This window comes from Amycolatopsis iheyensis, assembly GCF_024703995.1.
Classification (GTDB): domain Bacteria; phylum Actinomycetota; class Actinomycetes; order Mycobacteriales; family Pseudonocardiaceae; genus Amycolatopsis; species Amycolatopsis iheyensis.
In genome coordinates this window covers 334445-390215 of sequence record NZ_JAMXQV010000008.1, presented here as the reverse complement: position 1 = coordinate 390215, position 55771 = coordinate 334445, and the positions used below count along the sequence as shown (strand labels likewise).

The following is a 55771-nucleotide window of genomic DNA, read 5'->3' as shown; positions in this document are numbered from 1 at the left end:
GTCGGTGGAGCGCGGATTCGATCACCCTGCGCCCCCTTCGGCCCTGCCCCGCAAGCTCGCGGACATCCTGCGCCCCGAACTGGCCAGTCTCGCCGCCGAGATCGTCGACGAGATCCGGGCGACCATCCCGGCCTACGCCCGCCCGCTCGACGGGCCGTACGGGAAGTCGATCCGGGCCGGCGTCGAGTACGCGATCACGTTGTTCGTCGCGCAGATCGCCGACCCGTCGGTGTCCAAAGAGCAGTCCCACGAGGTCCACCACCGCCTGGGGCAGAACGAAATGCGCGAGGGCCGCAGCCTCGACACGCTGCAGTCGGCCTACCGCGTCGGCGCGCGGGTGTCGTGGCGGCGGATCATGCGCGTGGGGCGGAGAAGCGGTCTCTCTTCGGCGGTGATGTCCCAGCTGGCCGACGCGATGCTGGCGTTCATGGACGAACTCGCGTCCGTCGCGCTCGACGGCTACCTGGAGGCGAAGGCACGCACGGCGGGAGCGCTCGACACCTGGCGCCGCAAGCTGCTCCACCTGCTCCTCGAAACGCCGCCGGCCTCGCCCAAGGCGATCGCCGAGCTGGCCCAGCTGATCGGCTGGCCGGTGCCGGTCGACGCGACGCCGGTGGCGGTCTGCCCGAGCGACGGCGTCGCCCCCGCCCGCCGCCACGCGGGCCTGGACTCCGACATCCTCGCCGAGCTCGACACCGCGGACCCGAAGCTGGTGGTGCCGGGCGAGCTCAGCGGCGCCCGGCTCGCGACGCTGCAGGTCGCCCTGCCGGACTGCCGCCTGTCGATCGGCCCGTGCGTTCCGCTCGCGTCGGTCGCGGATTCCCTGCGCTGGGCCCGGAACGCGCTGCAGCTGGCGGAACGCGGGGTGCTGACGCCGCGGCCGGTGCTGCGCGCGGAGGAGCACCTGGCGACGCTGCTGGTCAACTCCGACACCGGCCTGGTCGGGACGTTGCGCCACCGGCTGTTCGCGCCGCTGGCGGACATGACGGGCAAGCAGCAGGAACGGCTGCTGGAGACGCTGCGGGCGTGGCTGGACAGCCAGGGCAACGTGGTGGAGATCGCCGAGCGCCTCGGCGTGCACCCCCAGACGGTCCGCTACCGCATGCGCCAGCTGCAGGCGACGTTCGGCGAAAGCCTGCGCGACCCGGGGGCCCGCTTCGAGATGGAGCTGGCGCTGCGCGCGGGTGCGGCGCCGTTGCCGCTGCGGTACCCGGTGAGCGAGCTGCTGCCGGCCCCGCGCGCCGGCGCGGCACGTCCACAGTGGACGTCCAGCTAGGGGTCAGCCGATCGGCAGCGCCGGGGTGAAGGGAGTGACCTGACCTTCGGGCTGGGTGCAGGCCAGGTCGACGCTGGTCCGGGCCGTGCTGCCCGGCGAACGGTGCAGCGACAGCAGCAGGGACAGCACTTTGCTGCGGCGGAACGTGATCTCCCCGGACGTGCCGGCCGTGAACGGCAGGCGCCCGCCGCGGAAGGTGATCGTCGCCGGGCCGGTGCCCCAGGTCGCCGCCTGCACCAGGCCGGCCGTTCCGGTTCCGGTGCCGGTCGCGTTCGTCGGCGTGACGATCATCGCGCTCGCGCCGGCGGAGGTGCCGTCGTACCCGGCCGCGGTCAGGGCCGCGAGCGCGCCGGCGGACAGCGTGATGCTCCCCGAGAGGTTCGTGAGGGTGAACACCGCGCCGGGCGCGGCCGTGTCCGGGCCGGTGAACTCCTCGGTGATGGTGACCGGCTGCACGGACGAGCCCGGGAAGACGCAGGTGTAGCCGGCCGTCCCGGACTGGAACAACGTGCTCGCGCCGGCGGGTCCGGCCACGTCGGTGGTGGCGGCGATCGCGACGACGAGCGCCGCGGTCAGGCGGGTGCGCATGAATCCTCCACAATGGACGCCTCAGGTCACCGTGAGGCTCGGCGAGAACGTCCGGTTCTGTGCGGGGCTGGTCACCTTGACCGCGCAGTTCAACGTCCACGGCAGCCAGGTGTTGTTCTGCTTCCGGTGCAGCTCGATCGCCAGCGAGAACGGCGTGGCCAGGCTGAAGGTGGCCGCGCCGGGGTAGCCCGCGGTGACCGTCGCCGGGCCGGTTCCGTAGAAGTCGAACGTCCGGTGGACCGGGCCCCAGAACTGCTCCGGGACCGTGACGCCGACGGTCGTGCCCGTGGTCGCGTTCGTGGCCGTGACCGGCACGGTCCCGGAGCCCCGGACGCCGTCGTAGCCGAGGTAGACGGTGAGCAAGGTGTACAGCTGCTGCGAAACCCCGAAGCCGCCCCAGAAGTCCGAGAGCGACGCGCTGCCGCCGGACGCGACCGCGTCCGGGCCGGTGAACCGGGCCGCCGTGTCCATCGGTTGCGCGCCGGTGGCGGGGAACGTGCAGGTGTAGGTCAGCACGTTGGTGGCGTAGAGCGTGTCGGCCGAAGCCGGCCCGGCGAGCGCGGTGAGCGCGGCCGCCGTCACGACGGCCACGGAAAGAGTGCGGCGCATCTGTTCGCCTCCGCCTCAGGTGATCGGGACGTCCGGCTGGAACGCTCGGTTCTGCGCCGGGCTGGTGGCCTTGATCGTGCAGGTCGACGCAAACGCGGTCCACGTGCCGGTGGCCTTCTTGTGGAACTCCAGGGATTCGCTGATCCCCGTGCCCATCGCGAAGCTGACCGACCCCGCCACCGCGTCGGCGGTGAAGACCTGGGGCGTGCCGGTGACCGAGCCGCTGGTGAAGGGGTTGGCCGGGAGCGCCCCCGCGAGAACCCCGGTCGGCGGGGTCGCGTTGACCACGCTGAAGGTCGTGCTGATCGAGCCGCGCACCTGGTCGTAGCCGAGCGCGCCCAGCAACGCCTTCACAGCGGCCGAGTACGTCACCGTGGCGTAGGGCGTGACGGTGAACGGCTGGCCCGGGTGGGGATCGGTGACGTCCAGGTGCGCCACCAGCGTCGTCGGCTGCGGCGTGACCCCGGGGAACGTGCAGTTGTAGGTCAGCATCCCCGTGTTCGTCACAATCGTCGCGTTCGCGGTGCCCGCGGTCAGGCCGGTGACGAGCAGCGCCGCCGCGACGGCCGGTGCGATCCTCATGGTTCCCCCTCAGTTCGGGTGCTTGGCCGCCGCCTTCTTCGCCGCCGCTTGCTCCGGGGGCGGGCCGTCGGATCCCGGCGGGCACTGGGTGTGGTCCGGTTCGGTGCAGACGATCAGGTTGTAGGTGTCGACGAACGCCTGGTTGCCCGGGCCGGAGCTCATCCCGGTCAGCAGTGGGTTCAGGTCCTGGCCGCCGGCGCCGCAGCCGGTGAACGCGGGCAGCGCGAAGCCCGTCTTCTCGTCGGTCCGGAGGTGGCCGATGCCGAACGGGTCGTACGGCCCGGTCAGCGTCAGCTTCACCGGTTCCTTCGTCACGCACCCGGACCCGAGGTCGAGCGGGACGCCGTTGACCTTCGCGCCGCTCAAGCGGGCCATCACCTGCAGCGTCGTGTCGAGGGAGGTGGCCCCGGTGTCCGGATCGGTGGTGATCTTGCCGGCGATCTCGATGACCTTGCTGTCGCGCCAGTCGACCGGCAGGAACTCGACGGTCGCGGTCACCGGCACGAACCCGAAGCCGAGGAACGCCGAGGTCGCCGGGGCGAAGGTGGTCGACCCCGTCACCCGGGAGCTGCCGTCGACCAGGTTGAGGATGAACAGGCCGTTGAACAGGAACGCCGGCTCGCCGACGATCGTCGCGCCGAGCTTCTTGACCGTCGACTTCGTCAGGACCGTGACCAGGCTCAGCGGTACCGGGTACTCCTCGTCGGTCGGCGGGTCACCCGGACCGGGCGCGTCGGCGGCCGCGGCCTGCTGCTGCTTCTGCTTGGTGCCCGGCGTCGTCTTCGGGAGGACGAGCACCTTGCCCAGCGTCGTCGCCTGGTCGGCGTCGAGGGTGCACGCGACCCGCGGGGCCGGCTGCGTGGCCGCGGTGTCCGGCGGCGGGACGGGTTCGAGCGACAGCGCCGGCGCGGTCACGTCGAAGGTGACGGGGCCGACGGTGTTCAGGGCGATCGCGGGCACGGTGCCGGTGGCCGTCAGGGCGAGGTCACCGGTCTCCGGCAGCGGGGTGGCCGCGACGGTGAGGTCGACCGGCACCTGGTCCGCCTTGTCGCCCTGGTGCACAGCCAGGTCGACGTGCACGGCGCCGCGCAGCGAGCCGGTGGTCGCCCCTTCGGGCAGGTACGAGAGCGCGACGTCGTGGGGGAGCGTGAGCTTCGCCGAAAACGCGCCGAGCTCGGCCGAAGTCCCGGTCTTCGCCTGCGCGGGCAAGGTCACCGCCGACTCGGTGGTGAGCTTCCGCGCGCCGAGCGGGTCGGCGAACGGGCACGTCACCGAAACCGACGCCGTGGCCTTCGTGTCCGGCGGGACCGCCGGCGCGGGGGCGGCCGAACCGACCCCGGTCAGCGCGCCGTTCACCGCGGAGAGCAGGCCGACGGCGGCCAGCGCGGAAACGGTGAGGGTGCGGGGCCGGGCTCGACGTGGCATCAGGTTCCCTGGGTGCGTGGGGAAGGGACGGGACGTCCCGGTGCGGGCCAGGGGAGGACCCGCACCGGGAACCCGGTCAGGAGACGGTGATGCTCGGGCTGAACGCGGTGTTCTGCGCCGGGCTGGTCACCTTGAGGGTGCAGTTCATCGTCCACGGCGACCAGGCGCCGGTGGACTTCTTGTGGAACTCCAGGTTCGCCGACAGACCGCTCGTCAGCGACAGGGTGGCGGAGCCCGCGCTGGAGGGCGCGGTCCAGTTCGGGATGCTGGAGCCCGAGTCCTGGGAGATGACCACCGTGATCGGCCCGCCGGTCGGGTAGATCACCTGAGGGATGTCCAGCCCGCTGGCCGACGGCTGCGACAGCGTGCCCGCCGACGCCGTCACCGGCACGGTCGCCTTGCCCCGGATGCCGTCGTAGCCGACCGCGGTCAGCAACGAGTGGACGGTCGCGCTGATCGTCGCGGTCCCGCCGACGTTGGCGGGCGTGACGGTGGTGCTGTGCACGACGGTGTCCGGCGCGTCGAGGTGCGCGGTGATCGCGACCGGCTGCGGCGAGATGCCGGGGAAGGTGCAGTTGTAGGTGAGGCCCGCCGAACCGCCGGCGGCGTAGGTGACGGTGGCGGCGGCCGCGGTGCCCGCGGTCAGCACCGCGATGGCGCCGATGGCGGTCGCGGTGGTGGCGAAGCCGGCGGACAGCCTGCTGAGTCGGGACATGGCTTCATCTCCTTTGATTCAGTTCAGTCTCGGCTTTGGCTGATCGATTGCTCGCCGCCGTGTGCCCCCATCGCGTTCACCGTCCCCATTGCCCCGGGTGGTGGTCGCGATTCATCGGCAAGCGAGGTGGAGGTCCATCTGCCGGAATCGAGGCTACTCGTCAGTTCAGTAAGGAACAAGACTTCGCGACTGCGCGGGTGAGGCCCCGGCGAGCGGCACCGATTTCTTGTGCCGGGCCGAGCAGGCTGTGTCGCGGATTTGGCGGATTTTGACAAAGAACGGCCGCCACGGCGATCTGCCGTTCGGCACGGTCTACCATTCATGATCTTGCCGACGCAATCCCGGATAACGAAACCGGAGAAATGAGGCTACCGTGCCGGGTACTTCCCGTTGTGGACGGGTATCAGTGAAGGGCGCCGCATTCGCGGTGACGGCGGCGGTGGCCGTCTCGGTGCTCGCGCAGCCGGCGTCCGCGGCGACCGTCGGCGGCGTGATCGCCTGGGGCAAGCCGGACTACGACGTGACGATCCCGCCGGCGAGCGCGCTGGCCGGCGTCACCGCCGTGTCGGCGGGCAGCACGACCGCGCTGGCGCTGAAGGGCGGCGCGGTCCTCGCGTGGGGCGCGAACAACTGGGGCGCCAACGAAATCCCGGCGGCGGCGACGTCCGGGGTCAGCCAGATCGCGTCGGGCTGGGGGCACGAACTGGCCCTCAAGAACGGCAAAGTCCTGGCCTGGGGCAACAACTGGTACGGCCAGACGACCCTGCCCGCCTCGGTGTCGAGCGGGGTGATCGCGATCTCGACGTCCAACATGCACAGCCTGGCCCTCAAGCAGGGCGGGCTGGTGGTGAGCTGGGGGACGCGGACCGACGTGCCGGCGAGCGCCCAGTCGGGTGTGACGGCGATTTCCGCGGGTGGCGACCACAACCTGGCGCTCAAGAACGGCGGCGTGCTGGCCTGGGGGAGCAACACCTACGGGCAGGCGACGGTGCCGGCCGGGCTTTCTTCGGGTGTCACGGCGGTTTCCGCCGGGTTCAGCCACAGCCTCGCGCTGAAGAACGGGCAGGTCTACGCCTGGGGCCGCGACAACTTCCACCAGGCCGAGGTGCCGCCGGAGGCGCTGTCGGGTGTCGTGGGCATCGACGCCGGGTTCAACCACAACGTGGCGTACAAGACCGACGGCTCGGTGGTGGTCTGGGGCTCGAACTTCGTCGGCGAGTCGACTTTCCCCTGGTGCGGGCCGGTGTTCGCCGTCTCGGCCGGGGACAACGACAGCTTCGCGCTGAAGGAAGACCCGGCCGCGCCCTGCTGACCCGGGCGGGTGGCGGGCACCGGCCCGCCACCCGCGTGCGTCACTTCAAGGCGGCGTCGCTGGCCAGGTCGAGCGAAATCGTGTTGCCCGGCCCCGAAACCAGGGCGCCGAGGGCAATGTCGGCGATGAAGCAGTTGCTGAACTCGGGGATGGTGTAGGTGCCGGTCACGGTGATGGCCGGCGCGGTGATGTCGATGTCGTGCGCGGACAGCGTCAGGTCGAGCGGGGTCTTCGTCTTGCAGCTGCCCGGCACGGTCGGCAGCGGGATCACCGGGATGATCGGGCCGGCCCAGATGTCGTAGATCTCCATGTTGGCCTTGGCGTGCGTGACCAGGTCGCCGTCGGCGATGGTGCCGGTGGCCGGCCCGAGCGGGGTCACCTTGACCTTCGCCTTGATCCGGAAGATGCCCGACAGCAGGGAAATGTCGGCCTGCGACGGCGGCAGCGCCAGGTCCGCGCTCAGGCCGACCGAGCCGGTCTGGTCGTCGATCAGCAGGTTGCCCTTGAGCGAGCCGGGGCCGAGCTTCATGGCGCTGCCGGTCTTCTTCACCGTGGTGCTGCCGGTGACCTTGTAGGACACGGGGATCGGGATGACGTCGGCCGACGCCGGTGTCACCGCGACCCCGGTGAGGGTGAGTGCCGCCGCCGATGTGAGCACGGCCAGTCTCCTCAGCTGCGTTGCCACGGACATGGTTGTCCTCCTTGTGCGTTTCCCATCCGTTCCCGGGTGCTCCCGGAAACGGTTCAGCGCGGTTCGAGTTCGGTGACGACCCAGCCGTCACCCGTGTGTTCCGCGGTCACGGAAAGCTGTGCCGCGGCACTGTCGGTCGCATTGTTGTCGGCCCGTACGGCTGATTGATCGAGAAAGACGAGTAACCGCGCGTGACCATTCCGGAGTTCCTGCACGGCGATCGCCGAAACGCGCGAAGTGAGCACGAGTTTCTGTTCGGGTGCTTTCTGCCGGACTTCGGCGAAGAGCTTGTCGTAGGAATCCTTCGCGGATCCGCGCAGCACCCCGGCGGCGGCCTTTTCGGTGACGTCGGTCTTGTCGTAGGAATAGGAGAAGATCCGGTTCATCGCGAGGGTGATCGCGGAGGTGACGTCGGCGGTGGCGCCGACATCGGTGAGCGCGACGTTGCCGGCGGCGGGGTTGCCCGAGGTGGCGCGGGCTTCGAGGGTGAACCAGACACCGGCGCCGGTCAGGACCAGGGCGGCGGCCAGGAGCAGGGCAGGCAGGCGGAGCCAGGCAGGACGCTGCACCTTCACGTGAAAGTGCAGCTCTGGCTCTTCCGAGGCGGCACTTTCACGTGAAAGTGCCGCCTCGGGAGCCTCGGGAGCCTCGGGAGCCTCGGGGGTGCGGGCGGCGTCGCGCTCGGTCGAGCTGGTCGAACCCGCGGCAGCCTGCTCGGTCTCATCGGCGGCGACCTCGGCCGGGGCCGGGTGGCTGCCGGTTTCGGGCCGGGCCGAGCCGTCGGCCGTCTCGACCTCGGCCACCGTCTCCTGGTCCTCCGACACCGCGCGGCTCATCGGGCACCCACCGGCAGCTGGTCCAGCGCGCTGAGCTTCCACCCGTCGGGCGTCCGCGAGAGGGCCGCCGCGAAGCGGTTGCGCTTCACCGCCGGGGACGTGCCCTGCTTGGCCATCGTGATCTCCACCGACGCGAGCATCTTCGCGGTCCCGGCGTGCTCGTCCAGCTCGCTCAGCGCCGCGTCGAGGACGCGGCCCGTCGCCACCGTCGCGTTCGACGTCAGGGTCTTCTTCGTCGTGTCGTCCGTGCGGGCCAGCTGGTCGTGCAGCGGACCCGTCGAGGCCGACAGCCAGCGCCCCAAGCCGCCGTTCACGTCGTGGTAGTCCAGGCTGGTCAGCTCCGCCACCAGCGTCCGGCCGCTCGTCAGGGCTTCGTCGCGCGCGACGCCGTACGTGAGCGCCGAGTCGTGCGACGCCGCGTACCACGAGTAGCCCGACCAGCCCGCGAACACCGCGGCGGCCACCGCGACCGCCATCGCGCCGTACTTCACCGCAGCCACAGCATCTCCTCGAGACTCGTCGACGTCGCCTGCCCGTCGAGTCCGGTCAGGCCGGGCGGCAGTGCCGGGGCCGGGACCGGGGGGTGCGGCGCGTTCTGCGAGCCGCGCACCGAACTCTCGCTGCCGTACGGCAGCGTGCAGGCCGCGCCGGTGTTGAGCGGCAACGGCGAAACGTCATCGGTCGGCCGGTGCGGCGTGCTCCCGTAGCCCTGCACGCACGGCGGCGGGTTGTCGAAGTTCAGCACCAGCTCCATCCGCAGGGCGTCGCCCTTCGTGGTCAGCGCCGACCCGACGCCCCCGACCGCGCGCGGCACGTTCGCCAGCAGCGTCTCCTCCGCCGCCGTGCGGGTGCCGAACACCCGCGCCGTCGTGAGCAGGTTGGCCAGCAGGATCGGCAGGCCGGGGTCGTTCTCCTTCAGCAGCGACGAAAGCTCGGTCGCCGCCGGCGGAGCGGTCGCGATGAGCCGCCGCAGGTCGCCGTCGGAGCTGGCCAGCTGCTGCGCGAAGATCCGGGCGTTGCCGCTGAACGAGCGCCACTCCGACGACGAGTCGACCTGGGTCCGCAGCACCGTCGCGCCGTCGCCGATCAGCTTCGACGTCTGCGGCAGGTTCGCGCTCGCCTCGTGGGTGAACGTCGTCGCCGAGTCCATCAGCGTCTGCAGGTCCGGGCCCGCGCCCCGCAGCGCGTCGTCGAGCTCGTCGACCACCGTGCGCAGGTCCTGCGTCGGCACCGACGCGGTGAACGAGTCCAGGTCGGTCAGCAGGTTGTTCACCGGCAACGGCAACGTCGTCGACTCGCGCTGGATGACCGAGCCCGCTTCGAGGTACGGCGCGTCGGCCGTGCGTGGCTGCAGGTCGACGTACTGCTCGCCGACCGCCGACCGGTTCGCCACCACCGCCGCGGAGTTCGCCGGGATGGGCGGGGCGCCGTCGTCGATCAGCAGGTCGGCCTCGGTGCCGGTGGTGGTGAGCCGCAGCTCGCCGACCCGGCCGACGGCGACGCCGCGGTAGGTCACCTCGCCGTTGGTGAACAACCCGCCGCCTTCGGCGAGTTCGAGCTTCACCGTGTAGCTGCCCGAGCCGAACAACCGGCCGAGCCCGGCGTAGTTCGCCCCGACGAACGCCGTCGTGGCCAGGGCGATCACGACGAACGCGACCACCTGGATCCGCACCCTCCGGGTCAGCATCACTGGCCTCCCGAACCGAGCGGGAGCGTCGGCAGCCCGGGCGGGACGCCTTCGCCGGGCGGCGGCAACGGCACTCCGGCCGCCGGGATCATCGACGTGTACACGTTGACGTAGTCGCCCTTGATCGCCGGCAGCACCGAGTCGGGGAACGGGAACGTCGGCAGCATCTGCAGCGACTTCGGCAGCGAGTCCTCCGCGTCGGCCAGGCTGCCCAGGATGGGGGCGAGCGCGCGCAGGTCCGCGACCATGTCGTCGCGGCTGCGGTTCACGACGTCGGTGGCCACGGTCGAAAGCCGGTCGAGCGACTGCAGCATCGAGACGAGCTGGGTGCGCTGCTCGCTCAGGCTCTGCAACCCCGGCGTGAGGTCGGTCAGCGCGCCGGCCACCTGTTCGTGCCGGTTCGCGAGCGTCGCGGACAGCCGGTTGAGCCCGTCGAGCGCCTCGGTGATGTCCGAGCGGTGGCTGTCCAGGTCGGTCATCAGCGTGTTGACCCCGGACAGGAACGAGCGGATCTGCTCCTCGTTGCCGTCCATCACCTTCGACAGCTCTTGGTTGATCGTCTGCAGCTGGCCGATCCCGCCGCCGTTGAGCAGCAGCGAAAGGGCGCCGAAGATCTCCTCGAACTCGGGGTTGCGGTTGGTGCGCGACACCGGGATCGTCGCGTCGTTGGCGAGCCGGGGGCCGGCGCTCGCCGCTTCGCCGTCCGGCGGGGCCAGCTCGACGAACTTCTCGCCGAGGAGGCTGGACTGACGCAGCCGCGCGATGGCGTCGGCGGGCAGCACGACGTCGCCGTTGACGTCCAGCACGGCTTCGGCCGTCCACCCGTCGGCGCCGAGCCGGATCTCCCGCACCCGCCCGACCGGGACGTCGCCGACCTTCACCGCGGCCTGCGGCACCAGGTCGAGGACGTCGGCGAACTGCGCGGTCACCGCGTACGGGTGGTCGCCGAGGTCGGCGCCGCCGGGCAGCGGCAGGTCGTAGACGCCCTTGAACTCACCCGAAGAGCAGCCCGCGAGCAGCAGGCAGCCGACGCTCACGGCGGCGAGGACCCGCTTCATCGCCCACCCCCGTTGGTGTAGACGTCACCGGTCATCGGCAGCGGCGTCGGCGGGTAGTACTCGAGGACGTTGTCGCGGCCGCGCAGGGCGCCGGTGTCCGGGTCGATCGCGTTGAGCACGTTCGTGACGGCCAGCGGCACCCCGTCGAGCGTCTCGGCCAGCGACTGGCGCTGCTCGACGAGCGTCCGGGTCGTCACGACCAGGTTGTCCACATTGGACTTCAGTGCGGTGCGGTTGTCGCGGATGAACGCCTGGACGTCGCCGAGCGCCTGGCCGAGGCTGTTCAGCGCGTGCTTCAGCTCGCCGCTGTTGGCGGCCAGCGTGCCCGAGATCTGCGACAGCTGCTGGTTGACCCCGCTGACCTGCTGGTCGTTGGTGGCCAGCATGGTCGTGAACCGCTGCAGCTCGTCGACGGTGCCGAACAGGTCGCTCGAGTTGCCCGCCAGGGTCCGGGCCAGCTGCGCGAAGTTGCGGACGCTGTCGTTGAACGCCTGCCCGTTGCCCTGCAGGTTCTGCGCGCCGGTCTTGAGCAGGTCCGACAGCGCGCCCTGGGAGTTCGCCCCGTTCGGGCCGAGTGCCTTCGACAGCGTGTCGAGGCTGGCGTAGAGCTGGTCGAGCTCGACCGGGGTCGCGGTGCGGGCGACCGGGATCGACGCGCCGTCCGGCAGCCGGGGCCCGCCGCGGGCCGGCTTGGCGAACTGGACGTAGCGGTCGGCGACGACGCTGGGCGCGATCACCAGCACGGTGGTGTCCTCGGCGATGCCGACCGAGCCGTCGATCGTCATGTCGACCTGGACCTGCTCGCCGCGCGGGGTGACGGTGTCGACCTGGCCGATCCGGACGCCGAGCACCCGGACGTCGGAGCCGGAGTAGACGCCGACCGCGCGGGAGAAGAACGCCGTGACGTGGTGCTGCCCGCTGCCGGCGAACACCCACCACAGCGCGGCGGTCACGACGAGCGCGAGCAGCAGCGCGGCGGCGATGAACCGGCTGGTCAGGACCCCGGCGCGGGTGGTGGTCAGCGCGCTCATCTGGCACCTCCGGGCGCGGTGCACGGGTCGTGGTTTTCGGGCAGCAGCCCGCAGAGGTAGGCGTCGATCCACCGGCCGTTGCCGGTCGTGTTGGTGACGACGCGGAAGTACGGCCCGGCCAGCTGCAAGCCCTTGGTGAGGTTGTCGTTCTGCCGCCGCAGCAGGTCGGTGACCTGGTCCAGGGCGGTCAGCGCCTTCTTGAGCTGGTCGTTGTTGTCGGCGACGAGCCCGCGCAGCTGGTCGGCCAGCCGCGCCGAGCCGGTCAGCAGGTTGTGGATCGCGTCGCGGCGGTTGTTCAGCTCGGTGAGCAGCAGGTTGCCGTCGTCGATGAGCTTCTCGAAGTCGTCGTTCGAGTTCGCCAGCGTCGTGGTCAGCTTGCGCGCGTTGGCCAGCAGTTCGGCGATCTCGCCGTCCCGGCTGGACACCGTCTTGGACAGCTGGGACAGGCCGTCGAGCGCGCTGCGGACGTGCTCGGGGGAGTTGCGGAAGGTGTCCGACAGCGTGGTGAAGCTGTCCGCGAGCTGCTTGGTGTCGATCGCGCCGACCGTGTCGGCCAGTCCGTTGAAGGCGTCGGTGACGTCGTAGGGCGTGACGGTCCGGGTGCGCGGGATCGGCCGGTCCGGGTCCTGCACGTCGTCGCCGGTGGGGTTCAGCGCGAGGAATTTGCGGCCCAGCAACGTCTTGATCTTGATGTCGGCCGTCGTCCGGTCGCCGATCCAGGCGTTCTTGACCCGGAATGACACCAGGACGTGGTCGTCGTCCAGGGTGACGTCGCGGACCTCGCCGACCTTGATGCCGGCGATCCGCACCTCGTCGTCCGCCTGCAGGCCGGCGGCCTCGGAGAACTCCGCCCGGTACAGGGTGCCGCCGCCGACGATCGGCAGGTTGTCGTAGTTGAAGGTGACGGTGAGCAGCGCGGCCAGCGCGACGCTGCCGACCACGCCGAGGGTGATCGGGTTGCGCTCCTTGAAGGACTTCACGAGTCGCACCTCGCCGTCGGGACGAACACCCCGCGCTGGGGCTTGGTTTCGAGCGTGGCGCGGCAGAGGAAGAAGTTCATCCACGTCCCGTAGGAAGCGACCCGGCCGATCTCGGTGAACTTCACCGGCAGGTTGGTCAGGAAGCTGTCCACTTCGGACTGGTTCTGGCCCAGCGTGCTCGCCACCTCCTGCAGCCCGGCGATGCTCTCCTTGAGCGGCGGGCGCGCCTGCTCGAACAGGCCGGCCGTGGACTGCGTCAGGTCGCCGATCCCGCTGATGGCGTCGCCGATCGCGGTGCGGTCGCCGGCCAGGCCGGACACCAGCTGCCGCAGCGTGGACACCAGGTTCGCCAGCGCGTCGCCCTTGCCGTTGACGGTCTTGAGCACCGAGTTGAGGTTCCCGATCACCTCGCCGATCACCTTGTCGCGCGAGGCGAGGGTGGTGGTCAGCGAGCCGGTGTGGGCCAGCAGGCTCTCGACGGTGCCGCCTTCGCCCTGCAGCACCTGGACGATCTCGCCGGAGAGCTCGTTGACGTCGTTCGGCGACAGCGCCTGGAACAGCGGTTTGAAGCCGTTGAACAGGTCGGTCAGGTCGAGCGCGGGCGTCGTGCGGTCGAGGGGGATCTCGCCGCCCTCGGGCAGCAGGTCCCGGGTGCCGGTCGTCCCGCGTTCGAGGGCGATGTAGCGCTGGCCGACCATGTTGCGGTACTTGATGACCGCCTTCACGTCGGCGGGCAGCCGGCGCCCCTGCTCGAGCGAGAACCCGACGAGCGCCCGGTTGTGGTCGCTGATGTCCAGTGACTCGATCTGGCCGACGCGCACCCCGGAGATGCGGACGTCGTCGCCGACGTTGAGCGAGGTCGCGTCGAGGAACTTGGCCGAGTAGCCCGCGCCCGCGCCGACGCCGGAGTTCGTGATGGAAATGGCCAGCAGCACGGTCGCGACCGCCGTGACGACGATGAAGACGAGGCTCTTGATGAGCGGGGAGGCGACGTTCCTCACTTGAGCTTCACCTCCGTGCCGCGGTAGAGCGGCCCGACGAGCACGCTGCTCCAGGCCGGGACCTGGGCGGCGGGCACGCCGATCGACGGCGCGACCAGAGTGGACAGCAGCTGCTGCTCCTGCGGTGAGTTCGCGACGCCGAGGTCGCCCTGACCGCCCGGGAGCAGCGGGTGCGCGGTGGTGCCGGGGCCGGCCGCGGCGGTGCCGACGGTCGGGGTGACGCCGGAGGGGTAGCAGCGTGGTTCGCCGCCGCCGGTGTAGCGCGGGTCGTCCTTGCCGGGCAGGTACTTGCCGCTGTCGGCGGTCACCGTGACGTCCGCGTGCAGGCCCGGCTCGTTCCGGGTGGCGCCGAGGACCTTGTCCATGGAGTCCTTCAGGGCGCTCAGCGACTTGATGGTGCAGGCGAAGCTGGGGGAGTACTTCGCGGCGACCTCCAGCGGCGCGCGGCTGTCGGCGGCGAGTGAGATCAGGTTTTCGCGGTTGTTCTGCAGGAACGTCGTGACCTCCTGGGACGACGACGTCACCTGCTGGTAGACCCCGGCGAGGTCGGCCTGCTTCTCCTTGACCGTGCCGAGCGTGACGGCGGAGGCGCTGAGCGCGTCGAGCAGGTCGGGCGCGATGTCGCCGTAGAGCTTCGAAACCGTGGCCAGGTCGTGGATGTCCTGGGTCAGCGTCGGCAGGTCCGGGTTGAAGTCCTTCAGGTAGGTCGCGGCCGTGTCGATGGTCTGGCCGAGCTGCTCGCCGCGCCCTTGCAACGCCGTCGAAACCGCGGTCAGCGTCGTCGCGAGCTTCTGCGGCTGGACGGCCTTGAGCAGCGGCAGCAGGTTGTCGAAGACCCGTTCCAGCTCGATCGCGTTGGCCGAGCGGTCCTGCTCGATGACGTCACCCGAGCGCAGGTGCGGGGCGCGATCGCTGTCCGGAATGGACAGCTGGACGTACCGCTCGCCGAAGAGCGTCTTCGGCACCAGCAACGCGGACACGTTGCGCGGCAGCAGGTCCACCTTGTCCGGCTCCAGGGCAAGCGCTATCTCGGCGCCCGACGGCGTCGCGCGGACCTCGCGGATCTCACCGACGAGCACGCCGCGTGCCTTGACCTGCCCGCCCGGCGAGAGCTGGTTGCCGATGCGGTCCGCCTTGAGCGTCACCGGGACGGTGGAGACGAAGTCCTTGTCGTACACCTTGATCGAGAGCGTCACGAGCACGCCCATCACCACCAGGAACAGCACACCCGCGGTGCGGATCCCGGCCTTGCGGCGGGTGTCGCGTCTCATCCGGCCACCTGCACGGTGGTCGTCGCACCCCAGATGGCCAGGGACAGGAAGAAGTCGAGCACGCTGATCGCGACGATCGCGGTGCGCACCGCGCGACCCACCGCCACGCCGACGCCGGCCGGGCCGCCGCTCGCCCGGAAGCCGTAGTAGCAGTGCGCCAGCACCACGACGACGCTGAACACGAGGACCTTTCCGAACGACCACAGCACGTCGCCGGGGGGCAGGAACAGCAGGAAGTAGTGGTCGTAGGTGCCCGCGGACTGGCCGAAGAACCACACGGTGACCTGCCGCGAGGCGAGGTAGCTCGACAGCAGCCCGATCGCGTACAGCGGGATGACGGCGAGGAAGCCGGCGATCACCCGGGTCGTGACCAGGTAGGGGACGCTGGGGATGCCCATGACTTCCAGCGCGTCGATCTCCTCGGAGATGCGCATCGCGCCGAGCTGGGCGGTGAAGCCGCAGCCGACGGTGGCACTCAGGGCGAGCCCGGACACGAGGGGAGCGATCTCGCGGGTGTTGAAGTAGGCCGAGACGAACCCGGCGAACGCCGACGTCCCGACCTGGTTGAGCGCGGAGTAGCCCTGCAGGCCGACGACCGTGCCGGTGGCGACGGTCATCCCGATCATCACGCCGATCGTGCCGCCGATGACGGCGAGCGCGCCGCTGCCGAAGCTGACTTCGGCCAGCAGGCGGACGATCTCGCGCAGGTAGCGGTGCAGCGCGCGGGGGATCCAGGCGATCGCGCGGAGGAAGAAGAGGATCTGGTCGCCGAGGGTGTCGAGGAAGCCGAACCCGCGGTCGACGGTTTCGCGGACCCGCGCGGATCTCGGGACGTCGGTGGTCACCATGGCTCAGCTCCCCTTCGGCGGCACGAGCTGCAGGTACACGGTGGTGAGCACCAGGTTCAGCACGAACAGCAGCAGGAACGTGATGACCACGGACTGGTTGACGGCGTCGCCGACGCCCTTCGGCCCGCCCTTGGGATTGAGCCCGCGGTAGGCGGCCACGACCCCGGCGACGAAGCCGAAGATGACGGCCTTGATCTCGCTGATCCACAGGTCGGGCAGCTGGGCCAGCGCCGAGAAGCTCGCGAGGTACGCGCCCGGCGTCCCGTGCTGCATGATGACGTTGAAGAAGTAGCCGCCGAGCACGCCGACGACGCTCACCATGCCGTTGAGGAAGATCGCGACACCCATCGCGGCGAGCACCCGCGGCACGATCAGCCGCTGCACGGGCGAGACGCCGAGGACCTCCATGGCGTCGATCTCTTCGCGGATGGTGCGCGAGCCGAGGTCGGCGCACATCGCACTGCCGCCGGCGCCGGCGATGAGCAGCGCGGTGACGATCGGGCTGGCCTGCTGGATGATCGCGAGCACGCTGGCCGCGCCGGTGAAGGACTGCGCGCCGATCTGCGTGGTCAGCGACCCGATGTGCAGCGCGATGACCGCGCCGAACGGGATCGAGACCAGCGCGGTCGGCAGGATCGAGACGCTCGCGATGAACCAGAACTGCTGGATCAGCTCACGCAGCTGGAACGGGCGGCGGAACGTCAGCCGGACGACGTCGAGGCCGAGCCCGTAGAGCCGTCCGGTCTGCCGCAGCGCGGCGGCCCCGGGGAACGACGGCGTCGTCGTCCGTTCGGCCATTCGTGTGCCTCCCCAGCGGTTCCGACGGCACGCCGAATACACCCGAGTCGAGCAAAGGGAAATGGTCCGAACGGGGTAACAATTGTCGGCCATTCACGGTCTCGGGGGTCACCGTGCCGTTTCCTACTGGTCGGTACGCTAACGACGGCCATGCTGGGAGACAAGAACTTGAGCACGATCACGCGGTCACGGGCTGGTAACCGGGCATTTCTTGTCGAGTACTGACAAACGGACCGGATCTTGTTGTCAACGAAGGAAAAGAAAATCCCCTCCCGGATGTGGGAGGGGCTCATTCTCGTCCACCGGGACCCACCCGGCAGGTTAGGCCGAGCGGGTGGTGGCGTCCAGATCGGTCAGGACTTGAGACCGGCCAGCAGCTCGTAGGAGCGGACGCGGTCCGCGTGGCCGTGGACCATGGTCGTGACCATCAGCTCGTTCGCGTCCGTGTCGGACAGGAGCTGTTCGAGTCCCTTGTGGACCGTTTCCGGGGAGCCGATGATGCTCGAGCCGAAGCGGTCGGCGAGGAACGCGCGGTCCATCTCCGTGTACGGGTACTCCGCCGCCTCTTCCGGGGTCGGCATCGCGATCGGGCGGCCGCGGCGCAGGCTCAGGAACGTCAGGCCCGACGGCCCGGCCAGGAACTGCGCGCGGTCGTCCGTCTCGGCCGCGACGACCGACACCCCGAGCATCACGTACGGCTCGTCGAGCACGCCGGGGCGGAAGTTCTCGCGGTAGAGCTGCACCGCCGGGATCGTGTTCTCGGCCGCGAAGTGGTGCGCGAAGGAGAACGGCAGCCCGAGCCGCCCGGCCAGCTGGGCGCTGAAGCCACTCGACCCCAGCAGCCACACCGGCGGCTGGTTGCCCTCGGCCACCACCGCGTTGACGCCACGCGCCTCCGAGTGGGTGAAGTAGCCGATCAGCTCCTGCAGGTGCTCCGGGAAGTTCTCCGCCGAGAGCCCACCCGGCCCGCGCAGCGCGAGCGCCGTCCGCTGGTCGGTGCCCGGCGCGCGGCCAATGCCGAGGTCGATGCGGCCCGGGTGGAACGCCTCCAGGGTGCCGAACTGCTCGGCGACGACCAGCGGCGCGTGGTTGGGCAGCATGATGCCGCCCGAGCCGACGCGGATCCGCTCGGTCGCGCCGGCGACGTGCCCGATCAGCACGGCCGTCGCGGAGCTGGCGATGCCGGGCATGTTGTGGTGCTCGGCCAGCCAGTAGCGGTTGAAGCCCAGCCGTTCCGCGGCGCGGGCGAGGTCCAGGGTGTTGCGCAGTGTCTCACCGATCGTGTTCCCCTCGGAGACGGGGGACAGGTCGAGCACGGACAGCGGCACGTCAGGCAGTGAGCTCACAACCGGGGTCAACGCCCCGGTGCCGCCAATGCTTCCCGCAACGCCTTCTCGTCGTCCCCTTGGTAGGCCACGACGCCGTCCGGGCGCACGAAAAGCGCGTCGGCCGGGGCGTCCGGGCACGCCGCCGTGACGATCTTCACGTCCGGGCCGGCGGCTTCCCGCAGGTCGGCGCGGCCGGCGAAGTCGAACAGCACCGGACGCGCCGCGCGCATGACTTCGGCCACCCGGGTGGCCCGGCCGCCGACGGTCAGCGGCAGGTCGGGGACGTACGGCAGCTCGTCGGCGTCCCGCAGCAGCGTGGCCAGGTGCCGCTTCGGCTCGTCGAAGGCGGCCAGCTCGCCGAAGAGCGTGCGCAGCGCGTCGCCGTCCTCGCCGGTCAGCCGGTCGAGCAGGGCCTGGACGCGGGTGTGCGTCAACGTCCGCGCGGCGACCGGGTGCCGCTCCGCGTGGTAGCTGTCGAGCAGTGCCTCGCCGGCGCCGCGGACGACGGCGGCCAGCTTCCAGCCGAGGTTGACCGCGTCCAGCAGCCCGACGTTGAGCGACGAGCCGCCGGCCGGGAAGACGTGCGCGGCGTCGCCGGCCAGCAGCACCCGGCCCGCGCGGTAGTGCTCGGCGAGCCGGGCCGAGCTGACCGTCCGCGACAGCCACAGCGGCTCGCCCAGCGCCAGGTCGGTGCCGAGCACCCGGCGCACGGCGGCGCGGAACTCCTCGAGCGTCGGCTCGCCTGCCGGTTCCGGCGCCACCTCCCGGACGCCCGCGATCAGGACGCCGGGCGTCAGCGACGTCACCAGCACCCGCCCGCCGGGACGCCGGTTCCAGCCCCGCTCGAGCCCCGACCCGAACATCGGCAGGTCGGCCCGGAAGTGGCCGAGGCGCATCAGCTCGTCGTCGGTGGTGCCGGGGAACCCGATGCCGGCCAGCTCGCGGACGCGGCTGTGCGCGCCGTCGCAGCCGACGACGTACTTCGCCGCCAACCGGTAGTCGCCGTCCGGGCCGCGGACGGTGCCGAGGTCGGCGAGTTCGTGCCCGCGCCGGATCTCGGCGCCGAGTTCGAGCGCGCGCTCGGTCAGCAGGGCCTCCATCCGCGGCTGCTGCACCATCAGCCCGGGCATCGGCGTTTTCAGTGGCACCGGCCCGAACGGGAAACCGGGCAGCGGCCCGGCGAACCCGGCTTCGGCCCGGAACCGGTCGAGGAGCCCCCGGTGGTCCAGCTGCTCGACGATCCGGCCGGCGAGGCCGTTCGCCCGTGGCCGCTGGTCCGGGGTGGCCCGGCGCTCCAGCACGACGACGTCGGCCCCGCCGAGGCGCAGCTCCGCTGCCAGCATGAGGCCCACCGGGCCGGCTCCGATCACTGCGACATCCATGGTTGCCTCCTCGTGTCAGCTCAAACTGACGAACTATGTCAGGCTAGACTGACACGCCATGGAAGCGGAAGAGCTTTCCGGGCGGGTCTCGGAAACCGACCCCGCGGTCGCGCTGCGGGCGGTCGGCGCGCTGCACCGGCTCGCCGAGCAGGTCGAAGCGGCGGCAGTCGCGCACGCCCGGGAGCGCGGCTGGTCGTGGGAGCAGATCGGGGACGCCCTCGGCGTCGCCCGGCAGTCCGTGCACGCGAAGCACGGGAAGTGAGGCGGCGATGCTCGACCGGCTGATCGCGAAGAGCCCGTTCGCCGTGGTGGTGACGGCGGCGCTGGCGGAGTCCCGCCGCCGCGGCGACCGCCGGCTCGGCACCGAGCACCTGCTGCTCGGCCTGCTCCACGACCCGGACTGCGCCCGCGCCCTCGGCGTCGACCTCGAGCAGGCCCGCGCGGCCCTCGACCGCCTCGACCGGGCCGCGCTGGCGGCGCTCGGCATCGAGGTGGAGGGCATGCGGCCGCCGCGGGTGCCGGTCAAGCGCGGAAAGCTGACCCTGGGCGCCTTGACGTCGAACGCTCGGGCGGTGGTCAACGAGGCGCTCCGGGAGCGGGTCCCGGCCGAGCTGCTGCGGGTGCTGCTGACGGTGACCCCGCCGGATCCGGCGGCCGACCTGCTCGCGGAGCTGGGTGTGGATCGTGAAGCCGTCCGACGGCGGGTGAATTCCCCGGCCGGGCCCTGACGCGGCGCCGCACCCGATACGGTGTGCGGAAACCGGCGGAAATCAGGAGGACGGGGTGCCGCGTCCGGAGCGACCCTTGGATCCCGGGGACGACGCGCTGACCGAATTCGCGGCCGATCTCCGGCGATTGCGGGAGAACGCGGGAAATCCGACCTACCGCGAGCTCGGGCGCCGCGCGCACTACTCCGCCGGCACGCTCTCGGAAGCCGCCGGCGGGCGCAAACTCCCCAGCCTGGCCGTGACTCTGGCCTACGTCCGGGCCTGCGGGGGAGTGCCCGGCGAATGGGAAGAACGCTGGCACGTCGTCGCCGAAGAGTCGCGTCCGGACGGTGCCGATTCACCGCCCGCGCCGGACTCCGGGGAAATCCCGCCGTACGTCGGGCTGGCCGCATTCACCTCAGCTGACGCCGGGCGTTTCTTCGGGCGCGAACGCCTGATCGAAAAGCTGCTCGCCCGCCTTTCGAGACAGCGTTTTCTCGCCGTGCTCGGCGCGTCCGGCTCGGGAAAGTCGTCGTTGCTGCGCGCCGGCCTGCTGCCCGCCGTCAAGGGCCCTGCCGTGCTGCTCACCCCGGGCGCCCGGCCGTTGCAGGAGTGCGCCGTCAAGTTCGCCGCCGCGCTCGGCGTCGCCCCCGGCGCGCTGCTCGACGACTTCGCCGCGCACCCGCGCAACCTCGGGCTCGCGGCCCGTCAGCTGACCGACGAGACCGACACCGACGTCGTCCTCGTGGTCGACCAGTTCGAAGAGGTCTTCACCCTCTGCCAGGACGACCGGGAACGCGCGCGCTTCCTCGCCGCGCTCGTCACCGCGACCACCGAGCCCGGCAGCCGGACCCGCGTGGTGCTCGGCATCCGCACCGACTTCTACACCCACTGCGCGCGGCACGCGGAGCTCGCCGAGGCCATGCAGGACGCGCAGGTGCTGGTCGGCCCGATGACCACCGAGGAGCTCCGGCAGGCGATCTCGCGGCCCGCCGTCGACGCCGGCTACCGCGTCGAGAACGCGCTGGTGTCCCGGCTCGTCGCGGACGCCACCGGCCAGCCCGCCGTGTTGCCGCTGCTTTCGCACGCGCTGCTCGAGACGTGGCGACGCCGCCGCGGCACCACGCTCACCCTGGCCGGCTACGAGTCCACCGGCGGCGTCGAGCGGGCCATCGCGCAGACGTCCGAAGGCACGTTCGCGAAGCTGTCGGGCCGGCAGCAACGGCTGGCGCGGCAGATCTTCCTCCGGATGACCGCGCTCGGCGAAGGCACCGAAGACACCAAGCGGCGGATCAGCCGCGGCGAGCTCGACACCGACGACGAGGACACCGCCGTCGTGCTCGGCGAGCTGGCGTCGGCGCGGCTGGTCGCCCTCGACGACACCGGCATCGAGATCGCGCACGAGGCCCTCATCCGCGGCTGGCCGCGGCTGCGCGAGTGGCTCACCCGCGACCGCGACGGCCTGCGCGTGCACCGGCAGCTCACCGAGGCGACCGACGCCTGGCAGTCCGTCGACGAGGACCCCGGCTGGCTCTACCGCGGCACCCGCCTGGCCATCGCGCGCGAGTGGGCCGCCCGCCAGGACGCCGCGCTGTCCCAGCGGGAACGGCGGTTCCTCGACGCCAGCCTGGCGGTCGAACACGCCGAGCGGGACCGCGACCGCCGTCGCACCCGGCGGTTGCGGCAGCTGGTCGCGCTGCTCGCGGTGCTGCTGGTCGTCGCCGTGGCCGCCACCGGCTACGCCGGGTACGCCGAGAGCACCGCCACCGACCAGCGCAACCACGCGCTCGCGCAGAAGGTCGCCGGCCAGGCGCTGGCTATGCGGGCCACCAACCCCGCGCTGGCCGCGCAGCTCGCGCTCGCCGCGTACCGCCTCGACCCCGGCGCCGACGAGCGCGGCAGCCTCCTCGGCGTGTTCGCGACGCCGTATTCGACGCGCGTCACCGGGCACACCGGCCGGATCAACACCGTCGCCCTGCGCCCGGACGGCCGGGTCCTCGCCACGGCGAGCTGGGACGGCACGGCCCGCCTGTGGGACGTCCACGACCCGCACCACCCGGCCCCGCTCGGCGTCTTGAGCGGGCACACCGGCAACGTCAACAACGTCGCCTTCAGCGCCGACGGCCGGACCGCCGCCACCGCCGGGTTCGACGGGACCGTCCGCGTCTGGGACGTCGGCGACCCGGCCCGGCCGGGGCCCGGGACGATCGTCGAGCAGCACGAGGGCAAGGCGTACGCCGTCGCGTTCAGCCCGGTGGGCGCGCTGCTGGCCACCGGTGACGTCGACGGCACGATCCGGCTGTACGACACGTCCGCGCACCCGAAGCAGGTCGGCGAGCTGACCGGGCACACCTCCTACGTCAACAACCTGGCCTTCAGCGCCGACGGCCGCCTGCTCGCCTCCGCGTCGGCCGACAAGACCGCCCGGATCTGGGACGTCGCCGCGCGCCGGCCGCTCGGCGTCGCGACCGGGCACACCGACGTCGTGCACGCGGCGGTGTTCAGCCCCGACGGCCGCGTCCTCGCCACCGCGAGCCAGGACCAGACCGCGCGGCTGTGGGACGTCGCCGATCCCGCGCACCCGGCGCAGCTGGCGTCGCTCGGGGCGCACAAGGCGATCGTGCGGTCGGTCGCCTTCACCGCCGACGGGCACACCCTCGCCACGACCGGCTTCGACCGCACCGCCCGGCTGTGGGACGTCGCCGACCCGCGGCAGCCGCGCGAGCTGCCGTCGCTGCCCGGGCACACCGGCGCGGTCGTCTCGGCGGTGTTCACCCGCGACGGCCGCACGCTCGCCACGGCCAGCGACGACCAGACCGCCCGGCTCTGGGACCTGCCCGGCCCGGCCGTCCCGGCGCACACCGCGCGGGCCTGCCGCGCCGCGTTCGGCCGCGGCCTGCTGGCGACCGGCGGCTACGACCAGGTGGTGCGGCTGCACGACCTCGCCGACCCGGCCGCGCCCCGGACGGTGGCCACGATCGGCGGCTTCGGCAACGCGGTCTGCGGCGTCGCGATCAGCCCCGACGGCCGGACCCTGGCCACCGGCAGCTGGGACCACACGATGACGCTGCGGGACATCACCGACCCGAAGCACCCGGGGCCGCCGGTGGTGTTCTCGCGGCCGAAGGACGACATCGACGCCGTCGCGTTCAGCCCGGACGGCACCCTGCTGGCCACCGCGGGCGAAGGCCACACGGTCCGCCTCTGGGACCTCACCGACCGCCTGCGCCCGGTGGAGATCGCGAAGCTGACCGGCCACGAAGACGACGTCCACGCGCTCGCCTTCGCCCCGGACGGCCGGACGCTCGCCAGCGCGGGCTGGGACCACACCGCGCGGCTGTGGGACGTTTCGGCGCCCCGGACACCGCGGCCCCTGGCCGAGCTCGACGGGCACACCGACACGATCTTCTCGGTCGCCTACAGCCCCGACGGCCGGACGCTGGCCACCGCGGGCGCCGACCGCACGGTGCGCCTGTGGGACGTCGCCGACCCGGCGCACGCGAGGGCGTCGGCGGTGCTGGCCGGGCACGCGGACAACGTGCTGGGGGTGTCCTTCAGCGGCGACGGCGCCACGCTCGCCTCGGGCAGCTACGACCACACGATCCGGCTGTGGGACGTCGCGAGCGCGTCGCTGTCGGCGGTGCTGCCCGAGGAAGGGGACCGGGTCTCCGCCGTGCAGTACGCGCCGGACGGCCATACGCTGGCCGGGACGGTCGCCGACGGCACGGTGCGGTTGTGGGAGACCGACCCCGCCCGGGCGGCCGAGAAGATCTGCGCGGTCGCGGCGCCCCGCATCACGGCGCCGGAGTGGGCGGAGAGCCTCCCGGGCCTGGACTACGACCCGCCCTGTCCCTGAAAAAGTTGTTCGGCGTTGTTGTTCGGTGGCCGGGCTCGGACACCGAACAACGCGGATCGGCTAGACATGCCCTCGGACGGCGAACGTCCACGAGACGTACATCTGACCGGGGGTCTGAAGGGCCCCTTCAAGGGCACGGGAACCCGCACCCCCGTCCCTCGAAGGGGCCCTTCAGCGTTTCTCCCGCCGGCTCCCGAGCGCCCCAATGTGGCCTTCGGTGCGTCAGACGCACCGAAGGCCACATTGGGTGCGTTGAATGGGCACTGCGGCGCGGAGCGCCTCCGTTGAGGGTGGTGGTGGGGGCATCGGTGGAGCAACCAAGGCCACATTGGGGCGCTGGTCAGCCGGCCGGGAGCCAGTCGGGGTTCGAGGCCAGCACGACCAGCTGCTGCGTCGCGCGGGTCAGCGCCACGTACAGCACGCGGCGGCCCGTCGTGGACTCCGTGATCAGCTCGACCGGCTCGACCAGGACGACCGCGTCGTACTCCAGGCCCTTCGAGTCCAGGCTGCCGACGACCTTCAGCCGCTCGTCCGCCTGGCCAGAGAGCCAGCCCTCGACCTCCGGGACCCGGTCCATCGCCGTGATGACGCCGACCGTGCCCTCGACCGCGCCCATCAGCTCCTTGACCGCCGCCTGTGTCGCCGGCGCCAGGCCGGTCGCCTCGACCGGGCGGACCTCCGGCTCGACGCCGGTCTTGCGGACCGCCACCGGCAGGTCGCCGTCCTCGGCGTGCCCCGCGACCACCTTCGCGGCCAGGTCGAAGATCTCCGCCGAGTTGCGGTAGTTCGTCCGCAGCGTGAACCGCCGCCGCGTCGTCTTGACGCCGAACGCCTGGTCGCGCGCCTGGGCCGCCTCCGCCGGGTCCGGCCACGAGCTCTGCACCGGGTCGCCGACGACCGTCCAGCTCGCGTACTTCCCGCGCCGCCCGACCATCCGCCACTGCATCGGCGAAAGGTCCTGCGACTCGTCGACGACGACGTGCGAGTACTCGTCGTAGTGCTCCGGCCGGGTCGGTGCGCCGCCGGAACGCTGCGGCTCGACCTCGATCACCTGGCGCCGCTTGCGCTTCGGCGGCGGCCCGATCAGCACGCGCAGCTCGTCGAGCAGCGCGACGTCCGCGATCGACCAGCCGCGCGAGCGGTCTGCGAGGTCCGCCGCGAGCAGCGAGATCTCGCCCCGGTTCAGCACGCCCTTCGACACCGAGGCGAGCCGCTTCTCCTCGCCCAGCCACTTCAGGATCTGCGCCGGGTACAGCACCGGCCACCACACGACCAGGAACCGGTGGAAGTCGATCCGCTCGCCAAGGTCGGTGATCAGCTCGGCCCGGTCGAACGGCTTGCCGTCGGCCTTCGCGTACTCCTCGGCCTTCGCCGCCAGCGCGTCCAGCAGCAGCTCGGCCGCCCGGATTCGCGACCGGTTCGGCGGCGCGCCCTGGGTGTGGGCCTTGCGGCGCACCTTGTCCAGCTCGCGCGCGGACAGCTTGAGGACCTCGCCGCGGTAGACGATCCGCATCTCTTCGGGCGCGTCCGGCGGGGTGTCGCGCAGCGCCCGCAGCAGGATCTTGCGCATCCGCAGCGACCCCTTGATCGCGGCCAGGGGAGCGGCGTCCTGCCGCGTCGCCTCCAGGCCGTCGAGGACCTCGCCGAGCGCGCGCAGTTCGACGTTCGTTTCCCCCATCGAGGGGAGGACGCGCGAGATGTAGCTGGTGAACACGCCCGACGGCCCGATCACGAGCACGCCGGCCCCGCCGAGCTGACGCCGGTGGCGGTAGAGCAGGTAGGCGGCGCGGTGCAGGGCGACGGCGGTCTTGCCGGTGCCCGGCCCGCCGGTGATCTCGGTGACCCCGCGCCACGGCGCCCGGATCACCTCGTCCTGCTCCTTCTGGATGGTCGCGACGATGTCGCGCATCTTCTCGCCGCGCGAGCGCCCGAGGGCGGCCATGAGCGCGCCCTCGCCGACGATCTGCATGCTCTCGGGCACGGCGTCGGCGATCAGGACGTCGTCGTCGACGTCGAGGACGTTCTGGCCGGAGCAGCGGATCACCCGCCGCCGCACGACGTCCATCGGCTCCTCGGCGGTGGCCTGGTAGAACGCGGCCGCGGCCGGCGCACGCCAGTCGGTGACGAGGTTGTCGAACTCGGCGTCGCGGATGCCGAGCCGGCCGACGTAGGTGCGCTCGCCTTCGCGGTCGTCGAGGCGGCCGAAGACGAGACCCTCGTACTCGGCGTCGAGCGTCTGCAGTGTCTGGTTGGCGTGGTACACCATCATGTCGCGCTCGAAGAGCATCGACGCCTGCTCGAAGATGGCCTCGCGCTGGGCGCCCTGGCCGATTTCGTAGCCCTTGGTCCGCATCGCCTCGGCTTGGGCACGCAGTTCGTCCAGACGGGTGTACACGCGATCGACGTGGGCTTGTTCGATGGCGATCTCGGCCCGTCTGACCCGAGGTTCCGACACGCATGGCTCCTTGACAGCTCTGGATCGCCTCCGAGGGCGAAGAACGACTCTACGCGTTGGCTCCGGCGGGTACACCCATGTCCCGGTTCTGAGTGCCGCGCGTCATCCCCGCACAATCAGGGGGTGACGAGGATCGTGGCCGGGACAGCGGGCGGACGGCGGCTGAAGGTGCCGCCGAAGGGCACCCGGCCGACCTCGGAGCGCGTGCGGGAAGCCCTGTTCAACGCCCTGGAGACGGCGGGCGAGCTGGACGGCGCCCGCGTCCTGGACCTGTACGCGGGGTCCGGCGCGCTGGGCTTGGAGGCCCTGTCCCGCGGAGCGGCGGACGCGCTGTTCGTGGAGTCCGACCGGCGCGCGGTGGAGGTCCTGCGCGGGAACATCTCCTTGGTGGGCCTGGGCGGGACGATCCGGGCCGGGCAGGTCGAGACGGTGGTCGCGGCGCCCGCGCCTTCGCCGTTCGACCTGGTGCTGGCCGATCCGCCCTATGCCGTGGACGCCGGTGCGCTGGGTTCGGTGCTGGCTTCGCTGGCCGGGGGCGGGTGGCTCGGGACGTCGGCGCTGGTGGTGGTCGAGCGGGCGGCTCGCGATGGTGAGCCGGTGTGGCCGGCCGGGTTCGAGCCTTCGCGGGTGAAGAAGTACGGGGACACGGCTGTCTTCTGGGCGGAGTACTCGGCTGTGGTGTGAGCCGCTTGGCGGTGCGGGCGTGCGGGCTGGGGTGGTCGGCGCTGGTGCTGGTCGGGCGCGCGGTCCGCGGTGGCGAGCCGGCAAGGGGCGAGTCTCGCGCGTGGAGAAGCCAGGGACTGCTCGGCTGTGGGGTGAGCCGCGCGCGGTCGGCCGGTGTCGAGCCCCGCGCGCTCGGTCGCCCTCGAGCCCCGCGCGCAGAAGCACGAGCGTGAGCTGTTGTGGTGTGAGCCACGTGCGGCAGAGCGGGCGCGCCGACCTGCGGCACGGTAGCGTCCGCGCCATGCGGCGTGCGGTCTGTCCCGGCTCCTACGATCCGGCCACCAACGGGCACCTCGACATCATCGAGCGGGCGGCCCTGCTGTTCGACGAGGTCGTCGTCGCGGTGGGGGTCAACAAGAGCAAGAAGGGCCTCTTCGAGGTCGAAGAGCGCCTGGAGATGCTGCGCGAGATCACCGCGAAGCTCGGCAACGTGCGGGTCGACTCGTGGGAGGGCCTGCTCGTCGACTACTGCCGCGAGAACGACATCGCCGCGGTCGCCAAGGGGCTGCGCTCGGTCAGCGACTTCGACTACGAGCTGCAGATGGCGCAGATGAACCGCGAGCTCACCGGCGTCGAGACGCTGCTGATGGCGAACAACCCGGCATACGGGTTCGTCTCCAGCTCGCTGGTCAAGGAGGTCGCCGCGCTGGGTGGCGACATCGAGCACCTGGTGCCGGCGGTTGTGTACGAGCGCCTTTCGGAGAAGTTCCCGAAGCTAGGCCGCTGACCCACCGAAGCTGACCCTCCAAACAGGACCGCACGCAACCCGGGACGCCCGGTTCCCGTCGTTCGGCCCCCTACGTTCGTCGGGACTTGGGTCGCGCGCGGCCGGAGTTCACGCTCCCGTCTTCTGACGATCATCCGATCGGGTTACGGTCCGAAAATGACCAACTACCGATCACGCCTGGTCGCGGTCTTCTTCGCGCTCCTGGCCACGCTGTCCATGGGGGTCACCGCCGCCGAAGCGGTGACAGCGACGTCGGCGTCGCCCGCCGTCGCCGCGCAGAACGCCTGCGGGAACCTCTCCGGCTTCGGCCACACCACGCTCTCGGCGCTGCCGGCCGAGGCGACGACGACGTACAACCTGATCCAGAAGGGCGGGCCGTTCCCGTACCCGCAGAACGACGGCGTCGTCTTCGACAACCGCGAAGGCATCCTGCCGTCCTGCGCGTCGGGCTACTACCACGAGTACACCGTGCCGACGCCCGGCTCGAGCAACCGCGGCACGCGCCGCATCGTGACCGGCTCCGGCGGCGAGTACTTCTACACCGGTGACCACTACGCCACCTTCAAGGTCATCGACATCTCCGGCGGCGGCACGACGCACGCCTGCGGCGACCTGTCGGGCCTGACCAAGATCGGCTACTCCCAGCTGTCGGCGGCCGCGAAGAAGGTGGTCGACAACGTCCGCGGCGGAGCGACCAGCAGCACGACCTACGAGAACCGCGAAGGCGTGCTCCCGGCCTGCGCGTCCGGCTACTACAAGCTCTTCAACGTCGGCACGAACGACCGCGTGATCTCCGGCAAGGCCGGCGAGCTGGCCTACACGCCCGACCACTACGTCACCTTCAAGCGGATCGACCTGAACTCCTGACGCCGCGTGCGGCGGACGGCTTCACCGCCCGATAGGGGGACACCGGCGCCGGACGTGGTCCAGGGGGGACACGCCCGGCGCCGGTCGCGTTCACCGCTTCGGCGCCGGATGCGGGCAGACTGATCTCAGCGACAGGGGATTGGAGTTGCCGTGTACCGGGTTTTCGAGGCGCTCGACGAGCTCGTCACCATCGTCGAGGAGGCGCGCGGCGTCCCGATGACGTCCAACTGCATCGTGCCCCGCGGCGACGTGCTCGAGCTCCTCGACGACGTGCGGGACGCGCTGCCGGCGGAGGTCGACGACGCGCAGGACGTGCTCGACAAGCGCGACGACCTGATCCACGCCGCCCGCAAGGAGGCGGGGGAGACGGTCGCCGGCGCCAACGCCGAAGCCGAGCGCGCGCTCGCCGACGCGACCGACCAGGCCGAGCGCATCCTGGCCGACGCCCGCGCCCGCGCCGAGGAGATGCTCGCCGACGCCCACGACCAGGCCGACCGCACGGTCGCCGCGGGCCAGGCCGAGTACCAGAACCTCACCGACCGCTCGCGCGCCGAGTCCGAGCGCATGATCCAGGCCGGGCGCGACGCCTACGACCGCGCCATCGAGGACGGCCGCGCCGAGCAGGGCCGCCTGGTCGCCCAGACCGAGGTCGTGCAGGCGGCGCACGCCGAGTCGGCCCGCATCGTCGACGAGGCCCACGCGGAGGCCGACCGCCAGCGCGTGGACTGCGACGCGTACGTGGACGGCAAGCTGGCGGAGTTCTCGGAGCTGCTGGCGACGACGCTGCGGACGGTGGACTCGGGCCGCAACCACCTGCGCTCGCCGGCGAACCTCCCGAACTCGGGCGGCCGGCCGACGCTGTACGACTACCAGGTGTGACGAGGTTCTCACCGGCCACCTGACGTGCACGGGCAGCCAGCTCGAAAGGGGTGGCGGCCCGTGCGTACCCTGGAGTGGATGTCCGAGAACAAGACCCCCCAGCTCGACGACCGCAGCCTCTGGGTGTTCGACACCCGTGAGCTCGGCCGTCACGCCGGCCTCAGCCGCGCCGTCCAGCGCAGCGTGCCGGTGGAGACGCCGCTCGGCGTCCCCGATGTCATCACCATCGAGGCCGGCTCCGAACTGGAGCTCGACCTCCTCTTCGAGTCCGTCGTCGAAGGCGTGCTCGTCAGCGGCACCGCCAAGGCGATCGCGAAGGGCACCTGCGCCCGCTGCCTCGACCCGCTGACCGAAGAGGTCGAGGTCGAGGTCCAGGAGCTGTTCGCCTACCCGGGGTCGGCCACGGAGGAGACCACCGAGGAGGAGGAGATCCCCCGGCTGGTCGACGACAAGATCGACCTCGAGCCGATCGTCCGCGACGCCGTCGTGCTCGCCCTGCCGCTCGCGCCGCTGTGCACCGAGGACTGCGCCGGGCTGTGCACCGAGTGCGGCGTCAAGTGGGCCGATCTCGAGCCCGGACACGGGCATGAGAAGATAGACCCTCGGTGGGCCGCACTGGTCGAGCGCTTCGACGAGAACGCGGGCGAAAAGCCTGCGCAAGGGCCCAGCTGAGCAAGCCTGACGAGCATCGTGCTCGTTGCGGAGGAAAGTTCGCTCGCACCGCGAGCAGACCGTCATAAGGAGATCTACTCGTGGCCGTCCCCAAGCGGAAGATGTCGCGATCCAACACGCGCTCCCGCCGCAGCCAGTGGAAGGCGGCTCCGGTGCAGCTGGTGCCCTGCTCCAACCGCGCCTGCAAGCAGCCGAAGCTCCAGCACGTCGCGTGCCCGTCGTGCGGCCAGCACAACGGCCGCCAGGTCGTCGAGCCCGCCTGATCGGGTAGCCGACATGGGGGGCAAGACGCCCGGGGGACCACCCGCCGATCCGGCGCCGTTGCTCGAAGCGCTCGGGGTCACACTCGACCCCGAGCTGCTCCGGCTGTCGCTGACCCACCGTTCGTACGCGTACGAAAACGGGGGCCTGCCGCCGAACGAGCGCTTGGAGTTCCTCGGTGACGCGGTACTCGGCATGGTCGTCACCGACCACCTCTACACCACGCACCCCGACCTGCCCGAAGGTCAGCTCGCGAAGCTCCGCGCCAGCGTCGTCAACATGCACGCGCTGGCGCGGGTCGCCCGCGGGCTGGGCGCGGGCGGGCTCGGGGCACACCTGCTGCTGGGCAAGGGCGAAGAGCTCACCGGCGGCCGGGACAAGGCGAGCATCCTGGCCGACGGCCTGGAGGCCGTCATCGGCGCCGTCTACCTCGAGCACGGCATCGAGATCGCCCGCAAGCTCGTGCACCACCTCTTCGACGGCCTGCTCGCCGAAGCGCCGCTGCGCGGCGCCGGGCTGGACTGGAAGACGAGCCTGCAGGAGCTGACCGCGTCGGCCGGCTTCGGCGTGCCCGAGTACAAGGTCGAGGACACCGGGCCGGACCACCGCAAGGAGTTCACGGCCACCGTCCTCATCGCCGGGCGTCCGCTGGGCAACGGCGGCGGGTCGACGAAGAAGGAAGCGGAGCAGAAGGCCGCCGAGACGGCCTGGCGCTCGCTGTCCGCCGAGCTCGAGGCCGAGAAGAAGGACGACACGGAGTCCTGATCACCGGGAACCTCCGTTGACGATTTCCCGAACCGCTCAGTAGCGTGTGGCGATCCGCCGCGCTCGTACCGACTGAGAGGTTTGGCGGAATGCGTCTGTTCTTCGTCCCCTTGCTCGCGGCGGCGCTCGTCGTCGTCCCCGGGCCCGCGGCTTCGGCCGCGCAGGTCCGGGTGACTTCGTTGGCGGCCCTGCAGTCCGCGCTCGACAAGGCGAACCCCGGCGACACGATCATGCTCGCCGACGGCACGTACTCCGCGAGCGCGACGCTGTCGATCAAGCGCTCGGGCACCACCTCGGCGCCGGTCACCGTCGCCGCCGAGCACACCGGCAAGGCCACGATCACCGGCTCGAAGACGTTCGCCTTCGCGGGCGGGGTCTCGAACGTCGTGCTGCGCGGCTTCAAGTTCCGGGGCGGCGCTTCGCTGAGCGTCCCGGCCGGCGCGTCGCACAACCGCTTGACCCGCAACGACTTCCAGCTCACGAGTGACGGGAACTGGGTCACCGTCAGCGGCGACGACACCGTCGTCGACCGCAACGTCTTCCAGAACCGCACCAGCCAGGGCGTGTTCCTGCAGATCCTCGGGCCGTCCGGCGCCATGGCGAAGCACGTCCACGTGCACCACAACTACTTCTTCAACCACCAGTTCGCGGGCTCGAACGGCGGCGAGTCGATCCGGCTCGGCCTGAGCGATCGCCAGTCGTACTCGGCGAACGCGCTGATCGAGAACAACCTCTTCGAAAAGGCCGACGGCGACAGCGAGGCGATCTCGGTCAAGTCGTCGGACAACGTGGTGCGGTACAACACGATCCGGGACAGCAAGGGCTACATCGTGCTGCGCCACGGCAACCGCAGCGTCGTCGAGGGCAACCTGCTGTTCGGCTCGGGCATCCGGTTCCACGGAAACGACCACGAGATCGTCGACAACTACGTGGCGAACTCCGGCGACCGCGCGATCGTGTTCGGGTCCGGCGACGAGGCCGACAGCGGGCCGACGAGCAAGCTCCACGACCGACCGGATCGGGTGACGGTCGCCTACAACACGGTGCTGGGCTCGAAGAGCGTGATCGACGGCGACGGCGGTGACTTCAAGCCCAAGGACTGCGTGGTCGCGGACAACATCGTCAAGGGCACCGCGGGCCCGCTCGTGACGCTGCCGAGCGGGTCGACCGTGAAGTACGAAGGCAACATCACCTTCGGCGGCTCGGCGGGGATCCCTTCGCGTTCGGTGGACCCGAAGCTGGTGAAGGACGCGGCCGGGTTGTACCGGCTGGCGTCGGGGAGCCCGGCCATCAACGCGGGTGTGGGGTCGTACCCCTTCGCGGCGAAGGACTTCGACCTGCAGGCCCGCACCGGCGCTTTCGACGTCGGCGCGGACGAATACCTCCCGGGCGCGACGCGGGTGCCGCTGACGAAGGCCGACGTCGGACCGGCCGCGCCCTAGGTGCCTTTTCAAGAACTGTCATACCCCCCGGGCACAATGGGGGCATGCCCGAACTTCCCGAGGTCGAAGTCGTCCGCGTGGGCCTGCAGGCCCACGTCGCCGGCCGGACCATCCGCCAGGCGGAGGTCCTGCACCCGCGCGCCATCCGCCGGCACGCACTGGGCGCGGAGGACTTCACCAAGCGGCTGGCCGGCACCCGCGTCGAGGCGGCGCGCCGGCGCGGCAAGTACCTGTGGCTCGAGCTGTCCGACAAGGAGGCGCTGCTCGCCCACCTGGGGATGAGCGGGCAGATGCTCGTCCAGCCCGAGGGCGCGCCGGACGAGAAGCACCTGCGGGTGCGGCTGCGCTTCGACGACGAGGGCCCGGAGCTGCGGTTCGTCGACCAGCGGACGTTCGGCGGGCTGGCGCTGGACGACCTGAACGAGGTGCTGCTCCCGGACACGATCGCGCACATCGCGCGCGACCCGATGGACCCGGCGTTCGACCTCGACGCGGCGGTGCGCGCGCTGCGGTCGCGGCGCACCGAGGTCAAGCGGGCGCTGCTGGACCAGACGCTGGTTTCGGGCATCGGCAACATCTACGCGGACGAAGCGTTGTGGCGCGCCCGCCTGCACTGGTCCCGCCCGACGGAGAAGCTGACCCTCGCGAAGGGCCGTGAGCTGCTCTCGGCGGCGTCGGACGTGATGAACGCGGCGCTGGGCGCGGGCGGCACTTCGTTCGACGCGCTGTACGTGAACGTGAACGGGCAGTCGGGGTACTTCGACCGGTCGCTGGACGCGTACGGCCAGGAGGGCCTGCCGTGCCACCGGTGCGGCACGGCGATCCGGAGGGAGCCGTTCATGAACCGGTCGTCGTTCTCGTGCCCGCGGTGCCAGCCGCGGCCCCGGGGGAAACTCGCGTAGATAATCGGTGTTCGGCTTTCAGCTAAGATGAATACGCCTGGTAGCTGAGGGAGTGCATCGTGGTCAAGGAGCCCGGCAAGTCGACGCTGGCCGACAAGATCGACCGGCTGTTCCACGTGGTCCGCAGGCCCGATCGGGAGCCGTACAGCAACGAAGAGGTCGCGAAGGCCTGCCGCGAGGCAACGGGCGAGAGCTTTTCGACGACGTACTTGTGGCAGCTGCGCACGGGCCGCCGCGACAACCCGACGAAGCGGCACCTGGAAGCACTGGCCCAGTTCTTCGGCGTCCCCCCGGCCTACTTCTTCGACGACGAGCAGAGCCGGAAGATAGCGGAGGAGCTGGCACTGCTGGGAGCATTGCGCGACGCGGGGGTCCGGGATCTGGCGCTGCGCGCGGTGACGCTGTCGGCGGACGGCCTGGACACGATCAGCGACATGATCGACGCGATAGCCCGAAGGGAGGCCGGCCGCGGCGGGAAGAAGGAGGGCTGAGGTGAATCACCACGGCTCGGAGCGATCTTTCTCGCGGTTGTGGCGCAACCAAGTGGGCATCACCGCGTTGAGTCGACTGAAGCGGTCCCGCAGCGTGGTGAGGGAGGACTGAGGTGGCACGAGCACCATGGCGACCACGTCGCGCGCTGTGGAAGCGGGCCCGTGAGGTCGCCGACGCCGTCCGCCTGCCCGAGCCCTTCGACGCCGAAGCCTTCGTCGCCGGTCTGGCCGCCCAGCGGGGGCGGCCCATCGAGCTCATGCCCGTCAGCGCGCCCGAAGGCGCGCCGTGCGGGTTGCTCATGAGCACCGAACGCGCCGACTACATCCTCTACCCGACCAACACCACCGCCCTGCACCGGCGGCACATCCTGCTGCACGAGGTCGGGCACCTCGTCTGCGGCCACACCGGCGCCGACGCCGGCGCGGACGGCGTCGCGATCGACGCCGCGGCCGGCCGGCAGCTCATGCCGAACCTCTCGCCCGAACTGGTCCGGCGGGTCCTCGGCCGCACCACCTACACCGAGGTCGAAGAGCGCGAAGCCGAGCTCGTCGCGACCCTGCTCGCGCAGCGCGTCGTGCGGCCCGAAGAACCCCGCGAACCGGCGGCCGGCGTGCCCGACGGCGTGCGGCGCTTCGACTCGCTCTTCGGCGGCCGGTCGCGTCGCCGCGTGCCGTGATCGAAACCCTGGCGTACTTCCTGTGCGTGGTGGGGTTCGCCGGGTTCGGGTACAAGCTCGTCGAGGCACGCCACAGCCAGCCCGTGCGCACCATGTGGTTCCTCGCCGGTTTCGGCATCTGCATCGCCACCGGCATCACCGTCCTGACCCCGGCGATGGCGGCGCTGACCGGCCCGGGCCCGGTGACCGAGTGGGTGCTGTCCCTGGCCGGCGACGAGCTGAAGCTGGGCGCGATCGGCTTCGCCGTCGCCTTCACGCAGTCGGTGTGGCGCGGCGAAGGCGCCCGCCTGGCGCCGCACGCGTGGTTCACCGGCTCGTCGATGGTGCTGCTCGCCGTGTGCTTCACGCTGTCGAAGCCGGCCCGCGTCGGCGACGACACCGTGTTCTCGACCGCCACGCTGCCCTTCGCCCTCGCCGACAAGGTGATCTTCCTGCTCTACAGCCTGGTCAGCCTCGGCCTGCTGGTCGCGGTGTTCGCCCGCAGCGCGCGGCAGGCCGAGCCGGGGCCGCTGCGCGCCGGGCTGTGGCTGCTGGTGGTCGGCGTCGGCGCGGCGTTCGCCTGGACGTTCTGGGATGTCGACGACGTCCGCCGGCTCGCCGAGACCGCCCGGATCGGCGCCCGTGAGGACGTGCCGTCGTCGGTCCTCGCGGCGACGACCATCGGGTTCGTCACGGCCGGCGCGACGCTCAGCGCGTGGTCGCCGGCGGTGACGTCGGTGCTCGCCCGGGTGCGGGCGTACCGCGCGTACCGCCGCATCGAGCCACTGTGGACGGCGTTGCGCACGGCGGTGCCGGGCATCGCGCTCGACCCGGGCCACGAGCTGACGGCGGGTGCGGAGTTCGCGTTGTACCGCAGGGTGATCGAGATCCGCGACGGTCACCTGGCGTTGCGGGCTCACTTCGACCCGGCCCTGCCGGCCCGCGCGGCGGAGGAGGCCCGCCGGGCGGGGGTGCGCGAAGCGGACGTGCCGGCCACGGTGGAGGCGGTGACCCTGGCGGCGGCGATCGACGCGGGCCGCGAAGGCCGCCGCTTCACCCCGGGCGACAGCACACCGCACCTGACCGAGGTCGACGCGGACGTGGTGGCCGAAGCGGCGTGGCTGGTCCAGGTGAGCCGGGCTTGGCGCCGCGCCGCGGTGGTGCACCGGGTCCGGACGGGCGCGCTCCGCTAACGCCCCAATGTGGCGTTGGGCGCGTTGGGCGCACCCAATGTGGCGTTGGGTGCGTTGGACGCACCCAATGTGGCGTTCGGTGCGTTGAGCGCACCCAACGCCACATTGGGGCGCTCGTCAGCGGGGGTAGCGGGCTCCGTTCACCGTCACCCTCAGCGTGTACAGCGAGCTCGAAGCCGTGATGAACAGCTCGTTGCCCCGCGCGCCGCCGAAGGTGAAGTTCGAGCAGATCTCCGGCAGCCGCAGCTTGCCGATCCGCGTGCCGTCGGGGGCGAAGCAGTGCAGGCCGTCGTGGGCCGCCGCCCAGACCTGGCCTTCGCTGTCCACCCGGACGCCGTCGAACGCGCCGTTGTCGCACGTCGCGAACACCGAACCACCCGTCAGGGTTCCGTTCGGGCGCACCTCGAACACCCGGATGTGGCTCGGGTCCTGGCGCGTGTCGGCGATGTACAGCAGCGACTCGTCCGCCGAGAACGCCAGGCCGTTCGGCCGCGAGAAGTCGTCCGCGACGATGCGCGCCGAGCCGTCGGGAGCCACCCGGTACACGTGGCACGCGCCGATCTCGCTCTCCGCGCGGTAACCCTCGTAGTCACTGTCGATGCCGTAACTCGGGTCGGTGAACCAGATCGACCCGTCCGAGTGCTCGACGACATCGTTCGGGCTGTTGAACCGCTTGCCCTCGAACTCCGCCGCCAGCACGGTGATCGAGCCGTCGTGCTCGGTGCGCGTGACGCGGCGGGTGCCCTGCTCGCAGCTGATCAGCCGTCCGTGGCGGTCGACAGTGTGCCCGTTCGAATACTGCGACGGCTGCCGGAAGACGCCGACCTGCCCGGTCGTCTCGTCCCAGCGCAGCGTCCGGTCGTTCGGGATGTCGCTGAACACGAGGTACCGCCCGGCCGGGAAGTACGCCGGCCCCTCGGTCCAGCGGCAGCCGGTGTGCAGGCGCTGCGTCCACTCGTCGCCGTTGACGCGCGCGAAGCGCTCGTCCAGCACCTGGAAGTCCGTCTTCACCAGATCCATGAAGTCACCCCTAATGAGATTCTGCGAACAGCATGGATTGCCGAACCTGATATGGTCAAGTCATGGATGACGTAGATTGCATGCTGCTCACGGAACTACAGCAGGACGCGACGCAGGCGTACGCGGCGCTGGGCAAGGCCGTCGGCCTCTCCGCGGGCGCGGCCCACGAGCGCGTGCGCAAGCTGCGCGAGCAGGGCGTCATCCGCCGGACCACCGTCGACGTCGACCCGGCGGCGGTCGGCCGCGGCGTCGCGGCGTACGTCCTCGTCGAGGCCAACGCCTGGATGGGCGACGAACCGGTGTGCGCGGCCCTTGAAGCGCTGCCCGAGGTCGTCGAGGCGCACGTCATCGCCGGGCCGGCGTCGCTGCTGGTCAAGGTGCGCACGGCGACCACCGAAGAGCTCCAGGCGGCGCTGCGCCGGCTGTTCGCGATCGACGGCGTCACCGGCACGCAGACCATCGTCGTCCTCGAATCCTTCTTCGAACGCCCCGTGAACGCCGGGGCCTGAACAGGCCCGACACGCCGGCTGGCCCTGCGCCGTGCGCACTACTGTGCAATGCGTGGTACCTTTCCAAGCGTAAGACTGGAGGGTGCAGTGGAGATCAGTCAGCTGCTCAAAGGGGTGCTCGATCTCGCCGTGCTCGCGGTGCTCCGCGAGGAAGACGGCTACGGGTACGACGTCCTGCGAAGACTCAGGGCCGCGGGCCTGGACGAGGTGGGGGACGCGTCGGTGTACGGGACGCTGCGCAGGCTGTACAAGGCCGGCCTGCTCACCTCGTACGTGGTGCCCAGCGAAGAGGGGCCGCACCGCAAGTACTACAGCCTGAACGAGCCGGGGCGGCTGCGCCTGGCGGAGTCCGGCAAGACCTGGCAGAGCTTCGCACTGACGATGAACGTACTCCTGGGAGACGGAGTGGGAGAGGCAGCATGAGCGACAAGCCGACCGCCGTGCGGGTGTATCTGGCGCGGGTCCGCACCGCGCTCGCCGACCTGCCCGCGAGCGAGATCGAAGAGATCCTCGAGGACGTCCGGCCGCACCTCGCGGAGCTGGAGGCCGAGCTGGGGGCGGGCGCGCGCGTCGAGGCGCTGATCGAACGGCTCGGCTCGCCGGAGAGCTACGCCGCCGAGCTGCGCGCGGCCGGGGGCTACCCGCCGGCGGCCGAAGGCGCCGAAGGTGCGACGCAGGTGCTCGCCACGGCCAAGACCCCGAGTCTCGTGAAGCCGCGGATCGCGTTCTGGGGCCTGGTGCTGTGTGCGGTGGCGCTCGCGCTGTTCGCGTTCGCGGCCGCGGTCCGGGTCGATCCCGACGGGCTGCTGGGCGCGGTGCTGTTCCTGCCCGTGTTCCTCGTCAGCCTCTTCCTGCTGGTGCGGGGCGGGATCGAGCCGGTGCTTGCGCTGCCGGAGGTGGCGTGGCTGCGGCGGGCGCTGGCCAAGGGACGCGGGCAGGAGGACTCCGGGAAGGCGCTGAACTACCTGGCTTCGCTGAAGCCGGCGTGGTGGATCGTCTGCGCGGTCGTGCTGATCGCGTTCGGGCTGCTGCTCATGCTGCGCTCGCGCAGTGCGGTGCTGCTGCTGCCGTTCCTGGTCGTCGCGGGCGGCGCGGCGGTGTGGGCGGGCCCGCGGCTGCGCGGCGACCGGCGGCTGCTGTGGGTGGCGGTGCCGATCTCGGCGTTCGTGATCGGCGGCATCCTGGGCGGCTTCGGCGCGGCGGTCGACCTGATCTCGAACCGGAACTCCTACTCGGGGCCGACGTCGTACTACCAGACGTCCGATCGCTACGGCAACGACCAGCTGACCTACGGCAGCCGCGAGATCGAGAACGTCTACGCCTTCGACGCCGAGGGCAAGCCGCTCACCGAGGTCTACCTCTACGACGAGCAGGGCCGGCCGCTCACCCTGACCCGCTACGGCTGCGAACGGTCGTCGGGCACGAAGGAGAAGATCGGCGAGGACAACCGGTTCCCGCGGCCCCGGATCGAGCAGGGGGTGACCGACGACCAGGGCAACTACAACGGCTACAACGGGTACCGCTCGGTCTGCCGCGAAGACGGGGGAGTGCCGTTCAGCGCGGCGATCCCGAAGGTGACCGTGCCACCGACCGCGACGACGACCCCGGCGCCGACGACGACACCCGCGCCGACGACAACCCCGGCGCCGACGACGACGCCGACCAGGTAGCCACACCAGGAGCGGAGGTCGGGGCCGCTCCTGACGCGACGAAGGCCGCCTCCGGAACAACCGGGGGCGGCCTTCGGTTTCACCGCGTCAGTGGATGAAGGCGCTGCGCGCCGCGAGGTCCGCCAGCAGCGCGCGGCCCTTCTCGGCGTTGCGGGGCTGGGAAAGCACGTCGTACCGACGGGCCACCAGCTGGCTCTGCGAGACGAACCCGCGCTTGTTGCGGCTGGCCGCGTAGCCCAGCGAGCCGAGCGCCAGGTTGATCCCCAGGCCGGCGACCACGCCGATCACGATCGGGACCAGGCCGGCGCCCGGGTTCACCATGCTCAGCACCAGGCCGAGGAACAACCCGAACATCGCGCCGGACGTCGCCGCGTTGCCGAGGACCCGGCCCCACGACATCTTGCCCGCGATCCGCTCGACGAGCATCGGCTCGACACCCACGATCGTGACGTCGGTGACCGGGAAGTCCGCGCCCGCGAGGTGGTCGACCGCGCGCTGCGCCTGCTCGTAGGACTCGTACGAGCCGATCGGCCAGCCGGTGGGCAGGGTCGGCAGCTGGGGCCGCGCCTGTTGCTGTCCGAGCGTGCTCTGCTGCGTGAATGTGGTCATCGATCTCACCTCTCCTGCCCGGTACAACGTGGGAGTACCCAGAAATCCTCCCACGGCGGCGGATTCACAGACTCTTCTCAGCCGGGCAAACCACGCATACCGGTGACCGAGTCAATGGTTCAAGAAAATACCTTTGTTCCGGTTGACCCCGGCAGCGTCACCGGGTAGGAAGAACCCGCAAAGGATTCGCATCAAACCTTTGGGGCGGCTGATGGCACGCAGACGAGGCATGCTCACGCTCGACGAACTCCGGGCGCGCGTGGACGCGGGCACGATCGACACGGTGCTCGTGGCGATCACGGACATGCAGGGCAGGCTCCAGGGCAAGCGCTGCTCGGCGGAGTACTTCCTGGACGAGGTCGTCGGCCACGCCACCGAGGCCTGCAACTACCTGCTGGCCGTGGACGTCGACATGAACACCGTCGACGGCTACGCGCTCTCCTCGTGGGAGAGCGGCTACGGCGACTTCGTGCTGCGCCCCGACCTCGACACGCTGCGCGAGATCCCGTGGCACGAGGGCACCGCGCTGGTCCTGGCCGACGTCGAGCGCGTCGAGGGCGGACCGGTGCCGATGTCGCCGCGGCAGATCCTGCGCCGCCAGCTCGACCGGCTCACCGAGCGCGGGCTCGCCGCCTTCGTCGGGACCGAGCTCGAGTTCATCGTCTTCGACGACACCTACGAAGCCGCCTGGGACAAGCGCTACCACGGTCTCAAGCCCGCCAACCAGTACAACGTCGACTACTCGATGCTCGGCACCGCGCGCCTCGAGCCGCTGCTGCGCCGCATCCGCAACGAGATGGCCGGCGCCGGGCTCTACCCGGAGTCCGCCAAGGGCGAGTGCAACCCCGGTCAGCAGGAGATCGCCTTCCGCTACACCGACGCGCTCAGCACGTGCGACAACCACAGCGTCTACAAGAACGGCGCCAAGGAGATCGCCGCGCAGGAGGGCAAGAGCCTCACCTTCATGGCGAAGTACAACGAGCGCGAGGGCAACTCCTGCCACATCCACATCAGCCTGCGCTCGACCGAAGGGCGGGCGGTGCTCGCGGGCGACCACGACCACGGCTTCTCGACGCTGATGGAGCAGTTCCTCGCCGGCCAGCTGGCCGCGCTGCACGAGCTGACGTACTTCTTCGCGCCGAACATCAACTCCTACAAGCGGTTCGTGCCCGGCAGCTTCGCGCCCACCGCCATTGCGTGGGGCACCGACAACCGCACGTGCGCGCTGCGCGTCGTCGGCCACGGCGAGTCGCTGCGCGTCGAGAACCGCGTGCCGGGTGGGGACGTCAACCCGTACCTGGCCGTCGCCGCGCTCATCGCCGCCGGCCTGCACGGCATCGAGAACGAGCTGGAGCTGGAAGAGCCCTTCAGCGGAAACGCCTACCACTCCGACCGCGCCACCGTGCCGACGACGCTGCCCGAAGCCGCCGCGGCGCTGGCCGGCAGTGACGTGGCGCGGGAGGCGTTCGGCGACGACGTCGTCGACCACTACCTGAACGCGGCGAAGATCGAGATCGACGCCTACAACGCCGCCGTCACCGACTGGGAGCTGATCCGTGGCTTCGAGCGACTTTAGGCCGGTCATCGGTCTCACCAGCTACCTGGAACCCGCGAAGTTCGGGGTCTGGGAGACCGAAGCCGTGCTGCTGCACCGGTTCTACGTCGACTGCGTGGTCGCGGCGGGCGGCATCCCCGTGCTGCTGCCGCCGGTGTCGGACGCCTACGAGCGTTTGGTGTCCACTGTGGACGGGCTGGTGCTCACCGGTGGGGCCGACGTCGACCCGGCGCGCTACGGCCAGGAGCCGCACGCCACGACCTACACCCGGCCCGACCGGGACGCGTTCGAGTTCGGCCTGTTCGACGCCGCGCGCGAGGCAGGCAAGCCGGTGCTCGGCGTGTGCCGCGGGCTGCAGGTGATGAGCGTCGCCCTCGGCGGCACGCTCACCCAGCACCTGCCGGAAAGCGCGGACACCACCGAGCACCAGCCCGCGCCGGCGACGTTCGGCCGGGGCACCGTCACGCTGGCCGAAGGCAGCCGGGCCGCCGCGATCCTGGGCACCGAGACCAAGACGCTGTGCTACCACCACCAGGCCATCGACCGGCTCGGGACCGGCCTGGAAGCGGTCGGCTGGGCCGCCGACGGCACGATCGAAGCCGCCGAGATCCCGGGTGAGTTCGCCCTGGGCGTCCAGTGGCACCCCGAGCAGGACAGCGACGACATCCGGCTGTTCACAGCCCTGGTCGACGCGAGCAAGGAGAGGGCATGACCAGCAGTTTCGACGTCTTGAACCCGGCCACCGAGGAGGTGGTGCGGACCGTCCCGCTGACCAGCGCCGAGGAGACCGACGCGGCGATCGCCCGCGCGCAGGCGGCATTCCCGGCGTGGCGCGAGGTCACCCCCGGCGACCGTGCGCGGCTGCTGCGCCGCTTCGCCGACGCCGTCGAGGCCGACATCGAGAACCTCGCCCGGCTCGAGGTCGAGAACTCCGGGCACACGATCGGCAACGCCCGCTGGGAGGCCGGCAACGTCCGCGACGTCCTCAACTACTACTCCGCGGCCCCGGAACGCCTGATCGGCAAGCAGATCCCGGTGCCGGGTGGCGTCAACGTCACGTTCCAGGAGCCCCTGGGCGTGGTCGGCGTGATCGTGCCGTGGAACTTCCCGATGCCGATCGCGGGCTGGGGCTTCGCGCCGGCGCTCGCCGCCGGCAACACCGTCGTCCTCAAGCCCGCCGAGCTGACGCCGCTGACGGCGATCCGGCTGGGCGAGCTGGCGCGCGAGGCGGGCATCCCCGACGATGTCTTCCAGGTGCTGCCCGGCAAGGGATCCGTGGTCGGGCAGCGGTTCGTCGACCACCCGGGCGTCCGCAAGGTCGTCTTCACCGGTTCCACCGAGGTCGGCAAGCAGATCATGGCGGGCTGCTCGGCGCAGGTGAAGCGCGTGACGCTGGAGCTGGGCGGCAAGAACGCGAACATCGTCTTCGCCGACTCCGACCTGGAGAAGGCCGCCGCGACCGCGCCCTACGGCGTCTTCGACAACGCGGGCCAGGACTGCTGCGCACGGTCGCTGATCCTGGTGCAGGCCAGCGCGTACGACCGGTTCATGGAACTGCTGGAGCCGGCGGTACACGGCGTCGTCGTCGGGGATCCCGGCGACGAAAAGACCGAGATGGGCCCGCTGATTTCGGCTTCGCACCGGGAAAAGGTGGCCTCCTACGTGCCGGACGACGCGTCGGTCGCGTTCCGCGGCAGCGCGCCGACCGGCCCCGGCTACTGGTTCCCGCCGACCGTCCTCACCCCGCCCGACCTGCGCCACCCCGCCGTGGCGGAGGAGGTGTTCGGCCCGGTCGTCGCGGTCGTGCCGTTCGCGGAGGAGGCCGACGCGATCCGGATGGCCAACGCGACCGAGTACGGCCTGTCGGGGTCGATCTGGACCCGCGACGCCGGCCGCGCGTTCCGCGTCGCGCGCGGTGTCGAAGCCGGCAACCTGTCGGTGAACTCGCACTCTTCGGTGCGCTACTGGACGCCGTTCGGCGGGTTCAAGCAGTCGGGCCTCGGCCGCGAGCTGGGCCCCGACGCCGCGGCGGCGTTCACCGAAACCAAGAACGTCTTTCTGAGCACGGAGGAGTAATGGTCCAGCGTTTCGAAGGCCGCGTCGCGGTGATCACCGGCGGCGCGAGCGGCATCGGGCTCGCCTCGGCCCGGCGGCTGGCGAGCGAGGGCGCGAAGGTCGTCATCGGGGACCTGACGCCGGACTCGGGCAAGGCCGCGGCCGACGAGGTCGGCGGCGCGTTCATCCAGACCGACGTCACCGACGCCGAGCAGGTCGAGAACCTGTTCCACAGCACGGTCGAGCAGTTCGGCTCGGTGGACGTGGCGTTCAACAACGCGGGCATCTCCCCGCCGGAGGACGACTCGATCCTGACCACCGGCATCGAGGCGTGGGAGCGGGTGCAGCGGGTCAACCTGACGTCGGTGTACCACTGCTGCAAGGCCGTGTTGCCGCACATGCAGCGCCAGGGCCGCGGGTCGATCATCAACACGGCGTCGTTCGTGGCGGTGATGGGCGCGGCGACGTCGCAGATCTCGTACACCGCGTCCAAGGGCGGCGTGCTGGCGATGAGCCGGGAGCTGGGGGTGCAGTTCGCGCGGGAGAACATCCGCGTCAACGCGCTGTGCCCGGGCCCGGTGAACACGCCGCTGCTCAAGGAGCTGTTCGCGAAGGACCCGGAACGCGCGGCACGGCGCCTGGTGCACGTGCCGGTGGGCCGGTTCGCGGAGCCGGAGGAGATCGCGGCGGCGGTGGCGTTCCTGGCCAGCGACGACGCCAGCTTCATCACGGCGTCCCAGTTCCTGGTCGACGGCGGGATTTCGGGCGCGTACGTCACCCCGATCTAGCGGCGCGTGGGTTTCTTGACGCCGTAGACCTCGCGAAGGTAGTTCCAGGCGGCGTTGAGCTTCTTGCGTTCTTCGGTGATCTCTTTTTCCCGCCGCTTGAGGATCCGGGTGGCGATCTCGGAGGCGAGAAACGCGCCGGCGGCGAAGGTCAGCACGCCGACGATCAGGGTCAGGGCGATGATGGTGGTGGTCATGGTGACCAGCGTCGATGCCGGGTGGGCGATTCGTCCCTGCGCAAAGCTAGCGGGTTTCGTTAGCTTCGCGCGGAACTACCGGCGTGAGCACACGTTGCGCTCCATGGACGCGACCAGCATGTCGGCCTTCGCCCGGTCGCCTACCGACAGGGTGGTGTACCCGACAACCTCGCTTCGCGACATTCGGGCGAGGTTGTCGCAGGCGACGTCAGTGGACCGCTTCGAGCTGGGCAAGAGCTCATGTACCTGCTCGGGCGACGCGACGCTGCCGGGGAAGATGATCGACACCGTGTCGCGGACCACCGCCTCGTAGTCCGGCTCGGCCCTGCTGGGCCCGGAGCTCCGGTCCACCGCGAGCGCGATCACCACGGCCACGACGACCAGCGCGGCCACGCCGACGAGCGCGATCGCGCCGACCACGAATCGTCGTCGGCTGTGCTGGGGTTCTGCCGTCATTGCCGGCCTCCTCTCGCGGATGGGACTGGTGTCGCCCTACCGGAGGCCGCTGTTGCGTGCGCAGCTCGATCGTTACGCGCCAACTGGAGCCGGCGCTGCGTTAGCTTTGTGAGGTGACGCACTGGCGCGCCGACGAGTGGGCGGAAGCGGTCCGGACGGGCATCCGCGCGAAAGGCCTCTCCCTCGACGAGGCCGCGAGACGCATCGGCGTTCCGACGTCCACCCTGCGCAGCTGGATCGAGCACCGCCACGCGCCGAAGGTGACGGTCTTCGACCACTGGGCCCAGCTCGCCGAGGTCACCGGCCTGAGCGAGGCCGAGCTGCTGCGCGTCGCCGGTGTCCTGCCCGACTCCCTGGCCAGCCCGGTGCACGTCGCGCACGCCGCGAAGGCGCTGCGGGAAGGCATCGACCAGGCCGGGCAGTTCCTGCGGCAGGCCACCGCGCTCGTCTACTCCTCGCCCGGCACCCAGGTCGCCAACGCCATCGCCGCGTCGCCGATCGACTGGGAGATGCGGATCCGCTCCGCCACCCGCGGCGACGAGGTCCGCGTCACCTACCACCACTACGTCGGGGTCGTGCCGCCGCCGGACTTCCCCTACGACGACGCCGAGGCGCGGCGGGTCCTCGAGCACGACGTCCTCGGTGAGCTGTGGCGGCCGCTCGGGCTCTACTGGCGGGTCGCCGAAGTGCACGACTGGCACGAGCCGCCGCGGCTGGTCATCCAGGTGCCCGAACAGGAGGCCACGCGACCGCCGTCGCCGTCGGCGGTCGTGGCCGCGCCGCCCGTCGTCGTGCTGTCGCCGATCTGGGGGTACGGCGAGCTGCTGGCGTCGCTGGTCGCCGACGGGCTCGGGTTCGGCAACGTCGACTTCCGCTACTTCGGCCTCCCGGACGCCATGGCCGACCGCGTCCGGATCACCGCGCGCGAGCTGGCCGAACCCGCGCCGCGGCTGGTGCACTCGGTGCCGCCGATCATGCTGCTGCACGGCCTCGCCGTGCCGGACCTGACCGGACGCCTCCCGGTCGTCGTCCGCTACGGGCCGCGGATGCGGGCGCGAGCGGCTCGGATCTACCGGTCGGCGCTGCTCGAGGCGGGGTTCGCCGACCCGCTCGACGGCGCCCGCGCGATCGAGGCGGCGATCGCGGTCCCGCCGGGCTGCGCGTACTTCGAGGTGACGCTGGCCGACGAGGACGTCTTCGACGGCGACCGGCCGTCCCTGGACCGGCTCAACGACGCGGTGGCGTGGCACGCCGAGCAGATCGTGGAGCAGGTGCTGCTCGGCGCCGGGCACCCGCCGGTGCCGCTGGGTGGGCCGCTCAAGCGCCTGGTCCTGCCCTCGGGCCGGGTCCGCCGGCCGCCCGCGCTGGCCGGCCAGGTGGTCCGCCGGGCCGCCGGGACCTAGCGCCCCAATGTGGCCTTCGGTGCGTCAGACGCACCGAAGGCCACATTGGGTGCGTCAGACGCAACCAAGGCCACATTGGGGCGCTGGGGGCGAGGTCGAGGATCACTGTGGTGTTGGCCGGGTGAGGTGGACGGACCCGGAACCCGGCAGGTACCGTAACCGCCACAACTGCAGATCGGGCCGTCGAGCCGAGGCGGGAGAGCCCTCACGAACTCAGTGGGGCACCGAAGGAGCAAACTCCCCGGAATCTCTCAGGTATCCGCTACCGCTTCAGGCGAGGCCACTCTGGAAAGCAGGCGCACCCGCGCCTCACCCAAGGTGAAAGCCGCTTCACACGCGGTGAAACTCTCAGGTGCCATGACAGAGGGGGAGTTCCCAGCGCACCGTTGTGTGCCCGGCCGGAGGAGCTCCCGATCACTTCTACGCAGTTCGACGCCCGTCATATCGGCCCTTCCGAGGCCGAACGCGCGAAGATGCTGGCCGAGTGTGGTTACGGCAGTCTCGACGCCCTGGTCGGGGCCGCCGTCCCGACCGCGATCCGCGCGACGAAGGAGCTCACCCTTCCACCCGCCGCGTCCGAAGAGGACGCCACCGCGGAGCTGCGCGCCCTCGCCGCGCGCAACCGGCCGATGACGCAGATGATCGGCCTCGGCTACTCCGACACCGTCACCCCCGGTGTCATCCGCCGCAACGTCCTCGAGAGCCCGGCCTGGTACACCGCGTACACGCCCTACCAGCCGGAAATCTCCCAGGGCCGCCTCGAAGCGCTCCTCAACTTCCAGACCATGGTCGCCGACCTGACCGGCCTGGCCACCGCGAACGCCTCGCTGCTCGACGAGTCGACCGCCGTCGCCGAGGCCGTCACGTTGATGCGCCGCGCCTCGAAGTCCAAGTCGAACAAGGTCGTCCTGGACGCCGAGTGCCTGCCGCAGACCATCGCCGTCGTGCGCACGCGCGTCGAGGCTCTCGGCATCGAGGTCGAGGTCCGCGACCTGCTGACCGGCCTGCCGGACGAGTTCTTCGGCGTCGTCGTCCAGTACCCCGGCGCGTCCGGCGTGCTGCGCGGCCGCGGCTTCTACCACGCGATTTCCGAGTCGGCGAAGGCCGCGGGCGCGTTGTTCACCGTGGCCGCCGACCTCCTCGCGCTCACCCTGATCACCGCGCCGGGCGAGTTCGGCGCCGACGTCGCCGCGGGCTCGACGCAGCGCTTCGGCGTCCCGCTCGGCTACGGCGGCCCGCACGCCGGGTACATGTCCGTCCGCGCCGGGCTCGAGCGCTCGCTGCCCGGGCGCCTGGTCGGCGTCTCGGTCGACGCCGACGGCAACTCCGCCTACCGGCTGGCGCTGCAGACGCGTGAGCAGCACATCCGCCGCGAGAAGGCGACGTCGAACATCTGCACCGCGCAGGTCCTGCCGGCCGTCCTGGCCGCGATGTACGCGGTCTACCACGGCCCCGACGGCCTGAAGCGGATCGCCCAGCGCGTCCACGGCCTCGCCGCGGGCTTCGCCGGCACGCTGCGCAAGACCGGCGTCGAGGTCGTGCACGAGTCCTTCTTCGACACCGTCGTCGCGCGCGTTCCCGGCCAGGCCGCCGAGGTCCACGCCGCCGCCCGCGAGGCCGGCATCAACCTCGGCCACGTCGACGCCGACCACGTCCGCGTCGCCTTCGACGAGGTCAGCACCCCCGCGATCGCCGCGAAGGTCCTTCGCGCGTTCGGTGTCGAAGGGGACGTCGAAGACGGCGTCGCGCTGCCGAACGGCCTGGCCCGCGAGAGCGGCTTCATGGGCCACGAGGTCTTCGGCAGCCACCGTTCCGAGACGGCGATGCTGCGCTACCTGCGGCGGCTGTCCGACCAGGACTACGCGCTCGACCGCGGCATGATCCCGCTCGGCTCCTGCACGATGAAGCTCAACGCCACCACCGAGATGGAGCCGATCAGCTGGCGCGAGTTCGCCGGCATCCACCCGTTCGCCCCGGCCGAGGACGCTTCGGGCTACCACGAGCTGGTCTCGCAGCTGGCCGGCTGGCTGGCCGAGGTCACCGGCTACGACAAGGTGTCCCTGCAGCCCAACGCGGGCAGCCAGGGCGAGCTGGCCGGGCTCCTCGCCATCCGCGCGTACCACCGCGCGAACGGCGACGAGGCCCGCGACGTCTGCCTGATCCCGTCGTCCGCGCACGGCACCAACGCCGCGTCCGCGGTGCTCGCCGGCATGCGCGTGGTCGTCGTGAAGTGCACCGACGAGGGCAACGTCGACTTGGCCGACCTCAAGTCCAAGGTGGACACCCACCGCGACACGCTCGCCGCGATCATGGTCACCTACCCGTCCACGCACGGCGTGTACGAGCACGACATCGACGAGCTTGCGAAGATCGTCCACGACGGCGGCGGCCAGGTGTACGTCGACGGCGCGAACCTCAACGCCCTGCTCGGCCTGGCCAAGCCGGGTGAGTTCGGCGGCGACGTCTCGCACCTGAACCTGCACAAGACCTTCTGCATCCCGCACGGCGGTGGCGGCCCCGGCGTCGGCCCGGTCGCGGTGCGCGCGCACCTCGCGCCGTTCCTGCCGAACCACCCGCTGCTCGACGCCGCGGGCCCGGAGACCGGCGTCGGCCCGATCAGCGGCGCGCCGTACGGCTCGGCGTCGATCCTGCCGATCTCCTGGGCTTACGTCCGGATGATGGGCGCGCCCGGCCTGACCGCGGCGACGAAGGTCGCCGTGCTGGCCGCGAACTACGTCGCCTCGCGCCTGGCGCCGCACTACCCGGTGCTCTACACCGGCCAGGACGGCCTTGTCGCCCACGAATGCATCCTCGACCTGCGGCAGATCACCAAGGAAACCGGCGTGACGGTCGACGATGTCGCGAAGCGGCTCATCGACTACGGCTTCCACGCGCCGACCATGTCGTTCCCGGTCGCGGGCACGCTGATGGTCGAGCCGACCGAGTCCGAGGACCTCGGCGAGATCGACCGGTTCATCGCCGCGATGATCGCCATCCGCGCGGAGATCGACGAGGTCGCTTCCGGCAAGTGGAGCGCGGAGGAGTCGCCCCTGCGCGGCGCGCCGCACACCGCCGAGACACTGGTCGGCGAGTGGGACAAGGCCTACGACCGTGAGCTGGCCGTGTTCCCGGCCGGGGTGTCGCGCAAGAACAAGTACTGGCCCCCGGTGCGTCGCATCGACGGCGCCCGCGGCGACCGCAACCTCGTCTGCTCCTGCCCGCCCCTCAACGCTTACGAAGGCTGACAGTGTCGAAAGAGACCTCCCTGCACGGAGTCCACAAGGGACTCGGTGCGCTGTTCACCGACTTCGCCGGCTGGTCCATGCCGGTCCGCTACGCCAGTGAGCTGGCCGAGCACAAGGCCGTCCGCGAGGCGGCCGGGCTCTTCGACCTCTCGCACATGGCCGAAATCCACGTCCTCGGCAAGCAGGCGGCCGACGTCCTGGACTTCGCGCTGGTCGGCAACCTGACCGGGGTCAAGCCGGGCCGGGCGCGGTACACGATGATCTGCGACGCTTCCGGCGGTGTCCTGGACGACCTCGTCGTCTACCGCCTGGCCGACGAGCACTACCTGGTCGTCGCGAACGCGGGCAACGCGAAGGTCGTCGCCGACGCCCTCGCCGAGCGGGTCGCGGGCTTCGACGCCGTCGTCGACGACCGGTCCGAGACCACCGCGCTGATCGCCGTCCAGGGCCCGAAGGCCGTCGAGATCCTGGGCGCCGTGACCGACGCCGACCTCGACGCGCTGAAGTACTACGCCAGCGTCCCGGCGAACGTGAAGGGCCACGACGTCCTGCTCGCCCGCACCGGCTACACCGGCGAGGACGGCTTCGAGCTGTTCGTCGACGCCGACGAGGCCCCCGCGGTGTGGCGCATCCTCACCGAGGCCGGCGAGGGCCACGGCCTGGTCCCGGCCGGGCTCGCCTGCCGCGACACGCTGCGCCTCGAAGCCGGGATGCCGTTGTACGGCAACGAACTCACGCTCGACCAGAGCCCGTTCGAAGCGGGCCTCGGCCGGGTGGTCAAGTTCGAGAAGCCGGGCGACTTCGTCGGCCGCGCGGCCCTCGAAGAGTGGTCCAAGCAGGACGTCCCGCGCGTGCGGGTGGGGCTCAAGGGCGCTGGTCGCCGCGCCCCGCGCCACGGTTACCAGCTGCTGGCCGACGGCAAGGAGATCGGCGAGGTCACCAGCGGCGCGCTGTCGCCCACGCTCGGTTACCCGATCGCCATGGCGTACGTCGATCGGGCGTACGCCGAGCCCGGCACCGAGCTGTCCGTCGACATCCGGGGCAGGATCGAGCCCGTCGAGGTCGTCGCCCTGCCCTTCTACTCCCGCGCGTAAGGACTGGTGAACCGTGAGCATCCCCGAGAACCTGAAGTACACCAAGGAACACGAGTGGCTGTCCGTCGAGGACGGCGTCGCCACCGTGGGCATCACCGCCTTCGCCGCCGAGTCGCTCGGTGACATCGTGTTCGTCCAGCTGCCCGACGCGGGCGCCACCATCACCGCCGGCGAGGTGTTCGGCGAGGTCGAGTCGACCAAGTCGGTCAGCGAGCTGTACGCGCCGGTCTCCGGCGAGGTCGTCGAGGTGAACGGCACCACATCGGACACCCCCGAGGTCATCAACTCCGACCCGTACACCGAAGGATGGCTCCTGAAGGTGCGTCTGACCGGGGACGTGCCGGACCTGCTCGACGCCGCCGCGTACGCCGCGCTCACCCAGGAGAACTGATGACGACTTTCGACGCCCACCTCGCCGACGTCGACCCCGAGGTCGCCGCCGCCGTCGCGGACGAGCTGACCCGCCAGCAGTCGACCCTGGAGATGATCGCCTCCGAGAACTTCGCGCCGGTGGGCGTGCTCGAGGCGCAGGGGTCGGTGCTGACGAACAAGTACGCCGAGGGCTACCCGGGCCGGCGCTACTACGGCGGCTGCGAGCACGTCGACGTCGTCGAGCAGCTCGCGATCGACCGCGCGAAGGCCCTGTTCGGCGCCGAGCACGCCAACGTCCAGCCGCACTCGGGCGCGCAGGCCAACGCGGCCGCGATGTTCGCCGTGCTCAAGCCGGGCGACACGATCCTCGGCCTCGACCTGGCGCACGGCGGCCACCTGACGCACGGGATGAAGATCAACTTCTCGGGCAAGCTCTACAACGTCGTCGCCTACCACGTCGACAAAGAGACCGGGATCGTTGACCTCGCCGAGATCGAGCGCCTGGCCGTCGAGCACCAGCCGAAGCTGATCATCGCCGGCTGGTCCGCCTACCCGCGTCAGCTGGACTTCGCCGAGTTCCGCCGCATCGCCGACCTCGTCGACGCCCGGCTCATGGTGGACATGGCCCACTTCGCCGGCCTGGTCGCGACCGGGCTGCACCCGTCGCCGGTGCCGCACGCCGACATCGTCACGACGACCACGCACAAGACCCTCGGCGGGCCGCGCGGCGGGCTCATCCTCTGCCGCGAGGAGCTGGCGAAGAAGATCAACTCGTCGGTGTTCCCCGGCCAGCAGGGCGGGCCCCTCGAGCACGTCATCGCGGCCAAGGCCGTCGCGCTGAAGATCGCCGCGAGCGAGGAGTTCAAGGAGCGCCAGCAGCGCACCCTGGAGGGTTCGCGGATTCTGGCTTCGCGCTTGTCCCAGGACGACTGCGCTTCTGCGGGCGTGCGGGTCCTGACCGGTGGCACCGACGTCCACCTGGTGCTGGTCGACCTGGTCCAGTCCACTCTGGACGGTCAGCAGGCCGAGGACCGTCTCCACGAGGTCGGCATCACGGTCAACCGCAACGCCGTCCCGTTCGACCCGCGCCCGCCGATGATCACCTCGGGCCTGCGGATCGGCACCCCGGCGCTCGCTACGCGAGGGTTCCAGGCCGAGGACTTCACCGAGGTCGCCGACGTCATCGCCGAGGCCCTCAAGCCGGACTTCGACGACGCTCTCCGCTCGAAGCTGCGTGACCGCGTCGAGGCTCTCGCCGCGAAGCACCCGTTGTACGCGGACCTGTCCCGATGAGCGCGCTGCCCGAAGGCCGGAAGCTGCTGCGTCTGGAAGTCCGCAACAGTGAGACGCCGATCGAGAAGAAGCCGCCGTGGATCAAGACGCGGGTGCGGATGGGGCCGGAGTTCACCGAACTCAAGGGTCTCGTGCGTCGCGAGGGTCTGCACACGGTGTGTGAAGAGGCCGGTTGTCCCAACATCTACGAGTGCTGGGAAGACCGCGAGGCCACCTTCTTGATCGGTGGTGACCAGTGCACGCGTCGGTGCGACTTCTGTCAGATCGACACGGGTAAGCCCGCCGAGCTGGACCGCACCGAGCCGCGGAAGGTCGCGGAGTCGGTGCAGGCCATGGGTCTGCGGTACTCGACGGTCACCGGTGTCGCCCGGGATGACCTCGAGGATGGCGGCGCGTGGCTGTACGCGGAGACTGTCCGGCAGATCCACTCGCTCAACCCCGGCACGGGTGTTGAGCTGTTGATCCCGGACTTCAACGCCGACCCTGCGCAGCTGGCCGAGGTGTTCGGGTCGCGGCCGGAGGTGTTGGCGCACAATGTGGAGACGGTGCCGCGCATCTTCAAGCGGATCCGCCCCGGCTTCCGGTACGCGCGTTCGCTCGAGGTCATCACCAAGGCGCGTGAGTTCGGGCTCGTCACGAAGTCGAACCTGATCCTGGGCATGGGCGAGACGCCTGAGGAGGTCGCGCCGGCGATGCAGGATCTGGTCGACGCGGGCTGCGAGATCCTGACGATCACGCAGTACCTGCGCCCCTCCCCGCGGCACCACCCGGTGGACCGGTGGGTGAAGCCGGAGGAGTTCGTCGAGCATTCGAAGGCGGCCGAGGCGATGGGCTTCGCCGGTGTCATGGCCGGTCCGCTGGTGCGGTCGTCGTACCGCGCGGGACGCCTCTACGCCCAGACCAAGGGTTACCGTGGAGAGGAGCTGCCGGCGAACCTGCAGCACCTCGCCGACCAGGGCCCGGCCGCGCAAGAAGCCAGCTCACTGCTGGCGCGATAGGAAGGGGCGGATCAATGGCGATCAGCGTCTTCGACCTGTTTTCCATCGGCATCGGCCCGTCGAGCTCCCACACCGTCGGGCCGATGCGGGCGGCACTGACCTTTGTGGACGGACTCGGCGACGACCTCGCCTCGGTGTCGCGGGTCCAGGCCGAACTGTTCGGCTCCCTGGGCGCGACCGGCTTCGGCCACGGCAGCGACAAAGCCGTCCTGCTCGGGCTTTCGGGCTCGCGTCCCGAGGAGATCGACACCGACACCGTGCCGGCGCGCATCGCGGAAATCCGCGAGTCCGGCCGGCTGGTCCTGGCCGGCACGCGCGAAATCGCGTTCGACGAGGACAACGACCTCACCATGCACCGGCGCAAGTCCCTGCCGGCGCACCCGAACGGCATGATCTTCCGCGCGTTCGACGCCGACGGTTCCTTGGTGCGGGAGCGCACGTACTACTCGGTCGGCGGCGGCTTCGTCCGCGACGAGTCGTACGAGACGGACACGGTGTTCGTCGAGGACTCGACACCGGTGCCGTACCCGTTCCGCACCGGCGCGGACCTGCTCGGACACTGCGCGGCGACCGGCCTGTCCATCAGCGAGATCATGCTCGAGAACGAGCTGTCTTGGCGGACGCGCGACGAGGTGCGGGCCGGGCTGCTGGACATCTGGGCGGTCATGGCGGAGTGCGTCCGCAACGGCTGCACGCACGAAGGCGTCCTGCCGGGCGGCCTGAAGGTGCCGCGGCGCGCGAAGGCGTTGCACGAGAAGCTGCTCGCCGAGGACGGCGCGGACGACCCGCTGTACGCGATGGACTGGGTGAGCCTGTACGCCCTCGCGGTCAACGAGGAGAACGCGGCGGGCGGCCGGGTCGTCACGGCCCCGACCAACGGCGCCGCGGGCATCATCCCGGCGGTCCTGCACTACTACCAGCGGTTCATCCGGCACTCGAACGACGACGGCATCGTGAAGTTCATGCTCACGGCGGGCGCGATCGGCTCGATCCTCAAGCAGACGGGCTCGATCTCGGGCGCCGAAGTCGGCTGCCAGGGCGAAGTCGGCTCGGCGTCGGCGATGGCGGCGGCGGGCCTGACGGAGGTCCTCGGCGGCACGCCGGCCCAGGTGGAGAACGCGGCGGAGATCGGGGTGGAGCACCACCTCGGCCTCACGTGCGACCCGGTCGGCGGCCTGGTCCAGATCCCGTGCATCGAGCGCAACGCGGTGGGCGCGTCGAAGGCGATCCACGCGGCCCGCATGGCGATGCGCGGCGACGGCAGCCACGTCGTGACACTGGACAAGGCGATCAAGACGATGCGCGAGACGGGCGCGGACATGAGCGTGAAGTACAAGGAGACCGCGCGCGGCGGCCTGGCGGTGAACGTCATCGAGTGCTGACGCCGTAGCTTTCCCGTGAAAGCTACGGGTCAGCGCCGGTCTTCGTCGTCGACCGCCAGCTTCAGGCCGACCTCCACCAGGGTCCAGCCGAGCTGCTGCCGCCTCGTGCCGGTGTGCTTGCGAGGGGTCGCGCGGCCCGGTGGGCGGTTGCGCACGCGGTGGCGCAACTCGTCCTCTCGCTCGTGGACCAGGTCCTCCGCCATCAGGAAGTGCACCGGATCGCCCCCTGCGTCGATGTTCGGTGTCGGTCGTCCCATCGTCGCCGACCGTGGCCGTCCGGTTCCACTGGTTTTCCGCACCGCGAACACAGTGTGATCGCCTCGCGAGCCCGAAGCCACTCCGAAGGTGCGCCGCGGCCTAAACTCGCGGGATGGAACCGACCTCGGTGGTGAATGCCGGTGAAGCGCTGTTCCGGCCGGTCCGGGCGGGCAACGCCTTCGAGGAGACCGTCGAGCGGCTGCTGCAGGCCATCCGCCTCGGCGTGGTCGGCGCGGGGGAGCGGCTGCCGTCGGAGCGCGAGCTCGCCGAGCGGCTCGGGGTCAGCCGCGTCACGCTGCGCGAAGCCATCCGCGCGCTTTCCGACGCTGGTTACGTGGAGTCACGGCGAGGCCGTTATGGCGGCACGTTCGTGCACGACACCCTGCCCGGCCCGCCGGAGCCCGCCGGCGAGATCGACGCCGTCGGCCTGGAGGACGCGTTGTGCCTCCGCTACGTCCTCGAGACGGGCGCGGCGGAGATGGCGGCGGCGCGGTCGCTGAGCCCGGCCGACCGGCAGCACCTGACCGGCACGCTCGCCGAGGCCGCGAGCGCCGGCCTCGACGACTACCGCCGCCGGGACAGCCGCCTCCACCTGGCGATCGCGGAGGTGACCGCGTCCGGCTCGCTGACCACGGCGATGGCCGACGCCCGCACCCGCGTCAACCAGCTGCTCGACCGGATCCCGCTGCTCCCGCCGAACCTCGAGCACTCGAACGCCCAGCACGAGGCGATCGTGGACGCCATCCTCGCCGGTGACGCCCCCGCGGCCCGCCAGACCATGGCCGAGCACATCGAGGGCACGGCGTCGCTGCTGCGCGCGTTCCTCGCCTGAGCGTCGTCTTGACAGGATTCGAAC

56 protein-coding genes and 1 riboswitch (1 of these 57 only partly in view) are annotated in these 55771 nt (G+C 71.1%); of the genes, 32 read left to right on the top strand and 24 right to left on the bottom strand.

Going from position 1 to position 55771, the window contains the following annotated elements:
- On the top strand, positions 1–1276 hold the 3' portion of the coding sequence (locus tag M8542_RS18560) for a PucR family transcriptional regulator (protein ID WP_257921435.1). It extends 2 nt beyond the left edge of the window; the window shows 1276 of its 1278 coding nt (coding positions 3–1278); its start codon straddles the left edge of the window (only 1 of its three bases is visible, at position 1); the stop codon is at positions 1274–1276.
- A 3-nt stretch (positions 1277–1279) separates the two neighbouring features.
- On the opposite strand, the gene M8542_RS18555 is transcribed toward M8542_RS18560, so the two are convergent.
- The 5 genes from M8542_RS18555 to M8542_RS18535 all read right to left on the bottom strand — a co-directional run bounded on the left by M8542_RS18555 (position 1280) and on the right by M8542_RS18535 (position 5195).
- The gene (locus tag M8542_RS18555; RefSeq protein ID WP_257921434.1) at positions 1280–1864 is read right to left on the bottom strand and encodes a DUF6801 domain-containing protein; all 585 of its coding nucleotides are present in this window, start codon (positions 1862–1864) and stop codon (positions 1280–1282) included.
- Positions 1865–1885: 21 nt separating this feature from the next.
- Positions 1886–2473, bottom strand: a complete 588-nt coding sequence (locus M8542_RS18550; protein ID WP_257921433.1) for a DUF6801 domain-containing protein — start codon at positions 2471–2473, stop codon at positions 1886–1888.
- 15 nt (positions 2474–2488) lie between these two features.
- Positions 2489–3055 (bottom strand): hypothetical protein, encoded by a 567-nt coding sequence (locus M8542_RS18545; RefSeq protein ID WP_257921432.1) that lies wholly within the window; start codon positions 3053–3055, stop codon positions 2489–2491.
- Positions 3056–3064: 9 nt separating this feature from the next.
- A complete protein-coding gene (locus M8542_RS18540; RefSeq protein WP_257921431.1) occupies positions 3065–4480 on the bottom strand; it encodes a DUF6801 domain-containing protein in 1416 nt (471 codons plus the stop codon).
- A gap of 76 nt (positions 4481–4556) precedes the next feature.
- Entirely contained in the window at positions 4557–5195 is a 639-nt protein-coding gene (locus tag M8542_RS18535) for a DUF6801 domain-containing protein (protein WP_257921430.1), read from the bottom strand.
- A gap of 406 nt (positions 5196–5601) precedes the next feature.
- On the opposite strand from M8542_RS18535, the gene M8542_RS18530 reads away from it, so the two are divergent.
- Complete coding sequence (locus M8542_RS18530; protein ID WP_257921429.1) at positions 5602–6507, top strand: RCC1 domain-containing protein; 906 nt, start codon at positions 5602–5604, stop codon at positions 6505–6507.
- 40 nt (positions 6508–6547) lie between these two features.
- On the opposite strand, the gene M8542_RS18525 is transcribed toward M8542_RS18530, so the two are convergent.
- From M8542_RS18525 to M8542_RS18465, 13 genes are all read right to left on the bottom strand, one after another.
- Positions 6548–7198, bottom strand: a complete 651-nt coding sequence (locus M8542_RS18525; RefSeq protein WP_257921428.1) for a hypothetical protein — start codon at positions 7196–7198, stop codon at positions 6548–6550.
- Between the two features lie 53 nt (positions 7199–7251).
- Positions 7252–8001, bottom strand: a complete 750-nt coding sequence (locus M8542_RS18520) for a hypothetical protein (RefSeq protein ID WP_257921427.1) — start codon at positions 7999–8001, stop codon at positions 7252–7254.
- A 29-nt stretch (positions 8002–8030) separates the two neighbouring features.
- Positions 8031–8510, bottom strand: a complete 480-nt coding sequence (locus M8542_RS18515) for an Rv1363c family protein (protein ID WP_276586716.1) — start codon at positions 8508–8510, stop codon at positions 8031–8033.
- A gap of 11 nt (positions 8511–8521) precedes the next feature.
- A complete protein-coding gene (locus M8542_RS18510) occupies positions 8522–9721 on the bottom strand; it encodes an MlaD family protein (protein ID WP_257921425.1) in 1200 nt (399 codons plus the stop codon).
- The gene (locus tag M8542_RS18505) at positions 9721–10779 is read right to left on the bottom strand and encodes an MCE family protein (RefSeq protein ID WP_257921424.1); all 1059 of its coding nucleotides are present in this window, start codon (positions 10777–10779) and stop codon (positions 9721–9723) included. Before M8542_RS18505 ends, M8542_RS18510 begins: the two co-directional genes overlap by 1 nt.
- On the bottom strand, positions 10776–11810 hold the full coding sequence (locus M8542_RS18500) for an MCE family protein (protein WP_257921423.1): 1035 nt from the start codon (positions 11808–11810) through the stop codon (positions 10776–10778). Before M8542_RS18500 ends, M8542_RS18505 begins: the two co-directional genes overlap by 4 nt.
- Positions 11807–12790: an MCE family protein gene (locus tag M8542_RS18495; protein ID WP_257921422.1), complete on the bottom strand. Its 984-nt coding sequence runs from the start codon at positions 12788–12790 to the stop codon at positions 11807–11809. Before M8542_RS18495 ends, M8542_RS18500 begins: the two co-directional genes overlap by 4 nt.
- Entirely contained in the window at positions 12787–13791 is a 1005-nt protein-coding gene (locus tag M8542_RS18490) for an MCE family protein (protein ID WP_257921421.1), read from the bottom strand. The genes M8542_RS18495 and M8542_RS18490 overlap by 4 nt, the downstream gene beginning before the upstream one ends.
- The gene (locus tag M8542_RS18485; RefSeq protein WP_257921420.1) at positions 13788–15062 is read right to left on the bottom strand and encodes an MCE family protein; all 1275 of its coding nucleotides are present in this window, start codon (positions 15060–15062) and stop codon (positions 13788–13790) included. Before M8542_RS18485 ends, M8542_RS18490 begins: the two co-directional genes overlap by 4 nt.
- The gene (locus M8542_RS18480; RefSeq protein WP_257921419.1) at positions 15059–15910 is read right to left on the bottom strand and encodes an MlaE family ABC transporter permease; all 852 of its coding nucleotides are present in this window, start codon (positions 15908–15910) and stop codon (positions 15059–15061) included. The genes M8542_RS18485 and M8542_RS18480 overlap by 4 nt, the downstream gene beginning before the upstream one ends.
- Before the next feature lie 3 nt (positions 15911–15913).
- Positions 15914–16708 carry an MlaE family ABC transporter permease gene (locus M8542_RS18475; protein ID WP_257921418.1) on the bottom strand — a complete coding sequence of 265 codons (795 nt, stop codon included), beginning with the start codon at positions 16706–16708 and terminating at the stop codon, positions 15914–15916.
- Positions 16709–17061: 353 nt separating this feature from the next.
- The gene (locus M8542_RS18470) at positions 17062–18054 is read right to left on the bottom strand and encodes an LLM class flavin-dependent oxidoreductase (RefSeq protein WP_257921417.1); all 993 of its coding nucleotides are present in this window, start codon (positions 18052–18054) and stop codon (positions 17062–17064) included.
- An 8-nt stretch (positions 18055–18062) separates the two neighbouring features.
- Positions 18063–19418, bottom strand: a complete 1356-nt coding sequence (locus M8542_RS18465) for an FAD-dependent monooxygenase (RefSeq protein WP_257921416.1) — start codon at positions 19416–19418, stop codon at positions 18063–18065.
- A gap of 58 nt (positions 19419–19476) precedes the next feature.
- Here M8542_RS18465 and M8542_RS18460 point away from each other — a divergent pair, with 58 nt between their 5' ends.
- The 3 genes from M8542_RS18460 to M8542_RS18450 all read left to right on the top strand — a co-directional run bounded on the left by M8542_RS18460 (position 19477) and on the right by M8542_RS18450 (position 23981).
- The gene (locus M8542_RS18460) at positions 19477–19680 is read left to right on the top strand and encodes a helix-turn-helix domain-containing protein (RefSeq protein ID WP_257921415.1); all 204 of its coding nucleotides are present in this window, start codon (positions 19477–19479) and stop codon (positions 19678–19680) included.
- Positions 19681–19687: 7 nt separating this feature from the next.
- The gene (locus M8542_RS18455; protein WP_257921414.1) at positions 19688–20146 is read left to right on the top strand and encodes a Clp protease N-terminal domain-containing protein; all 459 of its coding nucleotides are present in this window, start codon (positions 19688–19690) and stop codon (positions 20144–20146) included.
- Between the two features lie 76 nt (positions 20147–20222).
- A complete protein-coding gene (locus M8542_RS18450) occupies positions 20223–23981 on the top strand; it encodes an nSTAND1 domain-containing NTPase (protein ID WP_257921413.1) in 3759 nt (1252 codons plus the stop codon).
- A gap of 340 nt (positions 23982–24321) precedes the next feature.
- Here M8542_RS18450 and M8542_RS18445 read toward each other — a convergent pair whose 3' ends face one another.
- Positions 24322–26436 (bottom strand): HelD family protein, encoded by a 2115-nt coding sequence (locus M8542_RS18445; RefSeq protein WP_257921412.1) that lies wholly within the window; start codon positions 26434–26436, stop codon positions 24322–24324.
- A 123-nt stretch (positions 26437–26559) separates the two neighbouring features.
- Between M8542_RS18445 and rsmD the strand changes: the two genes are divergently transcribed.
- The 12 genes from rsmD (at position 26560) to M8542_RS18385 (ending at position 36014) form a co-directional block, all read left to right on the top strand.
- The gene (gene rsmD, locus M8542_RS18440) at positions 26560–27120 is read left to right on the top strand and encodes a 16S rRNA (guanine(966)-N(2))-methyltransferase RsmD (RefSeq protein WP_257921411.1); all 561 of its coding nucleotides are present in this window, start codon (positions 26560–26562) and stop codon (positions 27118–27120) included.
- 280 nt (positions 27121–27400) lie between these two features.
- On the top strand, positions 27401–27886 hold the full coding sequence (gene coaD / locus M8542_RS18435; RefSeq protein ID WP_257921410.1) for a pantetheine-phosphate adenylyltransferase: 486 nt from the start codon (positions 27401–27403) through the stop codon (positions 27884–27886).
- A gap of 156 nt (positions 27887–28042) precedes the next feature.
- Positions 28043–28753 carry a ribonuclease domain-containing protein gene (locus tag M8542_RS18430; RefSeq protein WP_257921409.1) on the top strand — a complete coding sequence of 237 codons (711 nt, stop codon included), beginning with the start codon at positions 28043–28045 and terminating at the stop codon, positions 28751–28753.
- Positions 28754–28903: 150 nt separating this feature from the next.
- Positions 28904–29632, top strand: coding sequence for a DivIVA domain-containing protein (locus tag M8542_RS18425; protein WP_257921408.1), 729 nt, complete (start codon positions 28904–28906; stop codon positions 29630–29632).
- 78 nt (positions 29633–29710) lie between these two features.
- Positions 29711–30304 (top strand): YceD family protein, encoded by a 594-nt coding sequence (locus M8542_RS18420; protein ID WP_257921407.1) that lies wholly within the window; start codon positions 29711–29713, stop codon positions 30302–30304.
- Between the two features lie 80 nt (positions 30305–30384).
- Entirely contained in the window at positions 30385–30567 is a 183-nt protein-coding gene (gene rpmF, locus M8542_RS18415) for a 50S ribosomal protein L32 (RefSeq protein WP_003090635.1), read from the top strand.
- Between the two features lie 13 nt (positions 30568–30580).
- Positions 30581–31330, top strand: a complete 750-nt coding sequence (rnc, locus tag M8542_RS18410) for a ribonuclease III (RefSeq protein ID WP_257921406.1) — start codon at positions 30581–30583, stop codon at positions 31328–31330.
- 89 nt (positions 31331–31419) lie between these two features.
- On the top strand, positions 31420–32772 hold the full coding sequence (locus tag M8542_RS18405) for a polysaccharide lyase 6 family protein (protein ID WP_257921405.1): 1353 nt from the start codon (positions 31420–31422) through the stop codon (positions 32770–32772).
- Between the two features lie 44 nt (positions 32773–32816).
- Complete coding sequence (gene mutM / locus M8542_RS18400) at positions 32817–33674, top strand: bifunctional DNA-formamidopyrimidine glycosylase/DNA-(apurinic or apyrimidinic site) lyase (RefSeq protein ID WP_257921404.1); 858 nt, start codon at positions 32817–32819, stop codon at positions 33672–33674.
- A 59-nt stretch (positions 33675–33733) separates the two neighbouring features.
- Entirely contained in the window at positions 33734–34165 is a 432-nt protein-coding gene (locus M8542_RS18395; protein WP_257921403.1) for a helix-turn-helix domain-containing protein, read from the top strand.
- A 113-nt stretch (positions 34166–34278) separates the two neighbouring features.
- Positions 34279–34842 (top strand): hypothetical protein, encoded by a 564-nt coding sequence (locus M8542_RS18390; protein ID WP_257921402.1) that lies wholly within the window; start codon positions 34279–34281, stop codon positions 34840–34842.
- Positions 34839–36014: an MAB_1171c family putative transporter gene (locus M8542_RS18385; protein WP_257921401.1), complete on the top strand. Its 1176-nt coding sequence runs from the start codon at positions 34839–34841 to the stop codon at positions 36012–36014. The genes M8542_RS18390 and M8542_RS18385 overlap by 4 nt, the downstream gene beginning before the upstream one ends.
- 117 nt (positions 36015–36131) lie before the next feature.
- Here the strand turns inward: M8542_RS18385 and M8542_RS18380 are convergent, their stop codons facing one another.
- Positions 36132–37034 carry an SMP-30/gluconolactonase/LRE family protein gene (locus M8542_RS18380; protein WP_257921400.1) on the bottom strand — a complete coding sequence of 301 codons (903 nt, stop codon included), beginning with the start codon at positions 37032–37034 and terminating at the stop codon, positions 36132–36134.
- A gap of 62 nt (positions 37035–37096) precedes the next feature.
- Here M8542_RS18380 and M8542_RS18375 point away from each other — a divergent pair, with 62 nt between their 5' ends.
- The 3 genes from M8542_RS18375 (at position 37097) to M8542_RS18365 (ending at position 39213) form a co-directional block, all read left to right on the top strand.
- On the top strand, positions 37097–37543 hold the full coding sequence (locus M8542_RS18375) for an Lrp/AsnC family transcriptional regulator (RefSeq protein ID WP_257921399.1): 447 nt from the start codon (positions 37097–37099) through the stop codon (positions 37541–37543).
- An 87-nt stretch (positions 37544–37630) separates the two neighbouring features.
- Positions 37631–37966, top strand: a complete 336-nt coding sequence (locus tag M8542_RS18370; RefSeq protein WP_257921398.1) for a PadR family transcriptional regulator — start codon at positions 37631–37633, stop codon at positions 37964–37966.
- The gene (locus M8542_RS18365) at positions 37963–39213 is read left to right on the top strand and encodes a DUF1700 domain-containing protein (RefSeq protein ID WP_257921397.1); all 1251 of its coding nucleotides are present in this window, start codon (positions 37963–37965) and stop codon (positions 39211–39213) included. Before M8542_RS18370 ends, M8542_RS18365 begins: the two co-directional genes overlap by 4 nt.
- An 87-nt stretch (positions 39214–39300) precedes the next feature.
- Here M8542_RS18365 and M8542_RS18360 read toward each other — a convergent pair whose 3' ends face one another.
- Positions 39301–39822 carry a YflT domain-containing protein gene (locus M8542_RS18360; RefSeq protein ID WP_257921396.1) on the bottom strand — a complete coding sequence of 174 codons (522 nt, stop codon included), beginning with the start codon at positions 39820–39822 and terminating at the stop codon, positions 39301–39303.
- A 229-nt stretch (positions 39823–40051) separates the two neighbouring features.
- Here M8542_RS18360 and M8542_RS18355 point away from each other — a divergent pair, with 229 nt between their 5' ends.
- From M8542_RS18355 to M8542_RS18340, 4 genes are read left to right on the top strand one after another with little or no spacing between them, the layout of a single operon-like run.
- On the top strand, positions 40052–41398 hold the full coding sequence (locus M8542_RS18355; protein WP_308210266.1) for a glutamine synthetase family protein: 1347 nt from the start codon (positions 40052–40054) through the stop codon (positions 41396–41398).
- Positions 41379–42089, top strand: coding sequence for a gamma-glutamyl-gamma-aminobutyrate hydrolase family protein (locus M8542_RS18350; protein WP_257921394.1), 711 nt, complete (start codon positions 41379–41381; stop codon positions 42087–42089). The genes M8542_RS18355 and M8542_RS18350 overlap by 20 nt, the downstream gene beginning before the upstream one ends.
- Positions 42086–43453: an aldehyde dehydrogenase family protein gene (locus tag M8542_RS18345; protein ID WP_257921393.1), complete on the top strand. Its 1368-nt coding sequence runs from the start codon at positions 42086–42088 to the stop codon at positions 43451–43453. Before M8542_RS18350 ends, M8542_RS18345 begins: the two co-directional genes overlap by 4 nt.
- The gene (locus M8542_RS18340; RefSeq protein ID WP_257921392.1) at positions 43453–44220 is read left to right on the top strand and encodes a 3-oxoacyl-ACP reductase; all 768 of its coding nucleotides are present in this window, start codon (positions 43453–43455) and stop codon (positions 44218–44220) included. Before M8542_RS18345 ends, M8542_RS18340 begins: the two co-directional genes overlap by 1 nt.
- Here the strand turns inward: M8542_RS18340 and M8542_RS18335 are convergent.
- Positions 44217–44414 (bottom strand): hypothetical protein, encoded by a 198-nt coding sequence (locus M8542_RS18335; RefSeq protein ID WP_257921391.1) that lies wholly within the window; start codon positions 44412–44414, stop codon positions 44217–44219. The genes M8542_RS18340 and M8542_RS18335 overlap by 4 nt on opposite strands.
- Before the next feature lie 75 nt (positions 44415–44489).
- A complete protein-coding gene (locus tag M8542_RS18330) occupies positions 44490–44870 on the bottom strand; it encodes a hypothetical protein (protein WP_257921390.1) in 381 nt (126 codons plus the stop codon).
- A gap of 113 nt (positions 44871–44983) precedes the next feature.
- Here M8542_RS18330 and M8542_RS18325 point away from each other — a divergent pair, with 113 nt between their 5' ends.
- The 7 genes from M8542_RS18325 (at position 44984) to M8542_RS18295 (ending at position 54657) form a co-directional block, all read left to right on the top strand.
- Positions 44984–46273, top strand: a complete 1290-nt coding sequence (locus M8542_RS18325; RefSeq protein WP_257921389.1) for a helix-turn-helix domain-containing protein — start codon at positions 44984–44986, stop codon at positions 46271–46273.
- 275 nt (positions 46274–46548) lie between these two features.
- Positions 46549–46647, top strand: a riboswitch (glycine riboswitch).
- A gap of 39 nt (positions 46648–46686) precedes the next feature.
- On the top strand, positions 46687–49518 hold the full coding sequence (gene gcvP / locus M8542_RS18320) for an aminomethyl-transferring glycine dehydrogenase (protein WP_257921482.1): 2832 nt from the start codon (positions 46687–46689) through the stop codon (positions 49516–49518).
- Between the two features lie 2 nt (positions 49519–49520).
- Positions 49521–50612: a glycine cleavage system aminomethyltransferase GcvT gene (gene gcvT / locus M8542_RS18315; RefSeq protein WP_257921388.1), complete on the top strand. Its 1092-nt coding sequence runs from the start codon at positions 49521–49523 to the stop codon at positions 50610–50612.
- Between the two features lie 13 nt (positions 50613–50625).
- Positions 50626–51003: a glycine cleavage system protein GcvH gene (gcvH, locus tag M8542_RS18310; protein ID WP_257921387.1), complete on the top strand. Its 378-nt coding sequence runs from the start codon at positions 50626–50628 to the stop codon at positions 51001–51003.
- Positions 51003–52277, top strand: a complete 1275-nt coding sequence (gene glyA / locus M8542_RS18305; RefSeq protein WP_257921386.1) for a serine hydroxymethyltransferase — start codon at positions 51003–51005, stop codon at positions 52275–52277. The genes gcvH and glyA overlap by 1 nt, the downstream gene beginning before the upstream one ends.
- Positions 52274–53275: a lipoyl synthase gene (gene lipA / locus M8542_RS18300; RefSeq protein WP_257921385.1), complete on the top strand. Its 1002-nt coding sequence runs from the start codon at positions 52274–52276 to the stop codon at positions 53273–53275. The genes glyA and lipA overlap by 4 nt, the downstream gene beginning before the upstream one ends.
- 14 nt (positions 53276–53289) lie before the next feature.
- Entirely contained in the window at positions 53290–54657 is a 1368-nt protein-coding gene (locus M8542_RS18295) for an L-serine ammonia-lyase (protein WP_257921384.1), read from the top strand.
- Between the two features lie 29 nt (positions 54658–54686).
- Here the strand turns inward: M8542_RS18295 and M8542_RS18290 are convergent, their stop codons facing one another.
- Positions 54687–54914 carry a hypothetical protein gene (locus M8542_RS18290; protein WP_257921383.1) on the bottom strand — a complete coding sequence of 76 codons (228 nt, stop codon included), beginning with the start codon at positions 54912–54914 and terminating at the stop codon, positions 54687–54689.
- A gap of 113 nt (positions 54915–55027) precedes the next feature.
- On the opposite strand from M8542_RS18290, the gene M8542_RS18285 reads away from it, so the two are divergent.
- The gene (locus tag M8542_RS18285) at positions 55028–55747 is read left to right on the top strand and encodes a FadR/GntR family transcriptional regulator (protein ID WP_257921382.1); all 720 of its coding nucleotides are present in this window, start codon (positions 55028–55030) and stop codon (positions 55745–55747) included.
- Positions 55748–55771 lie beyond the last annotated feature (24 nt).

Bases quoted from the DNA above. Each gene is read 5' to 3' on its own strand.
- M8542_RS18465 (WP_257921416.1), bottom strand. From the start codon at position 19,418: ATGGATGTCGCAGTGATCGGAGCCGGCCCGGTGGGCCTCATGCTGGCA.
- M8542_RS18480 (WP_257921419.1), bottom strand. From the start codon at position 15,910: ATGGTGACCACCGACGTCCCGAGATCCGCGCGGGTCCGCGAAACCGTC.
- M8542_RS18360 (WP_257921396.1), bottom strand. From the start codon at position 39,822: ATGACCACATTCACGCAGCAGAGCACGCTCGGACAGCAACAGGCGCGG.
- M8542_RS18475 (WP_257921418.1), bottom strand. From the start codon at position 16,708: ATGGCCGAACGGACGACGACGCCGTCGTTCCCCGGGGCCGCCGCGCTG.
- M8542_RS18420 (WP_257921407.1), top strand. From the start codon at position 29,711: ATGTCCGAGAACAAGACCCCCCAGCTCGACGACCGCAGCCTCTGGGTG.
- lipA (WP_257921385.1), top strand. From the start codon at position 52,274: ATGAGCGCGCTGCCCGAAGGCCGGAAGCTGCTGCGTCTGGAAGTCCGC.
- M8542_RS18555 (WP_257921434.1), bottom strand. From the start codon at position 1,864: ATGCGCACCCGCCTGACCGCGGCGCTCGTCGTCGCGATCGCCGCCACC.
- M8542_RS18380 (WP_257921400.1), bottom strand. From the start codon at position 37,034: ATGGATCTGGTGAAGACGGACTTCCAGGTGCTGGACGAGCGCTTCGCG.
- M8542_RS18430 (WP_257921409.1), top strand. From the start codon at position 28,043: ATGACCAACTACCGATCACGCCTGGTCGCGGTCTTCTTCGCGCTCCTG.
- M8542_RS18330 (WP_257921390.1), bottom strand. From the start codon at position 44,870: ATGACGGCAGAACCCCAGCACAGCCGACGACGATTCGTGGTCGGCGCG.
- M8542_RS18285 (WP_257921382.1), top strand. From the start codon at position 55,028: ATGGAACCGACCTCGGTGGTGAATGCCGGTGAAGCGCTGTTCCGGCCG.
- M8542_RS18515 (WP_276586716.1), bottom strand. From the start codon at position 8,510: ATGGCGGTCGCGGTGGCCGCCGCGGTGTTCGCGGGCTGGTCGGGCTAC.
- M8542_RS18505 (WP_257921424.1), bottom strand. From the start codon at position 10,779: ATGAAGCGGGTCCTCGCCGCCGTGAGCGTCGGCTGCCTGCTGCTCGCG.
- M8542_RS18335 (WP_257921391.1), bottom strand. From the start codon at position 44,414: ATGACCACCACCATCATCGCCCTGACCCTGATCGTCGGCGTGCTGACC.
- rnc (WP_257921406.1), top strand. From the start codon at position 30,581: ATGGGGGGCAAGACGCCCGGGGGACCACCCGCCGATCCGGCGCCGTTG.
- M8542_RS18345 (WP_257921393.1), top strand. From the start codon at position 42,086: ATGACCAGCAGTTTCGACGTCTTGAACCCGGCCACCGAGGAGGTGGTG.
- M8542_RS18405 (WP_257921405.1), top strand. From the start codon at position 31,420: ATGCGTCTGTTCTTCGTCCCCTTGCTCGCGGCGGCGCTCGTCGTCGTC.
- M8542_RS18535 (WP_257921430.1), bottom strand. From the start codon at position 5,195: ATGTCCCGACTCAGCAGGCTGTCCGCCGGCTTCGCCACCACCGCGACC.
- mutM (WP_257921404.1), top strand. From the start codon at position 32,817: ATGCCCGAACTTCCCGAGGTCGAAGTCGTCCGCGTGGGCCTGCAGGCC.
- M8542_RS18340 (WP_257921392.1), top strand. From the start codon at position 43,453: ATGGTCCAGCGTTTCGAAGGCCGCGTCGCGGTGATCACCGGCGGCGCG.
- M8542_RS18455 (WP_257921414.1), top strand. From the start codon at position 19,688: ATGCTCGACCGGCTGATCGCGAAGAGCCCGTTCGCCGTGGTGGTGACG.
- M8542_RS18365 (WP_257921397.1), top strand. From the start codon at position 37,963: ATGAGCGACAAGCCGACCGCCGTGCGGGTGTATCTGGCGCGGGTCCGC.
- M8542_RS18545 (WP_257921432.1), bottom strand. From the start codon at position 3,055: ATGAGGATCGCACCGGCCGTCGCGGCGGCGCTGCTCGTCACCGGCCTG.
- M8542_RS18510 (WP_257921425.1), bottom strand. From the start codon at position 9,721: ATGCTGACCCGGAGGGTGCGGATCCAGGTGGTCGCGTTCGTCGTGATC.
- M8542_RS18460 (WP_257921415.1), top strand. From the start codon at position 19,477: ATGGAAGCGGAAGAGCTTTCCGGGCGGGTCTCGGAAACCGACCCCGCG.
- coaD (WP_257921410.1), top strand. From the start codon at position 27,401: ATGCGGCGTGCGGTCTGTCCCGGCTCCTACGATCCGGCCACCAACGGG.
- M8542_RS18375 (WP_257921399.1), top strand. From the start codon at position 37,097: ATGGATGACGTAGATTGCATGCTGCTCACGGAACTACAGCAGGACGCG.
- M8542_RS18550 (WP_257921433.1), bottom strand. From the start codon at position 2,473: ATGCGCCGCACTCTTTCCGTGGCCGTCGTGACGGCGGCCGCGCTCACC.
- glyA (WP_257921386.1), top strand. From the start codon at position 51,003: ATGACGACTTTCGACGCCCACCTCGCCGACGTCGACCCCGAGGTCGCC.
- M8542_RS18485 (WP_257921420.1), bottom strand. From the start codon at position 15,062: ATGAGACGCGACACCCGCCGCAAGGCCGGGATCCGCACCGCGGGTGTG.
- M8542_RS18295 (WP_257921384.1), top strand. From the start codon at position 53,290: ATGGCGATCAGCGTCTTCGACCTGTTTTCCATCGGCATCGGCCCGTCG.
- M8542_RS18355 (WP_308210266.1), top strand. From the start codon at position 40,052: ATGCTCACGCTCGACGAACTCCGGGCGCGCGTGGACGCGGGCACGATC.
- M8542_RS18540 (WP_257921431.1), bottom strand. From the start codon at position 4,480: ATGCCACGTCGAGCCCGGCCCCGCACCCTCACCGTTTCCGCGCTGGCC.
- M8542_RS18500 (WP_257921423.1), bottom strand. From the start codon at position 11,810: ATGAGCGCGCTGACCACCACCCGCGCCGGGGTCCTGACCAGCCGGTTC.
- M8542_RS18525 (WP_257921428.1), bottom strand. From the start codon at position 7,198: ATGTCCGTGGCAACGCAGCTGAGGAGACTGGCCGTGCTCACATCGGCG.
- M8542_RS18290 (WP_257921383.1), bottom strand. From the start codon at position 54,914: ATGGGACGACCGACACCGAACATCGACGCAGGGGGCGATCCGGTGCAC.